Below are 57,671 nucleotides of genomic sequence, written 5' to 3' on the forward strand. Positions count from 1 at the left end.
CCTTCAGGAATTTCTGGGAGTTTGCATAGTTATTAGTTACAATTACTTCAGAATGACCCGTACCATATTTATATATATGCTCTATGGCCTCGTTTATATTCGGGACCACTTTTACAGCAAGAATCAAGTCGAGGTATTCGGTCCACCAGTCTTCTTCAGATGCCGGAACTACTCCTTCTACAATTTTTCTTGTTATATCGCAGCCTCTTATTTCAACTCCCAGATTCTTCAGCACTTTACACAAATGCGGGAGAAAACTCTCCGCTATATTCCCATTTACAAGAAGTGTTTCCATTGCATTGCAGACTCCCGGTCTCTGGGTTTTTGCATTTACAATTATTTCTTCCGCCATTTTAAAATCCGCAGATTCATCCACATATACATGACAGTTTCCGAGTCCTGTTTCTATTACCGGAACAGTGGAGTTTTTAACTACGTTTTTTATCAGTCCCGCTCCTCCACGCGGTATGAGGACATCTATATATTCATTCAGCTTCATCATTATATTTACACACTGTCTCTCCGCAATATCTATGAACTGTATTGCACCTTCTGCAACACCCGCCTCATAGCATGCCCTGGATATTACGTCATATATTGCGGCATTGGAATTTATTGCCTCGCTGCCGCCTTTCAATATGACTGCATTTCCAGACTTGATGCAGAGGGCTGCCGCATCCACAGTCACATTCGGTCTTGCCTCATAAATTATTCCTATGACTCCGAGGGGCACCTTCATCTTTCCTATATTCAGTCCATTGGGCCTTTTCCACATTCTTATTACTTCTCCTACCGGATCTGGAAGTGCTGCAGTATCCTTCAAAGTCCCTGCCATGTCTTCAATTCTCCTGTCATCCAGCATCAACCTGTCTATCAATGCCCTGGAGATACCCTTTTTTCTGGCATTTTCCACATCTTTTTCATTTTCATGCATTATGTAGTCCTTATTCTTCAGAACAGCTTCACTCATATTTACAAGTGCCCTGTTTTTCACTTCAGTTTTCTCATAGGAAAGCTTCTTTGAAGCTTCCTTTGCAAATCCGGCTTTTTCCATGATATATCCTTTTATATCCATAACAAAACCACCTTTTCATTCAATTATAACCCATCATCTCTGGCAATAAACAAAGTTCCCACATTATCAAAGGATATTATACTCCTGATTATATTTTTAGTTTCCCCCTTTGCAATTACCATGGGCACTCCATTTGAGGTAGCAATTCTTGCAGCATTTATCTTCGTGGCCATTCCACCTGTCCCGAACCTGCTTCCCGCACCACCTGCACACTTCTCTATTTTATCCGTTATATCGCATACCTCACTTATCAAGACAGCTTCAGAATTCTCCCTTGGATTTCCGCTGTACAATCCATCAACATCAGATAACAGTATAAGCAGGTCTGCACCTATAAGCGACGCAACCATTGCAGACAGCGTGTCATTGTCACCAAATTTGATTTCATCTACAATTACCGCATCATTCTCATTCACAATGGGTATGACTCCCTTCTGCAGCAAAGTGGAAAAAGTATTTTTTGCATTCATGATTCTGTGTTCCTGGGTCATGTCCTCTTTTGTAATTAGTATCTGTGCCACCGTCTTTCCATACTCTGAAAAAAACTTTTCATAGGTATTCATCAAAAGTCCCTGCCCCACAGCAGCTGCCGCCTGACTTTCCGGGATACTGTCCGGTTTCCTGTCCAATCCAAGTTTGCCCATTCCAGCACCTATTGCCGCTGAAGTAACAAATACTATTTCCATTCCCATATTATGAATATCTGCAATCTGCCTTACAAGATGTTCTATCATGTATAAATTCAAAAGTCCGCTTTTATATGTCAGAGTTGAACTTCCGACTTTAATTACTATTCTCTTTATGTCTTTCAAGTATTGTTCTCTATTTTTCATAATAATATTTCCACCTAGTTTAAATTTTTTATCGGTTCTATGCCGCAGATTTTCTATAATCATACATCTGCATAATTCTGCTGTAATTGTAATCCTGACTGTCACATGCAGGATACTGGCTCCTGTCCCACCTGTGATCCCTTGAAAGTCTTGAATCAGTCACATTGAAATAGGAATGTGCAAGTACATTCGACCCATTATATGACACAGGATCATCCCACGTGGCATCCAGCTGATAATATTCCCCCTGTATTTTCACTATATTCCATGCATGTCCAATCCATCCTGTACCATTGTTGGCTTCGCCTACTACCATTTTGTTTTCTATGCCGGCCTCATGGAGAAGTCTGTACATGGCATCGGCATAACCCTGGCAGACACCCACTCCATTTATTAAAATGCCATAGGCAGTATAGGAATCCTCCGGAATACTGTTTACATCCACATCAGCCCTTTCATCATATCTTGCATTATTTACAACATAATCATGAAGCGCCAGTTCCTTCTCATAATCTTTCATTGCAGGGTTGGTAACGCTATTCACTACTCTTTTGACTTCATCGTTCACCTCTTTGTTCTTTTCCGTCAGTTCATCCTTGGTACCTTCATACTTGAAATTTATTGTCATTTCAACTGAACTTCCATCTTCTGATTGAATTGTACCGGATGCTCTTTCATACCAGGCCCTCAAATCCGGCGAATCATTCATTATACTGTCTATGACATCCAGATTATAGGTACCTTCATCATAATCTTCTATATAAAGCACCAGCTGTGAATCATAATCCATGATTGCTTTTTTCACAACATTGTAATATTCAGTATAATCATTAATATCTATTGCATTTCCGACTGATTTGCGTATTATCTTAAAATTGCATTTAACAGGCTGATCCAGCTTATAACCATTTGTATCCTTTAAATTGTCATCTATATTAAGGACATAGGCTTTTCCCTCCTTATATGGTTCTTTTGGAGAAATCTTCAATTTGTCACCGTCATCCATGGAAATATCAACAGGAATACTGCTATTATCATCGGATTCATACACTTTAATTGAATCTTTTGCAGTATTTATATCCACATTTCTATTAAAAGTTACGGTCCATATTTTGTCTGAATTTACAGCATAAGTACTTCCATCATTCCACACTTTATAATTTCCCTCAGCATAAACAGTTTGTCCAATAAAAAGAAAGAAAAACGCCGCACAAATTGCACCTAATCTGCAAATTGTCTTAAACACTGTGATCGCCTCCATTTATAAGCAAATTGTATAAATTCCATATATAGCAAGCCGCAGCTATTTGTTTAACAGCTCATACAGAACCTGAGTTCCGCAGTCACCCTTGTTTTGTTCCAGAAGCTTGTCATATAGTGATTTCGAAAGTTTAAGTGCAGGAGTTTCAAGATTCATGTTCTCCGCTTCATTCAAAGCTATATTCATGTCCTTTACAAAATGTTTTACATAGAATCCCGGTTTGAAATCCCCTTTTATCATCCTCGGGGCAAGATTGCTGAGCGACCAGCTGCCGGCTCCCCCCACTTCTATGCTTTTCAGCACTGTCTCAGGATCAAGCCCTGATTTTTTCGCATATGCCATGGCTTCACATACTCCCATCATATTTGCAGCTATGGCTATCTGGTTGCACATTTTTGTATGTTGTCCGGAACCTGCTTTTCCCTGCCATACTATATTTTTTCCCATGAGCTCAAATAATGGCCTTGCTTTTTCAAATACCTCTTCATCACCACCTACCATTATGGAAAGTGCTGCATCCCTTGCACCTACGTCCCCGCCTGATACTGGTGCATCCAGTGCATATATGCCTCTGTTTTTTGCAGCCTCGTAAATTTTCTGAGCAAGAGAGGGTTTCGATGTTGTCATGTCTATTACAATGCTTTCTCTTTTCGCATTTTCAAGTATTCCATTCTGTCCAAAATAGATTTCCTCAACATCTTTCGGGTATCCTACTATTGAAATCACAACATCCGACTCCTTTGCAAGGTCTGATACCCTATTCTTCCACTGTGCACCTTTTTTGACCAGATTATCCGCCTTGGATTTTGTCCTGTTATAAACAAGAAGTCTGTAACCACCTTTTATAAGGTTGGAAGCTATACTGCTGCCCATTACCCCTGTTCCTACAAATCCTACAACCAAATTTCTATCCGACATTCCATATCCCACCTTTTGATCATTTCTAATACTTTAATTATATAGAAAAAGCTTATAATTTGGAAGGACTATCAAATTATAAAATAGTCATATATGAAGATAGCCATTGAAAATCTTATTCTGGAATAATAATTTTTGAAGTCTACACCACACAGTTCATTTATCCTGTTGAGCCTGTTTTTCAGAGTATGCCTGTGTATAAAAAGTTTGTTTGAGGTGTTTGTTATGTTGCACTCATTGGCAAGATAAAGTTTCAAGGTTTCAAGATATGAGCTCTTGTGAATCATGTCATAATCTATAACCGGCTTTAGTGTTTCGTAGGCGAACCTGATGGAATAATTGCTGTAATGAAGTATTTCAAACAATCTGAAAAGTTCTATGTCCGACGATGAACAGATCCCCTTTTGCGCTCCAATCTTCTTCAGTGTTTCCTCGCTTGTCAGTGCCTCGTTAAAAGCTGAAAAAATATTGTCCGTACTTTCCAGGATGCTTGTTCCTATAAGAAAACTCATCTGAAATTCTTCTGAAAGGGATGTCAATATTTTCGAGATATCAAATACTATATCCTGAAGGGACATATTGTCATTCAGAGATACTATAAACAAAACTTTCTTTCCTGAACGTTCTATACGCATTTCACTTCCTATACCTGCAAAATAGGACTTTATTTTCTCTATACCCCTGAACATTATATTGTCGGTTACTATGCTGCTGTCCGCATGAGATACTGAAAGCAGGAATAAGTATACTTCTGACTTCAGCCTGGATTCCATCATCCTGTATATGTAATTATCCGAATTGTCATTCACAATTCTGCACAATTTGTTTCTCAAATTCATAAAGTCAGAATCATCGTGCAGATTGAGCTGCAAGCTTATATTTTCCATTAGTACATGGGTAATATGTGAAAATGTAAGATTCGGGGGAAGTTCAATTATCGGAAAATCATATTTGTCGGCGGAACTTTTTATATACTGTGGAATTTCATCTACATAATATCCCGTTTGTATTGCCATACCACATACCCCTTTGTTTTTAAGCTTTGGAATAATATCTCCATACAAGGCCTCATTGTCAATTCTATATCCCGTAGTAATAAGAAGCTCTCCCTTCTGAAGAGAATCCAGCGCATCCAGTATTTCCATCAAATTGACCCATGAAATTTCATTGTTGACTCCCCTTTCTCCAGCTACAATTTTTGCTCCTTCAAGTAAATTTAGTTCTATGATATTTTTTACGAGCAAAGACATGTGAATCCTCCTTCAGGAATTTTATAATTATCTAAAGATGATTATATATTATCAAATAGTAAAAATCAAAATCAAGAGTATATACAGATCCAAACTGTACATTTTTCATATTACTCCGTAGAAATATATCAATTTTATAGATGTGGCTTTGTAATTTTTGATAATTTAAACGTATACATTTGCATAATGTATAAATACTATTGAAAAAAATGTACAATAAGTATATTGTATGTATTATGATATACTTATAAAATTAATCTAAAGCAAATTAAAGGGGGATCTACTTTATGAAAAAAATTTTATCAATTATTATTGCCATGTCGGTAATAACAGTTTTATTCGCAGGATGTGGAAAACAATCTGGAAGTTCTGACTCTTCCAGCAGCGGGAGTACACTTGAAAAGGTTAAAAAGGACAAAAAAGTAGTACTTGCTGTAGACGATACTTATCCACCAATGGAATTCAGAGACGAGAACAACAAACTTGTAGGCTTCGATATAGATATGGGAAATGCCATAGCCAAACAGATGGGTATCAAGATTGAGTTTGTTTCAACTGCATGGGATGGAATATTCATGGGATTGAAGAGCAAAAAATATGATGGTGTTCTCTCTTCCGTAAGCATGACCAATGAGAGAAAGCAATCCATGGCCTTCTTTGGTCCATATATTCACGGCGGTCAGGTCATATCGGTGAAAAACGGCAATACATCTGTCAAATCATCAAAGGATCTGAAAGGTAAAGTAGTAGGAGTACAGATTTCAACAACAGGTGAAGAATCTGCGAAAAAAATTCCTGGCATTAAACAGATAAAAACATATGACAAGATAACCGATGCCTATAATGACCTTATGATAGGAAGAATTGAAGCCGTCATAGTTGACAATGTGGTAGCAAATTACTATCAAAAACAGAAAAAGGGTTTTGAAGTTTTAAGCGAAAAACTTACTGATGAACCATTTGGAGCAGCCTTCAGACTTGAAGACAAGGATCTGGCAGCTGAATTCGACAAAGTCTATAAAACCTTGAAAGCAGACGGGACCGCTGCAAAAATCTCTGAAAAATGGTTTGGTACGGATGTTACAAAATAGTAATTTCCAACATGGAAAAAATACGGTCTGCCCCGCTGAAAGTACTGGGACAGACCAATAAATTTATGGTAAAATATTTTTTACAAGCATTATAAAACCGGGAGGAAAATATGAATATAGATGTAATTATAAGCAGTATGCCAGTCATACTGCGTGGATGTGTCATGACAATAGAATTAACAGTAATTTCTCTGTTGATTGCAACTTTACTTGGAATTTTAATTTCACTTTTAAAAATATCTTCTAACAAAGTGCTTTCATACATAGCTTCATTTTATACCTGGATCATAAGGGGAACTCCTCTGCTCGTTCAACTGTTTTTTATATACTACGGTCTTCCTGCGATAGGTATAACACTCACCGAATTCAGCGCAGCAGTAATTGCACTCAGCTTGAACAGCGCAGCTTATATGGCTGAAATCATAAGGGGGGGCATACTTGGAATAGACAAAGGGCAGACCGAAGCCGCAAAAGCCCTTGGCTTTTCATATGTACAGACAATGAGAATAATAATTCTTCCCCAGACAATAAGAATTATTCTTCCGGCACTTGGAAATGAATTTATAGCCATGATAAAGGATACATCCCTTGTTTCAACTATAGCCATGGTTGAACTGATGAGAACCGCACAGCAGATTTCATCGGCAAAGTTTGCCCCTATAGAAATGTATCTTACGGCTGCATGCATGTATCTTATAATGACTACAGTGTTTACTGCCCTGTTTACAGCTTTCGAGAGAAAAATGTCCAAATATGCATAAAGGAGTGAATAAAAATGTACATGATAGAAGCGAAAAATCTGACCAAGACCTTTGGAGAACTTGTTGTATTTGACAATATGAGTGTAAATGTGGAAAAAGGTGAAGTCCTTGTAATAATAGGGCCCTCAGGCTCCGGCAAAAGCACCTTCTTAAGGTGTCTCAACAGTCTTGAAATACCTGATTCAGGTGAAGTAAGTATTGAAGGACAGGTTATAAACTACAAGAATAAAAAGAGTACAAGAGCCATAATTGAGAAAATGGGCATGGTATTCCAGAATTTCAATCTGTTTTCCCATATGACGGTTCTTGAAAATGTCATGGTAGCCCCGATAAAGGTGAAAAGGGAAAACAAAAATGAGGTCGAAAAAAGGGCAAAGAGAATAATTGAAAAGGTCGGCCTCATAGATAAACTTGACATGTATCCTTCAAAGCTTTCAGGAGGCCAGAGACAGAGAGTTGCAATAGCAAGAGCCCTTGCCATGAATCCCGACATAATGCTGTTTGATGAACCTACATCGGCACTGGATCCTGAACTCGTGGGAGAAGTGCTTAATGTAATGAAGGAACTTGCAGAAGAAGGCATGACAATGGTTGTAGTCACACATGAAATGGGATTTGCAAAAGAGGTTGCAGACAGGGTAATATTCATGGACAGCGGAAAAATAGTCGAGGAGGCTGCACCTGAAGAAATATTCAACAATCCTAAAAATATAAGGACCAAATCATTCCTGAGCAAAATTATTGCATGAATCCATATGTGTAAAAATATTCTGTCAGCACCCATTATCAACGTCTGGCAGAATATTTTCATCTGGCTTTCCTCACGCGAAATTCTTTTTGACGATTTCAGTGGCGAAAAAAGTGGCTACATCATCTGCAAATTTTCCTGGTCCGAACCCTGCATCATATCCAAGTTCCTTTGCGAGTTCATGGGTTATCCTTGCACCACCGCAGGCAAGTATCACTTTATCTCTCAAGCCTTCCGCCTCAAGAAGCTCCACAAGATTCAAAAGATTTTTTATATGGACGTTTTTCTGGGTTACTGTCTGTGAAACAAGGAGCACATCTGCATTGAGTTCTTCAGCTTTTTTTATAAATTCCTCATTTCCAACCTGGCTCCCAAGGTTATAGGCCTCTATCATATCATATCTCTCAAGCCCATAGTGCCCTGCATACCCTTTCATATTCATGATGGCATCTATTCCCACAGTATGTGCATCCGTGCCCGTACTTGCACCGACCACCACCAGTTTTCTCTTTATATTTTTCCTTATATATTTGTTGATTTGGTCCATGGACATGGTCTTTACACCTATGGTTTTCACAATTATATTTGTATAGTCTATGCCGTATTTGAGGCTTCCATATACTACGTAAAATGTAAAGTCGTTGTCAAGCTTCTTGTGACATACTACATCAGGTTCTTCAATCCCCATTTTTTCTGCAATAAGCCTTGCAGCTTCCGTGGATTTCTCGGAATTCTCCACCGGAAGTGTGAAGCTCACCTGTACCTTTCCATCGTTCATGGTATCCCCGTAGGGCTTTACATTTTTCAAATCAAGCGTCTTGTCAAATTCCTTTTTTCCCATGGAATACAATCCACCGCTCATGACGATCACCTCCCTATATTTCCAACATCAGTTCAATAAATGGATTAAAATAGCTCTCATCCTTGACAATAACACCTTCCAGGCCCTTGCCACCTTCTCTTGACCTTTTTATTCCCGCAAAAGCACCTTTTTCAATAGTATTGAAAAGTCCGTCACGCTCGATGTCCCGCAGAAGGTGAAATGCATTTTTCAGGACAAAATCAGCACGTTTCTGGATTATTCCACCCTCTTTAAATTCTATTTCATCACCTAGAGACTTCATTGAATTGAATATATAGGAAGCATTTTCTATGGAAAGAGCCCTGTCCGACATAAATGGTGTGTGGATGGCTTCCGTAAGCATTCCAAGAAGGTGAATTTTCTGTCCAGTCATTATAGTAACCATGTTGAAAAGTGCGTCCTGTACGTGACCCCTGAAAATATTTCCCGTCATGTACTTTGTAGGCGGCATGTACTTAAGCGGCGCCCTGCTGAATATTTCCCTTGCCATCTGTGCCTGGGCGAGTTCATATACAAATGCATTTTCCATATCCGGGTCCATCTCAAATGCATGTCCAAGTCCCATCTGTTCTTCCCTAAGCCCTGCCATAAGCGCAAACTGCTCGTTTATAAACTGTGACGCCAGTACGGTATGTGCTTCTTCATAGGCATCTGCAGTAGTCAAATAGTTGTCCTCACCAGTATTTATTATTATGCCTGCAAAACCATTTATAACTCTGGAAAAATACTGGTCTACAAGCGTCCTCTTCATGTTTATATCCCTGAACAGTATTCCATAGAGTGCATCATTCAGCATCACATCAAGCCGTTCCACCGCTCCAAGTGCCGCAATTTCCGGCATGCAGAGACCGGAACAGTAGTTGCAGAGTCTTATATACCTCTTGAGCTTGCTGCCAACTTCATCAAGCGCCTTTCTCATCAGCCTGAAGTTTTCCTGGGTTGCATAGGTGCCTCCAAAGCCCTCCGTCGTGGCCCCATATGGTACATAGTCAAGAAGGCTCTGTCCCGTAGTCCTTATGACTGCTATAATGTCAGCCCCCTGCTTCGCAGCTGCAACCGCCTGGGTTATGTCCTCATATATATTTCCCGTTGCGACAATTACATACAAGTATGGCCCTTGCTTGTCACCATAAGTTTCTACAAATCTGTTTCTCTTCTTCCTGTTTTTCTCTATTATGTCCACACTTTTCCGCGCTATCTCCACTGATTTCTGCATTATTTCAAACTGATCTCCGTCCCTGAATTCCTTGAGGTCAATTTTCCCTTCTGAAACCTTGAGTGCTATTTCATCCGCTGCAAGTCCTGTAGCCATCATGGCATTTACAATATAGAAGCATATGCCCCTTGATAGATTCTCCCCTTCGTTTACATTGTCAACTACAACATTCGGAAGAGGAACTCCATTTCCATCTATTCCGTCAATTCCCATAAGCCTGCATATTGTCCTCTCTACAGAAACCGTAGTATGCCTGTCAATAAAATTCTGCACATCAATAGATATGTTTCTGGCACAGTTTCTGGCCTTATCCACTATTTCAAAATTCAGATTAAGCTTATCTTTCATTTTTTTCCTCCTCGCCATACAGCTTTTCAGCTATATTTATAATCTCATCATCTATACCCATAAGCCTGCATATGTTGATGGCATCTCGCGGTACGGGAGTGTCTCCATCCACTTTCTCCAGCGTATAATCCATGGATTCACTTATGGATTTCAAATAGGCCTCTCCATCTGTTCCGGACTCCTTCAGTCTTCTGAAATCAACATTTTTAAGACCTTTTATTTGATAATGAAACCCTGCAAATCTGCATACCCCGTCATAGTGCGTTGAGATTATGCTTATTGAATTGAACCTGTTCATATAGCATACAAGTGCCTTTGCTATATTGCTTCCCTCTACAGGATTTGTACCCCTTGCAAACTCATCGACAACTATGAGTCCACTTTCACTTTTAATCCTGTCCAGCACTTTTTTAAGTGCAAGTACCTCCCCTCCAAAGCTGCTCAGCCCGTTTCGCACCGATTCCATGTCTTCCCGGAGAAAAACCACAAAATCAAGCGGCCAAAATTGAAAGCAGTCGGAAAATGTATAAAAGCCCATGACAGCCATTATGTAGTTAAGGAGAATTGTCCTGAGCACTACGGTTTTCCCTCCCATATTGGCACCGGTTATTACAGTCGTACCATTTTGTACATCAATGGATATGGGACAAAACATACCTCCTCTTTTTGTGACTTCATCCTTTATCATTGGATTCACAGCATTTCTCATATATATCCTTTCAATACCGGAAATCCCTGGAGGGCACATGTCATAATCCAGCGCAAGTTTCGCCTTGGCAAGGGCAATATCCAGCCTTCCCAACGACAGAGCTGCAAGCATCAGTCTGTCCGCATTTTCTGAAATACTGAAGGAGAGCTTTTCTCTTATCTGAAACTCCAGATTCTTTTCACGTTCCGCAAGCTCCTGTCTTCTTTCAAAAAGTTCTCTTTGTTTCCGGGCATCCTTTTCCCGAAATATCATTTTGTCAAATTTCTTCTTTGAACACCTTGTATTCTTTAGCTCCAGAGAATATTCATCATAGATGTGAAAACCCGAAGTCCTGGATTTTACAGGATTAAGCAGGTTATAAATCCCTGAGAAATCATGAAAAGCCGCACCATGTATGTCAAGTCCGCAGTTTTCATACAACTCCTTGATTTCAGAATGCAGCTGTACAAAATATTTTATTTCATACAGCTCGACTTCATCAAGGATATTTCCATCACCACACCTTGTAAAAGTATTTCTTATGTCCTTGAATCTGCCAAGTATGCTTCTAAAATTATTCATGACAATGCCGTCTCCTGCAGCCGGCAAACATTCTTCAACATTTTTATATTCAAGCAGGAGTTCATCTTTTTCCTTCAAGGGCTTTAGATCATATAAAATATCAGCTGTATACACACAGCATATAGAAAGTCTGTCAAGCACATAATAAAAACCTGTTTTCTCCAATGTATTCCTGTCTATATAATTCATTCAATCACATCCAGACCATATTCCATTACATTGAAAACCGGTATGTCCGTATTTGCCTTCAGTTTTTTTCGGAGTACTTCATAATTCATGGCATATCCCGAGGTTGACACCGGATTCACGCTTATCCCTATTATATTCATGCTGTTTCTCACCTTGATCCTCCCTCCCCTGGCTTTAAATGAATCAAAACACCTTTTACTCAAGAAAAGCTTTGTACTGTCTTCCACTACAAAAGTAGTACTTCCAGGATTCAATGCTGAACCTGCAATGTCCATTATGAGTCCATCCGTCAATACGCCTTTTATAAATATAAATTCCGGTTTTTTCCCGAGGTTTGATATTATTTCTTTGGATGACCCTATTGCCGTCTTCAATTTACTTTTCTCAATCCTGCTGCCATATACAAAAGCGATTCTGCAGTCGATCATACTCCTGTCATAAATTTCACCTATATCGTCCCCAGCCTTTTCTATGGAGAACAGTTCCAGAAGGTTGCAGGTTTCTCCAACAAGCTTTTCCATATTTTCCGAGAAAGCTGCACCAACACACAATATGGAGGCTTCTGTAACTTCCGGCGAGGCAAATGTCTTTCTTGACAATGCCCCGTCTATGATTGCCAGTTCACATCCGTATTCCAGAAATCTGTCCATTAAATACCTCATCTGTTCTTTAGTAGACGGCCCCGCAATTTCAATAAATCCGGGATATATGCTTTTTCCAACTACTATATTTCCCAGAGGAGTGGACATGTTAAACTCATCCAGTATATCCAAAGTTGCATCACTTTTAAGCAGGCATGACTTCGATGTAGCAACAAAAATATTTTCACCTATATAGATTCTCGGTTTCTCCGTAGAGGTTACAATATCCTTTCCTTCACCGTCCCTGCCTATTGAAGTTATTCCAACTTTCTTCTTTTCAAGCTGACGGAGCAAAAACTTCAGGGTAGTTGTTTTTCCCGTATTCTTTTCAATTCCTATAAGTGATATGCTCCTGTATCTGTTCAGACCATCCAGGAGATTTTCAAAATCATCCGATCTTTTCATGTCTATATGCTTTTAGACTCAGGGTCATTTCTGCCGGTGAATTTTTTCATTCTCATCTTTCTCTCGGAGTCCCCGCATTCTATTGTCATCTTTTCTCCATTGAGCAAGCCCGAAATTCCTATCCTGTGGACTTTCTTATTCCCCCTGCACACCTCGCAATGACAGTCCGGTCTGTAATTTTCAGGCTCCTGGTAGGTTGTTATAACTCCCTCGAAATTTCTCATTATGACCTTGTCATTGCTCTGGCTTATCACATAATTTGGCATTATAGGTATCTTGCCTCCGCCTCCGGGTGCGTCAACTACAAAGGTAGGCACACAGTATCCGGATGTATGTCCCCGGAGTCCCTCTATTATCTCCACCCCTTTTGAAACAGACGTCCTGAAATGGCTGAGTCCCATGGAAAGATCACATTGATAAATGTAATACGGTCTTACCCTTATCTTCACAAGTTCATTTACAAGCTTCTTCATTACATGGACGCAGTCATTCACCCCTCTAAGCAGAACGGACTGGTTTCCGAGCGGAATACCGGCATCCGCCAGCATTTCACATGCCCTTTTTGACTCTTCCGTAATTTCATTCGGGTGGTTGAAATGTGTATTGAGCCATATAGGATGGTACTTTTTGAGCATATTTACAAGATCTTCAGTTATCCTCTGGGGCATGACCACGGGAACTCTCGAACCTATTCTTATTATTTCCACATGGGGAATTTCCCTCAATTTTTTTATTATATATTCCAGTTTATCATCGCTTATGAGCAGGGCATCTCCACCTGACAGGAGCACATCTCTTACAGCCGGATTCGAGGCCACATATTCTATGCACTTTTCTATTTGAGCCATTGGAAGAAGATGATCACTGTGTCCTGCAAATCTTCTCCTTGTACAGTGTCTGCAGTACATGGCACATTGATCCGTTATGAGCATCAGAACCCTGTCAGGATACCTATGGGTAAGCCCGGGTACAGGTGAATCTCCATCTTCATGAAGAGGATCCATGAGATCCTCACTTGAAATATGAGTTTCCTCTACAGTAGGAACTGCCTGCCTCCTTATGGGATCAAACCTGTCATTCATATCTATCAGCGACAAATAATAAGGTGTTATAGCCATTCTGAACCTTTCAAGACACTTTTTTACTCCATATTCCTCCTCAGGTGTAAGTTCCATATATTTTTTCAGCTCATCCACTGTCTCGATTCTGTTTTGAACCTGCCACTTCCAGTCATTCCACTTATAATCTTCAACATCCTTGAAAAGCTCCCGCCCTCTAATTGTTACCATATTAAAATCTCCTTTATTTCAAATTAGGAATACCTTTCTTCAAAAATTTTTCTCAAAACCTCAGATTCCTTCAATTCATTGAGAGCCATTTCTGCATGTCCTCTTGTATATCCGTTGCCAATATACAGCTTCACATCTTTTGCGGCTCCTTCGGCACCAAGTGCAGCTTTTGTAAAGCTTGTAGCCATGGAAAAGAAATATGCCATGCCTCCATCCTTCACCGGAAGTATTGTAGACATCTCCGTATTTTGAACATTCACACAATTAATTGCAATATCAAATTCCCTTCCATCATTTGCATTGACTGCCTTTTCCAGAACCTCCATTGGATTTGCTGCATCTGCAACAACAACTTCATCACAAAATCCCGTTTTTATAAGATATTCCCTATCCTTCTGAAATGCTACTAATCCAACTACTTTTCCTTTAGATCCAGCTCTCTTTTTTGCCTCATAACAGCACAATACCCCGGACTTTCCAAATCCGCCCAGTACAAGTACACTGTCTCCTTCCTCCACCATTTTCGATGTCTGGGCTGGGGCTCCGGCAACATCAAGTACTGCAAGCGCCAGATTCTCACTCATATCCTCCGGAAGTTTTACATACAACCCACTTTCAAAAAGCACTGCCTTTCCGTCTATTTCAACTCTGTCTATATTGCTGTATATATTTTTTATCTCATATATTTTAAGAGGGGTCAGTGAAAGTGAAACCAAAGTTGCAATCCTGTCTCCAACCTCAAGATCCGTCTCCGGCAGAATATCCTTTCCTATCCTTTCCACTGTTCCTATAAGCATTCCTCCTGATCCCGTAACAGGATTCTGCATTTTCCCCCTTTCTTCAACTATTTTCATAATGCTTTCCTTTATCTTTTCAACGTCATCCTCCTGGGATTTCTCTATCTGCGTAAAGCTTGCAGAATCTATATTCAAGGCCTGAACATCTATAAGTATTTCATCATCGGATATTTCAGTATCATTCGATATTTTAAGGGCCGCCTGAGGCAATACTCCCTCAGGATCTATAACCCTGTGAATTCCATATTTACGACCTATCATTTTATTTACCCTCCTGAATTTTCCCGCAGTTTTTATAAAATATGGAGAATTCTCCTGGCTTCCTGGGGCGCGGCAATTTCTCTTCCTATTTCTCCTGCCAGTCTGACTACCTTCTCCACCATCTCTCCATTTGATTTTGCGGGCACACCCTTCTCAATATATACATTGTCTTCAAATCCAACTCTTACATTTCCACCTGCTGCAATTGCCATGGCTGCCAGAGGAAACTGATATCTGCCCACACCTGTTACAGTATAGGTTGATCCATAGGGTATACTTCCCGCCATAAAAGCCAGGTCCCTCAAGGTTGCACCTATACCGCCCCTTACACCCATCACAAGATTGAAATGAAGGGGGCATTTGAAATATCCCATGCCCTGAAGCCTCAGTGCAGTATCTATCATTCCCCTGTCAAAAACTTCTATTTCCGGTTTTACATCCATTTCATTCATCTTTTCTGCGAAATACTTTATAGTATCTTCCCTGTTTACAAATATGTCATTATCTCCAAAATTCATGGTACCGCAATCAAGGCTTGCCATTTCGGGTTTGAGATAGACAGGGCCCAGTCTTTCATCATTATCCATGCCGACAGCGCCGCCTGTAGAAGGCTGTATTATGACATCACTGCATCTGCCCCTTATGGCATCAATACATTCTTTAAAGATGTCACGGTCCTGTGTCGGCGTACCGTCCTCCTTCCTGACATGAAGATGTATTATACTCGCCCCTGCCCTGTATGCACTTTCCGCTTCACCTGCAATTTCCTCCACCGAATACGGAACGCCGGGATTTTGCTCCTTTGTTACTTCTGCACCGCATATGGCCGCAGTAATAATCAACTTATCCATACTTTATTCTCCTAATAATTTATCTTTTTATCCTTTGCTTGTCTTTTGTAACAACACATGTACCTGTAGCCCTGCACACTATGATGGCTTCATTTAGAAAGTCCGCCGCAGAGTCATTTATATCAGTTCTTGGACATACTACTTTCCTTGCCTCAAATTCCATTTTGCGCGAAGTATTTCCAGCTTCTATTATCTTCCCGTATACTTCTATATAATCGCCGGCATATACCGGTGAAATAAACTCCACATTTTCATATGCCTTGAACAGCCCTTCATCTCCATCGTATTTTATTAAAAGCTCCGTTGCCACATCTCCAAAAAGTCCAAGCAACCTGGCCCCATCTACAAGATTTCCTCCATAATGTGCATCACTGCAGTTCATTCTGAGTCTTATAATTGATTCATACAATTAAAATCCCTCCCAATTTATATAAAAATGTTAAAAATACAGAGCGTATATTGTTAAATCATTAATATATTTCAATATATTTATTATAATTTATTCTGGTGCTTCAAACAATTAACGTTATGTATGTAATTGACGGCGGCAAATATACATTATGTACATAATTACAACGAATTCAACATATAATCTATTAATGATTCTAGAGAGCAAGGTGGATAGGCTTATGAATGACGACCAGTTTTTTACATTCAGTGAATACATGAAGAAGGATGAAAATCTTCTTACAGCATCAATGGAAGACTATGTTGAAATGATCTACAGATTATCAGCGGCTGCAGGATTTACACGAGTACATGAGCTGTCGGAATCATTAAATGTACAACCTCCTTCAGTTACAAAGATGATACAAAAGTTATCCAGACTGAAAATATTGAAATATGAAAAATATGGTGTCATAATGCTTGAGAAAAAAGGAATAGAAGTAGCAAAGAATCTTATAAACAGACACAATACAATATCAGATTTTCTGTCGCTTCTTGGTGTTGAACGTGAAATGATTCTGGAGGAAACGGAAAAAATGGAACACACCATAAACAAACAGACCGTAAGATGTTTCAGCAACTATGTTAAATTTATGAAAAATAATCCTGATATATGCCTGAAATTTACAAATTATATAAAATCGCTTCATTGAGTATTCTATGATATAATTATAATTAACCGATAAACAATTATAACTTCACAAAAATTGGAGGGTTATTATGGATAATAAACTGGAAGCATTAAAGAAAAATATCAGGAATCTCGGAAGTGCTGCTGTTGCATTTTCAGGAGGGGTTGACAGCACTTTTCTCCTGAAAGTTGCCCATGATGTCCTGGGTGACAATGTAATTGCAGTTACCGCCACATCCTCAACATATCCAAAACGGGAACTCAATGAAGCCAAAAGATATGCAAAGAGTATAGGTGCACGCCATATAATCATAGAATCGGAGGAACTTGACATAAAGGGATATGCACAGAATCCTGTAAACAGGTGCTATTATTGTAAAAAGGAATTATTTTCAAAACTAAAAAATGTTGCACGAGAAAATGAAATCGATTATGTACTTGACGGATCCAATCTTGATGATACAGGAGATTACAGGCCTGGAATGGAAGCCGCAAAAGAACTTGGAGTAGTCAGTCCCCTTAAAGAAGCAGAACTTACCAAGGATGATATAAGAAAGTTTTCAAAAGAGCTTGGACTTCCAACCTGGAACAAGCCATCCTTCGCATGTCTGTCCTCCAGATTTCCATATGGAAACGAAATCAACAGCAGAAAACTAAAAATGGTGGAGGATGCGGAGCAGTTCCTTCTGGATCTTGGTTTCAGACAGGTAAGAGTAAGACATCATGGTCAGATAGCAAGAATTGAAGTATCGCCGGAGGAGAGAAGCAGATTCTTCGATTTGGATCTTATGGATAAAGTTGGAAACAGATTGAAGGAAATTGGCTTTACCTACGTAACTCTTGACATATTAGGCTACAAGACAGGCAGCATGAATGCAGTACTTGATTCAATACAAAATTCATAGTTTACAATTTTAATAATACCCGGCAGATATAAGTTATCTTCCGGGTATTATTTTACTACATACAATCCTTAAATTTACCTATCGATCTGTCCTATAAATATTTTTTAGCCAGCTTGTCAAAGCTGTCAAGGGATTTCTCTATCTTGTCATATGATATACAGTAAGCAAGTCTGAAATATCCCGGACATTTGAAAGAGGAACCCGGCACTATGAGCAGATTGAATTTCTTGGCCTCGGCTGCAAACTCCACATCATCCGGAATAAGTGCCTTCGGGAAAAGATAAAATGCTCCTTCCGGCTTGATACAGGAAAATCCTATGCCGACAAGATGATTGTACAGGAGATCCCTGTTCTTCTTATATATGTTTACATCAACCTTTGAATCAATACATTTTCCTATTACCCTCTGAAACAATGACGGGGCATTTACAAATCCAAGAATTCTGTTGGCCACGTTAAGGGCGGACATGGTATCCTCAAAATCATCCATTTCACTGCTGCAGACTACATACCCTATTCTTTCACCAGGAAGGGAAAGGGATTTGCTGTAGGAATATCCCACAAAAGAATTTCTGTAGTATTTCAACATATATGGTACTTCTACACCATCATATGCAATTTCCCTGTAGGGCTCATCTGAAATCAGATATATGCTGCTGTTCAATTCCTCCTGTTTCCTGTTCAATACATCCGCCATATCACTTATCAGCTTCTCGGAATAAACAACTCCTGTTGGATTGTTTGGTGAATTTATTATTACAGCCTTAGTCCTCTCATTTATTTTATCTTCAAGTACATTCAAATCAGGTTCGAAAGTTTCCAGATTCGAAGGGACAATTACAAGTTTTCCATCAAAATTATCCACGTAGTTCTCATATTCTCCAAAAAAAGGCGAAAAGGCAATAACCTCGTCTCCCGGGTTGATGATTGTCTTCAGGATTATGTTCAGTCCCCCTGCGGCCCCGCAGGTCATCACAAGATTATCCCTGCTGATTTTCAGATTATACTTTTTATTTATATTTTCTGCGACAACCGATCTTACGTCCTCATAACCCGAATTGCTCATGTATCCGTGGACCAGATTTGGGGATTCATTTTCGAGGATTTCAACTGCTGACTTCTTTATATCCTCCGGAGGCTTTACATTTGGATTTCCAAGGCTGAAATCAAAGACATTTTCCTCTCCGTAGATGGACGCCAGCCTTTTCCCTTCCTCAAACATCGCCCTTACTACAGAGCTTCTGGATACATACTGCTTCATTTTTTCAGATATCATAATTTTTCACTCCCAACTATTGATTTATGTCCTTCTATCCAGTCTACAAACTGCACGGCCGTCCTTGGAGAACGCCCATTATACCACATTTCCCATTTTACAGCTTCCCTGTGAAGTGTCTCCCTGTCTATATTCAACTTTCTCTTTTTTGCAATTCCTTCTACGATTTCAAGGTATTTTTTCTTGTCCGGAGATATGAAAACTACATTTATTCCAAATCTGTCCGCAAGGGAAAGCTTTTCCTGTCTGCTGTCACCGGAATGTATTTCTTCCTCGTTGTTTCTGTCCTGAGATCCGAGTCTGTCACTGAAATACTCCTTTACAAGATGTCTCCTGTTTGAAGTCGCATATATGAGTATGTTCCTGGATCTTTGTTCCAGTCCACCTTCAAGTACGGACTTGAGTGCCGTATAACTCTCTTCATTGTCACCGAACACAAGATCATCTATAAAGATAATAAATTTCTGGGGCTTATCCCTTAAAATTCTTATTATGTCCGGGAAATCCGCAATATAGGATTTTGGAAGTTCTATCATACGCAGTCCCTGTTTATAATATTTATTCAGTATTGCCTTTACCGTAGAAGATTTTCCGGTACCCCTGTCACCATGGAGCAATACGTTGTTTGCAGGAAATCCATTTAGAAACTGAAGTGTATTTTCTATTACAACCGACCGCTCATCCTTATAACCTATGAGGTCGGAAAGCTGAATTGGATCAGGATCACTTATGCTTTTCAATTTTCCTTTTCCCGACTCGTGTTCCCATACAAAGGCCCTGTACCTTGCAAAGATGCCATATCCATAATCATGATGGAATTTTTCGAGTAAAACAGCACATTCCCTCCAGTCATCACTTGAATAGAATTTTTTCTCCATGTGTTTTATGTAATCCACTGAATTTTCATATGCTGAATTTTCAGTATTATCCCAATCCGGCAGTTCTTCTACCACATAACCGTATTCACTATCCCCAATACTTTCTGCAAGTGCACTTTTTATATCCGCACTGCTGAACCTTGAAACAAGCTGAAGATTTTTCAGGTCAGTTGAAACAACCTTTCCAATATTAAAGCCGTCTCTGGAAAATGGATTTTCATCGAATATAATCTTATCTACTATATATCCCTCCAGAGAAGCTGCCCCACTTTGCAATAATTCAAAAAAGAAGCTATTATACAGATCTATAATTTTCTCAAGGCTCACTTTGTCCCCGTCTGCATAATCCAGCAGCAAATACAACTTTTTTATGACAGGATCCCTGAGCAAATTTCTGTATATTAAAATAGATTCCAGTGCAAGCCTTGTACTTCTTATTTTGAAGTTTGATTGAAATTCTATGTACTGCATAAAAAACCCCCTAGGTATAAAAATATAATCCACATCTATTTTAACATAATAAAATAAGAAAGGCACTTTCCATATTCAAAAAGTGCCTCCGCAAGTACTACTTAAATACCTTTATTCTATCTTCAAGTGGAAGAAATTCCTTCTTGTCTGCCGGTGCACCGGGTTTTCCAAATGGCATCTGAGCGATTAACTTCCAATTTGAAGGAATGTCATAAGTTTTATTTACCTCATCGTCTATAATAGGATTATAATGTTGAACAGATGCCCCAAAACCCTCGACTTCAAGTGACGTCCATACTATAAACTGAAGTATTCCCGAAGCCTGCTGGGACCACACCGGGAAATTGTCCTTGTAGAGAGCAAAATCTTTCTGAAGTTTTTCTACAACATCCTGATCTTCAAAAAACAGGACAGTTCCATATCCGCTTTTAAAAGAATCTATCTTGGCTTCAGTCGGCGAAAATTTTTCATGGGGAACTATTTTACCGAGCTCCGACTTTGTTATATCCCACAGCTTATCGTGATATTTTCCCAAAAGCACTGCCACTCTTGAACTTTGTGAATTAAATGCCGAGGGCGCATTTTTTACCGCCCTGTCTATTATCTCCAGTATCCTTTCATCAGAAACTACACTTCCCCTGCCTATAGAATATATACTGCGCCTTTCTTCAACAGCCTTATAGAAATCCTTACCCATCTGCTGCACCTCCATTTAAAATATATTTATCTATATTTTATCATACAAATTTATAACTATAAACTCCTATAACATATGCCGACAGTCCCGGGTCCCGAATATACTCCGACTATGGGGCTTATCTGGCCTATCATATATACATTTCCAACATTTTTCAACTTTAAAATCATGTTCCTGACCTTTTCCGCATCTTCCTCTGCATTGCCATGGACAATATATACGTCACACCGGGATTTTTCAAGAAGACTTTTCCCTATCTCAACAATTTTGCTCAAGGAACGTTTTCTTCCCCTCACTTTGTCATAGGAATGACATATGCCCTCATTATCATCAAAATACACGATAGGTTTTATATCCAGCAGTTCCCCGATTATCCCGGACAGCCTGCCTATACGCCCGCCTTTTTTCGCATATTCAAGGGTTCCAAATACGAAGAAAAAATGCATGCTCTTTTTAATTTCCGGTATTTTATTTACAATCTCTTCAAAGCTTTCACCATTTTCAATAAGTTTGCCGCATTCCTTTAAAATCACACCTTCACCAACAGAAGTTGATTTTGAATCATATACATATGTTATTAATTTTTTGTGTCTTTCACTTACAATTTTAAGCGCATTATATGTACCTGAAAGTCCGCTTGAAATAACTACTGCTATAACGTGGGTATAGCCCCCGTCTTCAAGTTTTTTATAGGTGTTCTCCATATAGTCCATTGAAGGAAGAGATGAGTGTGGTATCTCCCTTTTCATATTGTCATAAACTTCCCCGGGTGTAATTTCAATTTTATCTATATATTCTCCATTATTATATATAATCCTAAAGGGAAGTACATTTATATTGTAATTTTCAATACTTTCTTCATCTATATCACATGCCGAGTCCGTCAGCAGTGCAATTTTATCCATAAATCAAACCTCCTCATTGTTATATTATACAGTACATCCATTATTAGTTTAAACTAAATTAACAAATTTACAGCCACTTTTTAAGTATTTTTTAAGCTTTTTCCATCAGAATATATTTATAGAAAACGGAAAGGAGATACAACATGGCAACTGTTTCTATGAAAAAAAATCCAACTAAAGCAATTTTAATCTTATTGATTATATTTTTCTTCGCATCATGTATTTTTGCACTGAAAAATTACAAACCTACGGGAACTTCCCATTTTCAAAATGGAGCTGTTCAATTTCAACCTGGAAGCAAAAAAACTCCCATACAAGGACAGGAAAGGCACAGTATATCTCAAAATGGCGGTGGAAATATGAGATTTGGTGCAGCAGACAGCAAATACTCCCCTTTTCTTACGGTATACCTTATGGTATTCATGGGTATGATATTTTTTCTTCTGTACTCTATAAAGCGCAAAAAAATTATTGTAGAAAACGGCAATAGAAAAATAGTCATTTTTTCAATACTTATTATAGGACTGCTGTTGAGACTCATACTGTCCACAGTTGTGGAAGGATACAGCGGTGATATAAGTCTGTTCAGAAACTGGGCCTCCAATGCCGCCAATAATTTTCCCCAGTTTTATGAAAATTCCCGGTCAAGCGACTATCCTCCACTTTATATCTATATATTGTTTATAATCGGGAAAATCTGCAGTATAGGATCATTGAGCACCTACTATACATTGATATTGAAAGTTCCTTCTATAGCGGCAGATATACTTACTGCTTATTTAATATACAGACTGGCTAAAAAACATCTTCCTTTTGAAATGAGCTTACTGATGATTCTGCTCTATACTTTCAATCCCGCTGTATTTATCGACTCTGCACTTTGGGGACAGGTGGATTCATTTTTCACACTGCTTGTTGTACTTTCAATATACATGATATGCAGTGGAAAACCGGTATTTTCATCCATGCTCTTTACATGCTCCATACTTATGAAGCCTCAGGGAATTATATTTTTACCCGTGCTTTTCTTCGAGCTTGTAAGGAGAAAAAAGCCAGTACTTTTCATAAAGTCGGTGATCTCCGCCCTGGCAACAGCTGCGGTTATCGTACTTCCATTTTCTTATAACAAAGGTTTCCTATGGATTCTGAACTTGTATTCCAAAGCTATATCCGAGTATCCATATGCATCTGTCAACGGATTCAACTTTTTCAATCTGATTGGTGGAAATTACAAGCAGAGTTCAAATACATTTTTCCTGTTGAGCTATGGAACCTGGGGAATGATTGCCATTATAGCCGTCACCCTGTTTTCCTGGTTTGTATATGTAAAGAGCAGGAATAAAATTTTCGCCCTTGCTGCAGCTCTCATTCAGATTGCAGGTGTCTTTACATTTTCAACAGGCATGCATGAAAGATATCTGTTCCCAGCCCTGGCACTTTCAATTTTATGCTGTGCATGTTTGAAGGATAGACGTTTTTTTATACTGTGCATGGGGTACACCATTACAATCTACGCGAATGTCTATTCCGTTCTTTTCGGCGGATCCGGCGGCATGAACATGACTTCGGGTACCCACAGTATATTGTCGGACGGAATTTCCCTGATAAATATAATACTTTTCATATATTTGATAAAGATATCAGTTGACATGGTCAAAAGCAACAAACTAACAAATAATAGAAATTACATGTAGAAAGGATGAGTCATTATGAATATAAAAAAAGCTATAATTCCTGCTGCCGGCCTTGGCACAAGATTTCTTCCCGCAACAAAAGCCCAGCCTAAAGAAATGCTGCCGATAGTTGATAAACCCATAATTCAGTATATAGTGGAAGAAGCCGTTGCCTCCGGGATTGAAGAAATACTCATAATCACCGGAAGAAACAAAAAATCAATAGAGGATCATTTTGACAAGTCGGTAGAATTGGAAAATGAATTGAGACTCAGCAACAAGAATTCCCTTTTAAAACTGGTTCAGGATATATCAAGCATGGTGGATATCTACTACATAAGGCAGAAAGAACCTAGAGGCCTCGGTGATGCAGTAAGTATGGCAAAAAACTTTATAGATGATGAACCTTTTGCCATCATGCTCGGGGATGATATAGTTGATTCCAGAATTCCCTGTCTAAAACAGCTCATGGACTGCTATGAAAAATACAAGACTTCAATTTTGGGAGTACAGCCAGTCAAAAAAGATGTATTGTTCAAATACGGTATCATAGACGGCATAAAGGTTGAAAATGCAATTTACAGGATCAAGGACATGATAGAAAAGCCTGAAATTGAACAGGCTCCTTCGAACATTGCGATACTCGGAAGATATATAGTAACTCCACGTATATTTCAAATGCTTGACAGGACTTTGCCCGACAAAAACGGTGAAATTCAATTGACGGACGCACTGAGGAAATTATCCGGAACAGAACCTATGTACGCCTGTTGTTTTGACGGCAGCAGATTTGACGCCGGAGACAAATTAGGGTTTCTGAAAGCCAATATACATTATGCCTTGAAGCAGGAAAATCTAAAGAAGGATCTGCTTGATTACATGTCATATACAGCTATAAATACAAAAGTTTGAAATAATTGAAAAGGGCCTGTATAAAAATATAATACAGGCTCCCTGAATATTGATCTACTCGTGTTCCCAATTCAAATCGGGTCTTTCCTTCTTCAGTATTTTCATGAATTTGTCATACAGTCCCATGCTCTTAAGCTTTTTTAAAAATGCTCTTGGATAAGGTATACTTTCTTCGTAGCTCCTCCTAGGATCTATAAGCATGAGTGTACCATCATATTCAATGAACAAATGTGGAAATCTAAGCTCCAGCTTTTTGAATCCAAGCATTTTCATGTGATCCACAAGATCCGCCACATCTATTACAAAGGATTTCCTTATTCCATAAGCCAATAGATAGTCATATACATTTGTTCCACCTACATATTCTCTTATCATATAATTTTTCCCCAGTTTATAAGCTCTTGGAAAATGAGGACTTCCTTCTACTGATTTCAATATATCAAATTCAGCTCTGCAGCTGTCTGAACTTCTGAATATTTTTATAACTCTGCCATCAGGCATCAAATAAACTTCTCCGCTGTGACCTTTCCCCAAAAAAGTAAATTGTTTCAAGTCAATTGGAAGCAATTTGCTGTCCGTATTTTTTTCACTCAATTTAGCACCTCCTTTGTTTTTATGTAGTATAAAAACAAAGGATTTCATGACAGATCAAAAAACCTGTCTTATATTATAGTACTGGCTTAACTCAATTTTGTTACCCTTTAATTCTATCAACAACATATTTCTGGAATTCAAGTGCCTTTGTCCTGTCCATGGGTTTGATTCCCTTTAATCTGTATTTTATGCCAAGTTTGTCATATTTGCCTTCCCCCATTGTATGATAGGGCAGAATTTCGAATTTATCCAGTTTATCCGGATTGACATATTCTTTTATCATATGGGCCATTCTATCCATGCACTCACAGCTGTCAGTCATACCGGGAACCATAACGTGCCTTATCCAGAGTCTTGAACTGGATTTATTCACCGCTTCAACAAATCTGTAAAATTCTTCAATATTTCCACCGGTCAGCTTTTTATAACCAGCTCCATCAATATGCTTTATATCCAGTATCACAAGATCCGTATACTTTAAAATTTCTCCATAATCTCCCTTTCCAAAGCCTGATGTATCCACTGCAGTATTTATACCTCTTTCTCTGCACAGCTTCAGAAATTCAAGAAGAAATTCCGGCTGCATGAGAGGCTCTCCTCCGGAACAGGTGACCCCGCCGCCGGACTTGTCAAAGTATATTCTGAACTTCTCCACCTTTTTTAAAAGCTGTTCGGCATCCATGTCCTCTCCGCCATTGAATTCCCATGTATCCGGATTGTGGCAGAAAGCACATCTCAGTCTGCAGCCCTGGAAAAAGACAACCATTCTTATTCCCGGGCCATCTACAAGTCCCATAGTTTCAATGGAATGAATTTTCCCCATACACTATACCCGTGCATGGAAGGTTCTGTGTATTACTTCCATCTGCTGTTCTCTCGTAAGCTTTACAAAATGAACTGCATATCCTGAAACCCTTATGGTAAGTGTAGGATATTTTTCCGGATTATCCACTGCATCCAGAAGTGTCTCCCTGTTCATTACATTTACATTCAGATGATGTGCTCCCTTGTAAAAATATCCGTCCAGAATGGAAACAAGATTATTTATCCTGTTGTTTTCATCCTTTCCAAGGGCATCTGGAATTATTGAAAATGTATTTGACACACCATCCTGACATACGGATCTGTACGGTATCTTGGCTACAGAATTCAGGGATGCAAGTGCACCTTCCCTGTCCCTGCCATGCATAGGATTTGCACCTGGAGCAAGTGGTTCTCCTGCTTTTCTTCCATCAGGCGTGGTGCCGGTTTTCTTGCCATACATTACATTGGAGGTTATTGTAAGAGCAGACAACGTATGTTCTGCATCTCTGTAGGTCTTTGTTTTTCGGAGTTCACCTATAAACCTGTTTACTATTTCAACTGCCATGTCATCCACCCTGTCATCGTCATTCCCGTATTTGGGAAAATCGCCTTCTACCTCGAAGTCCACGGCTATTCCATGCTCGTCCCTTACAGGTCTTACCTTTGCATATTTTATTGCACTGAGTGAATCTGCAGCCACGGAAAGTCCTGCTATTCCGCAGGCAAGAAATCTGTGCACCTCCGTATCGTGAAGTGCCATGAGCCCTGCCTCGTAGGCATATTTGTCATGCATGTAGTGAATCAGATTCAAAGTATTTACGTACAATTTGGCTACATATGCCATTACCTTGAAGTAATTTTTCTTCACCTTTTCGTAGTCAAGTATTTCATCCTCCATCTTTTCTATATGCGGAACCACCTTCTGGAATTTCTTTTCATCAACACCGCCGTTTATAGCATAGAGAAGTGATTTTGCAAGATTGCACCTTGCACCGAAGAACTGCATCTGTTTTCCTACAGCCATGGCCGACACACAGCATGCTATGGCATAATCGTCTCCGTATACGGGCCTCATTATATCATCATTTTCATACTGCAGGGCATCTGTCTCTATTGACATCCTGCTACAGTACTTCTTAAATGAATTCGGGAGGTCCTGGGACCACAATACCGTCATGTTCGGCTCGGGAGCAGGTCCAAGATTTGTAAGGGTGTTCAGGAACCTGTAGGAATTTTTTGTGACCAGAGTTCTTCCGTCTATTCCCATACCGCCTATTGATTCTGTAACCCAGTTTGGATCTCCTGCAAAGATCTCATTGTATTCAGGAGTCCTGAGATGCCTTTCAAGTCTGAGCTTGATTATAAACTGGTCTATAAGCTCCTGTGTGCCCTGTTCATCTATAATACCCTTTTTCAAATCTCTTTCAATATATATGTCCAGGAATGTGGAAACTCTTCCAAGAGACATTGCCGCACCGTTATTTTCCTTTATACCTGCAAGATATCCAAAATAGGTGAATTGAACAGCTTCTGCTGCGTTTGCCGCAGGATTTGAAATATCAATTCCATAACGCGATGCCATACTTTTCATCTTCTTGAGTGCCTTTATCTGCTCTGCAACTTCTTCCCTCTGTCTTATAATGCTCTCGGTCATATCTCCCTTCAGGTCCTTCAGATCATCTTTCTTCTGTTCTATCAGGTAATCGATGCCATACAATGCTATCCTTCTAAAATCTCCTATTATTCTTCCTCTTCCATAGGCATCTGGAAGCCCTGTCAGAAGTCCCACATGTCTCGCTGTCCTCATCTCTTCATTGTATGCATCAAATACCGCTTCATTATGTGTCTTTCTGTACTTTGTAAATATATGCTGCATTTTATCATCGACTTTGTATCCATAGGCATCAAGAGCCTGCTGTGCCATTCTTATACCTCCGAAAGGGTTGACCATTCTCTTGAGGGGTGCATCAGTCTGGAGTCCGAAGATAACCTCGTTTGGCCTGTCTATATATCCCGGTTCAAAGCTGTCAATGCCGGATACGGTTTTTGTATCCACATCAAGCACTCCGCCTTTTTTAATTTCCTCAAGAATGAGCTTTTCCGACTTTTCCCAGACTCTTTTTGTCCTCCCGGTAGGAGCTGTTAAAAAACCTTCATCTCCAGTATAAGGTGTGTAGTTTTTCTGTATAAAATTTCTGACGTCGATACCTTCTGTCCATTTTCCAGTCTTAAAATTTTCCCACTGATTTCGCATAAAAATTCTCTCCTTTAAAAATATTTTTACTATTCTAACAATTATTATGTCAGCATTTCAGTAAAATAATATATTATCCATTCAACTAAAAATGACCGCCTGGACACTTTAATTGCCCAGGCGGTCGGCTTTCAAAAATCGTACTCCCTGTGGTTATATCCACTTCCGCCGGTTATACGACCTGTTTAAAATCAATTTTCCTTGTACATTTAAAATATCATATTATCACAGATGTGTCAATATGATTTTTTTCTCTTAAACACGAGTACAGCTCCTGAAAGAACAAGCAATATTCCCAATACAGCCAATACCGACGTGTCTATGATACTTCCCGTTTTAGGAAGTTTTGAATCCATGCCATTTTCCAGAGATGAATTTTTCTGCCCGTTTTGTATGCCATTGTTTCCACCCTGTTTACCTGGCTGTGAAGACCCCTTTGCCGGATTTTTACTTTCTCCTGAGTTGTTACCCGGCTGATTTGGCTGATCCGGTTTATTACCTTCATCCGGATTCTCTCCTGGCTGTTCCGGTTCTTCTGGTGTAGGCTGTACAGGTGGTACAACAGGTGTACTTCCTTCTTCTTTAGCATCCTGTACAGTTCCAAGGTCATAAACCTTGCTCTGGTTTATCTCTACAGATAATATTTTATCTGAGATGGAATAACCAGAAGGTGCTTTGGTCTCCTTGACAGTATATTTACCTGGATTTACCTTGGTAAATTCTGCCAGCCCATTTTCATCTGTCACAGCAGTCTTCACTGAATTTCCCTTGGAATTGATCAGCGTGAACTCCGCACCTTTAAGCGGATTTCCGCTTTTATCCGTCTTATTTACATTCACCGTGCCCTGGATGCTTGCACTTCCGCCTCCGCCTGCACCTCCTGAAGAAATAGGAGTCATTGGTATGTCATGCCTTACTATAGCATCATTTACAGAAATGGTCTCTGTTGTTTTGGTTTCATATCCAGGTTTTGTTGCAACAATGTAGTAATCGGTATTCGGATAAACCATGAAAGCATAGTTTCCATCTTCGTCACTGGACTGCGGGTTTGCATTGTCTGCAGGAGGGAATCCCTCCAGTCCCGGAAGCTGTACAAGTGTATCGGGAGTTTTGCCTGATTCCCTGTTTCTCTCGGTATCTGCATAGTACAATTTTATATCCGCATCAGGTATTTTATCACTACTAACACTGTCAGTGACTAAACCATATGGATCTATCAGGGTAGGTTCCGGATCAATCCTCATCTGTCCGTCAGAATCCATTTTCACATGAATTGTTCCGATAATAATCTCTTCACCATTATCGAAGTTGTATACGATATTGAAGTTGTATTCCCTGTCCTTTTCAAGGCCACCTACTTGGAAGGTACCGTCACTTCCGATATCAACCTGCTGTCCAATTTCTGGAACATCAATGGTTATATTGCCATAGTCCTTGAAATATCCCGCAGTTTCTCCATCAGGATTTTTCAAAAGTACAATACCTGCTGCAGTTTTTTCAGAGTCATAGGAATTTCCTGCAATTTCACCAGGATTTGATTTCTGTATGAACGTTTTATCTTCTGTCTTTCCATTTATCTGTACAGGTACTGTTATCTCGACATCATACTCTACATCTCCCTTTGGAACGGCAATTTCATATTTGCCGTCAGATGATGTAGTTACTTCACTTTTGAAGTCTATTGTTCCATCACCATCAAAGTCCTTCTTAACTACAACCGTAGCTCCAGCTATAGGATTTCCTGTTTCATTGTCCACAACTGCTCCCTTTATGCTGCCCGGTTCAAATGTAATATCTATTTGATCCTTGGAATTCAGTCCGTGTTCCGGGTCATTGACAACTGCGGTAACAGGTATCTTCTTTTCTTCAATTCCTTCAATTTTATCGGACTTGAATACTACGCATGCTTCACCATTTTCATCGGTGACTGCAGAACTGCCCTCAGGGAAACTTCCGTTCGGTGCTGAAAAATCAACAGTAACACCAGGTACAGGCTTATTGTCCGCATCAACTACTTTCGCTGTAAGAGTCGATGTTGATTTACCGTCACCTGTAATGGACTTCGGATCTGCTGTTAACTCAATGTTAAAGCTGTTGTCAGATATCTTCTCGTCAGTAATACTGTCCTTGACATTTTTTGCATTCTCAGATATATCAAATTCATGTACATCTGTGTTGAGCTTATAGCCTTCAGGCGCCCCTGTCTCCTTGAAATAATAATGTCCATATGGAAGGCCGTCAAATACTACTTTTCCATCCGCCCCGGTTATTTTGCTGTCTACAACATCGGTGAGCGCACTGTCCCTGTATATTGTAATAGTTGCCCCTGGTACAGTTCCCTGTGTAGAAAAATCGGATTTTGATATCTCTATACTACCGGTAATTCTTGTATCCGTCAGGCTGTCCCTCAGGATAACTCCGTTTTCTTTTATATTGAATGGATGTTTGTCTTGATTCAGCAGGTATCCTTCCGGTGCATTTGTCTCCACAAAATAGTATTCTCCATAAGTAAGATTCTCAAATACTACTTTTCCATCTTCTCCGGTTGTTCCTTCTACTCCACTCCCTACTGGCTGTCCATCACTTGTGTACACTGTAATTGTTGCTCCAGGTACTGGTGCCGAAGTCGAAATGTCTGTCTTTGATATCTCTATGCCGCCTGTGATCCTTGTATTTTCTATGCTTCCAAGATCATAGGTTTTTCCATCTTCAGATACATTTACAGAAATTGCTTCCTCAGAGGAAAGATTGTATCCTGCTGGAGCTTTTATTTCTTTTACAGAATACTGTCCATACACTACATTTGTAAATACTGCTGTTCCGTCATCTCCACTTACTGCTTCACCTGTTTTATATCCGGTGCTGTCATAGAGCACAAATACTGCTCCTGATAATGAATTTCCATTTGCATCTGTTTTCTTGATAGTTACTGTTCCTTTTTTCTTCACATTAGTATATGGATCTAAGGTTATAGTCTCTCCATTGTCATTATCTCCTATAGTTGCACTTAATGTTTTAGTAGAGAGTACATAACTTTCATCTGATGCTGCTGTCTCTTTTATGACATATGAACCATACTCTACATCAGTAAACTGTACAAATCCATTTACATCACTTGCTGCAGTCTTGATAGGAGTTTCAAATGCTGTATCATCAGCTTTGTAAAGTTTAAACTCTACTCCAGACAGAGGATTGCCGCCTTCATCAGTTTTAGTGAATACTATACTTCCCCTTATCTTCGTATCTGTTAAAGTATCCTTCACAATAACTCCATTTTCACTGATACTGAATGGATGTTGATCTGGATTCAGCAGGTATCCTTCCGGTGCATTTGTCTCCACAAAATAGTATTCTCCATAAGTAAGATTCTCAAATACTACTTTTCCATCTTCTCCGGTTGTTCCTTCTACTCCACTCCCTACTGGCTGTCCATCACTTGTGTACACTGTAATGGTCGCTCCAGGTACCGGTGCTGAAGTTGAAGCATCTGTCTTTGTTATTTCCATTCCACCCTTTATTTTCTGGTTTTCAAAAGTTATTTTCTGAGGCGATTCTTGAGTAGTTTCAGTTTCTACGCTAAAAGGATGATAAGTACTATCTAATACATAGTTATCTGGTGCACTGATTTCTTTATAGAAGTAGTTTCCATAAACCAAGTTATCAAACTGTACTGTTCCATCTTCTCCAGTGATTTTTGGATTTCCTGTCTGCTGCTTATTGCTGTCAAAAATTGCCATAGTAACCCCCGGTATTGCTATTCTGGTTGATGCATCTATTTTCGTTATCTTAATTGATCCTTTAAGCTTTGAGTCAGGGAAAATAAATATATCAGTATTTACAGTTTGTCCATTTGCTATTATAACAGTTAAATCAGCCTTTAAAACTTGATTAGAAATACTGTAACCAGCTGGTGCTTTTGTTTCTTTAATGATATATTTTCCATATGGTATATCACTAAACTGTACAAGTCCATCACTTTCACTCGTTGCTGTAACTATTGGATTTGAAAAATCAGTATCAGTGTTTTTGTAAAGTTTGAATTCTGCTCCTTGAATAGCTCCGTCAGTACCTGTTTTATAGAACTGTATATTGCCTTTCAGTATTTCATCTACATAATTATAAGTGATATTCTTCTGATCATCGTCACCATCATTAACCTTAAAAGTATGAATATCACTGCTTAAATTGTATCCTATAGGGGCAGTTATCTCCTTGATGCTGTAGTTTATATCGTATTTCAAGTTGTCAAAAATGGCTGAGCCATCATCTCCTGTAGGAGCAGAAGTCTCCTTCACATTTCCATACTGATCCAGAAGCTGAAATACTGCTCCCGAAAGTGGTGTAGTATCATCATCTCCAACTTTTACAACGGTAATACTCCCTATTTCTCCTGTGGCACCGCCGCCGCCGGTTGAAAACCATACACCATTTTGAGTAGCACTTGAACTTTGATTTATATTGCTTCCACTAAATGTAACTGAATTTGTAAAGTTCCCTGTCTTGGTTGTATATGTCCTGAAATTCAGAATGAAAGCTTCATTACCTGCATTCTCAGGGAAAGTAAATGTGAACAATCTAGTATCAGGATTGTATGCCACGTTAGAAGAATCAAGTAGAATTTCAGATCCTTGTGTAAGAGTTCCATCAGAATTCACAGTGGCACTATACAATTTTACAGTATCTGTATCCAGTGAAAGCCCATTCTGCAACGTATCGGTTATAGTTGCACCAGATAGTGGAATACTCCAGTTAGCATTGGTCTTTACTGTCCAGTCAATGTAGTTATTTCCATTATTATAACTGGATGTCTTGCTAATTACTGAATTTTTAACAGTCTGTATTCCTTTGCTTTCTACATCACCATCTGAAGGTATTTCATTACCGGTAATAGCTGCAGTATTTTCCAATATTTTATCTCCACTTGTATTGAAAATATTCAGGTTTGTAAGCTTTGTCCTAAAAGTTATAGTATAGGTATCAGTAATAGTACCAGCAAAACTATATTTAAACAATCTTGTTGTCTGTGGATTATTTACTGCACTATCGTCAATGGGATTGTCATTAAGATTTGCAGAATCTGCAACATACTCCTGTCCTTCCGGAATAACGTCGGTAACTACTGTATTGGTTATTGGTATTTCATTCTTGTTTATTACGATCTTCCAGGTAGTTTCTCTTGTTGCATAATTATAGTCTTCACCTGTCTTTGTAATTACATTACTGGTTACCTGCTGAGTTCCAGTATCATCTTGATTTATAGCACCAGCTTTCAAATTAACAGTATTGCTGTAAGTACCACTGTAATTTGCCTTGTAATGTGTTGGATCAGTCACCTGCGTCTGAAGTGTTATAGTATGTGTGTCAGAAAACGCATCGGCAAAAGTATATACAAAAGTTCCTGTCTTGTTCGTATCTCCACCTGGTGCTGCTGTATATCCACTATCACCTATGGAAATTCCATCAAGTTTGGCAGAACCAGATAAATAAGTTTGACCTACAGGAATATCATCTGTAACCACTGCACCAGCAGCAACATTTGTCTTATTACCATTTACAGTAATTGTCCAAGTAATTATACCATTGGAAGCATCATAACCAGAACCTTGTTTATGAACGATAGTTGATGAAACTCCAACACCATGACCTGATGTTCCAAGTGTAAAGCCATTTCCTGTAAAAGTAGCATTATTTGTATATGTCTGACTACCATTGGAATTATAGACACTTGTATCTACATTTGTTGAATAAGTGATTGTCACTTTTCCTGTAATATTACCTAAATTGAAGGTAATATTACCTGAATAGTCAGGTGTCAAAGGTATATCATTTTCATTTTTAACTGAAATACTACCCGGAGTTACAGTAAGTCCTTCAGGAACAACATCAGTAACTACTGCATTGTTGATTGTCTTACTATCTTCATTTACTGTAATTGTCCAATTTATTCTCTTACTGGCTGAATCATAGCTTCCAGTTTTGCTGATATATGTGACTGTTACTGAAACAGTACCAGCGTTTACGTTTTTGGTATGCGGAGCTCCCTTATAATCATCATAGCTAAAATCAGCTGTATTGTTAAAATTATAGGTACCTTGTAACTGGGAAGCCAGAAAATCTTTTACACTAGTTTTATAGGTTATAGTTTGCTCATCAGTGATATTTCCAAGATTGAAAATCAGTGCTTTAGTATCATCGTAATAATAGGTATCACCAACACCTGAATTATTGATTGTAATAGAACCGGGAATAAATACCTGGCCTTCCTCACTTTTTATAGTATCCGTAATAGTAGCATTATCTGCCTGTATTTTTTCACTGTTGGCTGTTATCGTCCATGTAATTTCATCTGTACTTTTATTGTAATGCTCACTTTTGGTAAAAGATGCATCCGTTGGCTGTACAAAGTTTACACTGACTGGAACTGCTGCTATACCCGGAATTGTAAAGTTAATATTCTCAGGGTTTAAGTTGCCTATTGCACTTTCTTTAAAGTGACAATCCACATAGAAATATCCGTTTACATTGGAATGTGTACTTGGATAATCTGTGAACGTGAGTGTTACAAGCCCACTTGTATCCACATGCATATCCGCCACTTTTGCTCCATCATTATCAGTTATCGGCTGATTAATAGGTGCTACAATATGAATCTGCTCCGGCAGCTGCATGGTGTAATAATCACCTGGATTAACAGCTACTGTATTTGGAATACTCCAGGTATAATTAGCATGAATTTCTGAAGTTTTGTCTACATCATTACCCAGATCGTTGCCATTGGCATCTTTTATACTAACACCTGTAATAAACGGAAATGATTCTGTAATATCCTTAGGCTCAGCCTGAGGTGCAATCACAGCATCAGCTGCCTTATCACCTGGTTTTGCCTGCACTTCCTCATCCGGCTTTTCAGCAGAATTTTGCTGTTCTGCTTCTTCCTGTTTGAAATTAACATTTACTGAAGTCTTTCCAATACTGACGGATACAGGATTGCTGTTTCCTATCTTGTCCTTGTTAAACTGCCCACTTATGGACAATTTACCTGATGTACCGCTCTTCACTTCAGCAGTAAAAGTGACAGTTACCTTGTTTGAAGCCGGATCTGCACTTATTGAACCTATTACAGCATCCTTGGAATCTTTGACTTCACCACTGACATCTTTAAGCTTGATCTGGTCTGTGAGCTGAATACTGTAGGAAGTACCTTTAGCTACATCTTCCGAAATCGAAAAATCATAATTGATGTTGACATCAGAACTCTTGTCCACATCTGTTTCAGCACTGATATCTTTACCTGTCCCGTCTGTAAGAATACCTCCTATTATAAATGGAAATTCTATTACAGTAGGAGTGGCTGCCGGATCAGAATCGGCCGGTTCTTTCGGTGCCGGAGTTTCAGTTTGTCCAACAGTTGTACCTGAGTCCTGAGTTGTACTGTTCTGTTCAGGCTCTTTGGTAGTATTGCCTTCTGATTGGGATGTATTGGAATCCTGGTCGGCGTTCTGCTGGCTGCCTGTTTCTTCCTGCTGTGCTCCATTTTCAGAACCTCCATTTGTTCCTTCAGTTTCCTGCTCAGTACCCTGCTGTGCAGTATTGTCCGAATCACCTGGAACTGCCGGTGTACTTTCTTCCTGTGTCACTGACCCATCTTGATCAGTAGCAGTTTCGTTGGAAATTTCAGTACCACCTCCATTCTCACCCTGTGACGTTGAAGTATTTTCTGTTACAAGTGGAAATGTGGAAGTATCTGCCTTTACACTTTTTAAAGGCGCAGAAGAAATAAAAATCTGCAGCACAAACAGAAGTGATACCGCAATTGATAAAAATTTTTTCTTTCTCACTTTTCCACCTCCTTTCACAATATAATTTTATAAAGTTAATTATTTATTAATAATAATTTAACTTTGACCTATATTATATGATATTTTACTCACAAACTGATCACAAATTATTTACAGATTATTTACAAAAAAACAGGGAAGTTGAACTCTCCTGTTCTATAATTTCATAAGCAAAGCTTTGTAAAGCCTTTCTGTTGCTTCCTTCGGCTCTATATGCAGTTCATCTTTAAACATGGCATTCAGTTCATCATAACATTTCATCAATGCAACCTTGTCACCACGATAAAAATAAACTTTCATCATCAGCTCATAAGCTTCTTCATCAAAAGGATTTTTTGAAATTGCCTTCTTCAGATATTCCTCCGATTTGTTGTAGCTTTTTTCCTTCATATAGTATCGTGCTATATTTTTAACTTCAAGCAGATAATATCTCAAAAGCTTTTCATTCAATTCATTGTTCCAGACATAATCTTCATTTCCAAATAAAATACCCTTATACAAATTTACAGCATCAACATAATCACCTATATTTTTGCTGTCAGCTTCAATATGGATTTCAATAAAGTCTTCAAAATCCCAGGCATCGCATCTGAATTCTGTAAAATCCACACTGTAATTTCCACTTTTATAGTAGATCACATTATATATGCCGACATTTTTCAAGACATTCTTCAGTCTGTATATTGTACTGTACAGATTGTGTTCTGCATTTTTGGGCGGAGAATCCGGCCAGAGCATATCACAGAGATTCCATCTGTCGGTCTCTTCTCCTCTGTTGCATATGAAATATGCAAATAGCTCCTGGACTTTTGAAGTTGACCACCTGACAATTTCATTTCCAGAACTTCCATATACTTTAAAACCTCCAAGGCAGAGTATTTCATTTTTTCTGATTTTAGCTGAAATGTTTTTTCTCCTGCCGTAATTTTTCAAAAGTCTTTTTACCGTCGTATTGATATCCTCTTCCGTAATTGGCTTCAGGATATAGTTCACAGCATCGACTTCAAAGGCCTGCAGGGCATATCTTTCATAGGCAGTAACAAATACTATCTGTATATCTTCATCAAAATTTTTCACCTGTTTTGCAAGTTCCACACCATTTATATACGGCATCTCTATATCCACAAAGACAACATCCGGCGAAAGCTTGAATATACCGTCAAGTGCTTCTCTTGAGTCAGTATATCCACCTATTACCTCCAGATATTTATTCCTGTTGATAAACATTTCCATCAATTTCAGAATAGGCTTTTCATCTTCTACAACTACAGCTTTCATAAACCATTCCCCCTACAATATAGAGACATCGTTACAGTTGTCCCTTTCCCTTCAACACTGCGTATGTCCATATTACCCTTTCCAAGCTGTCTGATTCGCCTGTCCACATTCAAAATACCTACCCCGCAGCCGCTTCTGTCACCATTTTTCAATGTCTCAATTTTATCCCGGGACATACCTATGCCATTATCCTTTACCTCAATATACATGCACCCATTTTTCTTTACGGCGGAAACACATACCCTTCCGCCCTCACTTTTTCCAAGCAGGCCGTGCCTTATTGAATTTTCCACAATGGGCTGTATGCACAGTGATGGAATCTGCTCGTTCATAACCCCCTGTTCGATGTCATATTCAATATTTATTCTGTTTTCAAATCGTGTCTTCAATATTTCAACGTAGGCATCAACCATCTCCAGTTCACGCCTGAGTGATACCATCATGAGTTTGTTGTCTATGTCAAAGGTAAATCTCAGATATTTGCTTAAACTTGTAAGAAGTCCCGCCGCTTTCTCCCCATCGGTATAGCAGAAGGAAACTATTGTACTTATGGTATTATATAAAAAATGGGGTTTTATCTGTGAATGAAGGAAAGCCAACTCATTTTTCACTGCATCTTCCATGTACTTTTTAAGCAATATCAAATTCGTCACTCTGGCAGACATCTCTTTTGCCTCAAAGGGTTTGGCTATAAAGTCATTTGCCCCTGCTTCAAATATCTGGAAGACTTCATAATTTATATCCTTCAGCATGGATATAAGTATGGGAAGTTCAATGAGGGAATACTTTTCTCTTATTTTTCTGCACACCTCTATGCCTGAAATTCCTGGAAGCATTAAATCAAGAAGAACAAGGTCTATTTTATTTTTCTCCAGTTTTTCCAGTGCATCTTTACCGGACAGAGCCGTAATTACATTGTAACCTTCTCCACATAATACATTGAGTGCTATTTTAATATTCAATATTTCATCGTCAATTAGCAGAATGCTTCCTTTATAATTCTCCTTTTGTATCGTTTCAGAGTACTTTATAGGATAAAACCTGCCGATATAACCTGCATCCTTCAATTTTGTCCGTCTATACTCTGCAGTATTTTCTTCACAGCCCTGCAGTGAAAATACGAAACGGCTTCCCTGCCCGATCTCGGACCACTCTAAAAATATTTTTCCGTGCATCAGCTCAACAAGCTGACGTGTTATATACAGTCCAAGGCCAATTCTTTCAAAATTCAGGGACTCATAGGGTTCAAAAATCTCTTCCCTTTTACACCAGGGTACTCCAAACCCTGTATCTTCCACGGATATGGAAATCATCCCTCCATCCTTCCTGCCGTCTATGCTTATCAAACCTCCATACATATTGTGAACTGCATTGGTTATGAGATTGAACAGAACCTGCCTTATTCTGCCTTCATCAGCTTTCACAAACATGGATTCTCCTATATTGCTGACTATGTCTATACCTGTTCCCTGTATTATATGTTTATGGGTTTCCACTACTATATCCACACATACCTTGATATCCACAACCGACATCTTCACATTAAGTTGTCCATTTTTCAGCAGTGCTACATCAAGTATATCATTTACAATGCCGGACAATTTCAGCGCCATGTTCTTCATTGTCATAACCTTTTTCATGTTCTCATCCTCTGGATGATTCATATTGTCCTTAATTAATATATCGGCAATGTCAATCATTCCATATAGCGGAGCCTTCAATTCATAGGACGTCTTTGTAACAAATTCATCCTTTATCCTGTCTTTTTTTATGAGTTCTCCCGACATCCTCTCCATATATTTATAATTTGTAAGGAATTTGTCACTGTGGATCATATATGAAAACATTACAAAACCACAGAATGATACGGCGCCTATGAACTCATCGGATACAATATCCAGAGAATAAAGGAAACTGTTTATAAGAAAAATACTTATACATATCATGGCTCCCAGAAAATTACCCGCTTCATTATCTCCAATAACCCTCATTCCTTTTCCAAACATGAACAGAAGTCTTAAAACAACTGCTACAATGAACATACTTATAAATATATACTTCAGCAGGCTTAAATCCATGTAAACAGAATAATCTGCATTCCATACTACGGCCGTATAGAACAGTGCCAGGGAAACACCCATTTTCAATGCGGCATCCGGAAGTATTTCAATATCCTTTTCCACTGTTATTCCAATCAGAGATGTTACAGTTATAATTGCTGATATCTGCTGAATTTTGCAGTATATTTCGAAGGGTATAAAGGGAAACAGCTGAATCAGTATTCTTTCCCCACCTAAAAGCATATCAACTGCAAGGGACAAGAAGGCAGCAGCATAGTACAGATATATTTTTTTCCTCTGCAGTTTTACATAAACTCTTAAAATATACATGGAAATCATGAACATCACTATACTGCCCGACAATTCAATGGAGGTTTTACCAACATTCATAAAGTTTATATCCTTCTGATGACCAAAGTATATTTCATACATGGTTCCCCTGAAAGGATATCCGAAACCGGCAGATTGAAGTATTATTTCAATTGTATACCCTTTGACGTTGAAGTATGTACAATATGGAACCATGCCGGCATTATATCCATTGTCCTTCTCCGCAGGATTTCCACTTGAACCCATTATTTCACCATTTATGTACAATCTATTGCTCATTCTGATATTTCCCACATTCATCCCGAATACGTTATTTGAAGGTTTTACTTTTGCAATGAGCCTGAAAGTCCTTGCACCTTCCGGTTTCACAAGCATATAACTATCTTTGTCCATTATTGTGGATGTAATTTTTACATATCCTGTAGGTTTGGGTTTTTGAGCGCTTTTTTCCTCAAAATCTTCCGGTGTAAGAAGCTGTCCATCATAAAACTCCCACTGTCCGTCAAGCTTTACTGCACCATCTTTTGAAAAATCCCACTTTGAAAGATCCATCTTTCCATACTGTGCCGGCAGCGGTTTTTTAGGGGACATTACATCTGAAAAAAGTATAAAAGCTGAAATCACAAACATTCCCAGAACTATTATAATTCTAGTCACAATTTTCATATAATTAAATTGCTCCTTGAAGATAAAATTTAAAAATTTGTTTTATGATCATTTTCTCACAAATATTTACCTAATGCAAAAAATATTTGACTAATCTCTGGATTATTACTAAAATAAATCTGCACAATTACAATTATAATTAGGAAAGAGGAGCTTCAATTGAAAAAATCGAAAATCATTGGTGGAGTTCTTATATTTGCAGGCATTCTGATACTTTTATATGCTTTTGGTGCCAGATACCTGACAGCATACAGGCAGAACAATATGGTAAAAAATTATGAACAGAGAATTAAAAAGCACAAGAAAAATGCTGAAAATTCATCTGATCCTGCTGTAAATTACGGTACAATAGGACTCCTGGTTATTTCCAAAATAAATTTGAAGGTTGCAATAGGAGAGGGTACAGATATGGACACGCTCAGATATGCTGTAGGTCATTTCAAAGGTACGGCCCTGCCGGGACAGAAGGGTAATTTTGCCATGGCAGGTCATAGAAGTTATACTTATGGACAGTACTTCAACAGACTTGACGAGCTTAAAATTGGAGATGAAATAATAGTAGAAACTATTAAAGGAAAATATAAATACAAAATATACAATAAAAAGGTTGTCCTCCCAGAACAGGTGGAGGTATTAAATCCAACTAATGATGCAACTATGACACTGGTTACCTGTACACCTATCAGAGTTGCCACCCACAGGCTTATAGTAAGTGCACGATTGGAAAATTAGTACCATACTATTTAAATATTTCTTTTAGATTTACATTCAAATTATTAAATATACTGGATTTAGCTATATCATCTTTATAATATACAATGGGTTCATCATAAAAATTTTCTTCATTTAAATTAAATATTTGTACATTACTATTTTTAGGTGAAATAATCCAGTATTCCTTAACGCCAAAGCTCTGGTATAATTCCAGTTTTTTGCTTATATCAATCCATGCCGTGGAGGGAGAAAGTATTTCTACAATTAAAGTCGGAACTCCTGAATAATTTTTTTCATTTATTCCTGATTCATCGCATATTACCGAAAGATCCGGTATAACTTTATTTTTTGATGTTTTTTTGTCACTTTTTAATATTATATCGTAGGGTGCAGTGAACGGTTCGCATTTTTTATCACTAAAATAAACATCAAAAATCGTAGATATTTTTCGTGAAATTCTTTGATGGGAAGTATTTGGACTTGCTTGAAGGTATATTCCTCCATCGATAAATTCTATTGATTTATCACTTTTGCTTTCTATATCTAGAAATTCTTCAAAAGACACTCTATCCTTTTTGGGCAACATATTTATACACCTACTTATAATTTTATTAATTTCATTATATCATAAAAATATAAACTCAACTCTTACTTAATACATACTTCAAATCAAAGTATACGCAATATTGCGAATTTTATTTATCAGGTATTATAAATCTCTTCCATCCAGATTTAATGTATATCCTCATAAGCATCTCCTATTCTATTACCACTTCGACTATATCATCATTTGCACTCTTCACATCCACTATCTTTCCAGAGAGTCCATTGTCTATAGCTTCTGATATAAGATTCAAATCAATATTTTCCATTCCCTTTACACTATCGCTTATAGGAATCTTACCAACTGTCTTAAGTATTGTCTTTATAAATTTAACTGGAAGATTTACATTTACATTATCACCATCATGAGAATTAACTCTTATCTTAAGCATCTTATCCATAATATCATCATCTGAAACTATCTGAATATCTGTATTTTCGTCATTAAGTGCTTGAATAAGCTCCTGAGCTTTATCAGATGTAATTTTACCTTCTTCTACCATTTTTAAAATTTTTGTTATCTCTCCTCTGTCCAGCATATCCACTATTTTCACTTTATCAACTTTTGAACCTTGAGACACATTATAGCCAAGAGCCGATATTACCTCATCAAGTTTTGATCTTACAGTTGGATAGGATATACCCAATTCCTTTTCCACATCCTTTATGTTTCCCCTGTTTTTTAGAAACACCTCTATAAATCTAAGCTGTTCCTTTGTAAGATATTCAAATTTTGACATCTCAAAATCATTTTCAATTACAGTACTGCATTTAGAACATTTTAATTTTGAAATCAAAAGTTTTGATCCACATACGGGACATTTATTTATTACTTTATATACCAAACTATTATCCTCCTCCCTGTAAGTATAATATATCATTTCTAATTAAATAAATCAATATAAGCATTAATTATTTTTGATATTATCCATTTCTATATTAATTATTGTTATTTATATATTAATTATTTTAAATTATGCAATTAAAAAATCATAGCAATTTTAGAAAGGCACTGAAAAAGCTATAGCTTTTTCAGTGCCCTCCAATTTTAACTATGATTTTTTAATACAATCCCAGTATCCTGGCAATTGACGTAGTAATAAAACAAATTATAATTGCAATTCCCGTTGGAATTGCCGCAGAGAGCAGGGTCCATCTGGTGCTTCCCGTCTCCTTACGTATGGTTAAAAGTGCTGTGGCACATGGCCAGTGCAGCAGACAGAACAGCATTGAATTCAGTGCAGTAAGATCTGTCCATCCATTGGATACAAGTATGTGTCTCAATGAATCTATACTCTGGTAATCGGTCATTGAACCTGTAGAAAGATAGGCCATAATAAGTATCGGAACAACTATTTCGTTGGCAGGTATTCCCAGTATAAATGCCATGAGTATATATCCGTCAAGGCCTATCAGATGTGCAAAGGGCTGAAGAAATGCAGCTGCATGACCCAATATGCTCAAATTTCCAATGTAGGTATTGGCAAGTACCCAGGTAATTATTCCTGCAGGAGCTGCAACAACCACCGCCCTTGCCAGAACAAATATTGTCCTGTCAATGATCGAAGTATATATGACCCTTCCTATCTGCGGTTTTCTGTAAGGTGGAAGTTCCAGGGTAAAACTTGATGGATACCCTTTTAGAATTGTTTTGGACAATACATAGGAAACCAGCAATGTTATAACAACTCCGAGAACCACTATGCCTGTGATGGACAGTGCAGGCAGAAAATTGAAGATGCCCTTTCCAGATGCGGCAACAAGAAATACGGACGAGATTGCAATAAGCGTCGGAAATCTCCCATTGCAGGGCATAAAATTATTTGTAAGTATCGCTATAAGCCTTTCCCTTGGCGATTCAATAATCCTGCAGCCTATTACCCCCGCCGAATTGCAGCCGAGTCCCATGCACATACTCAAGCACTGTTTCCCATGGGCGCATGCCTTCTTGAACAGATGATCCAGATTCAGTGCAACTCTCGGTAAATATCCAAGGTCCTCAAGCAGTGTGAAAAGCGGGAAAAATATTGCCATTGGAGGAAGCATGACCGAGACCACCCATGCCATTGTCCTGTACAATCCCAGTACAAGAATTCCATACAGCCATTTTGGTGCACCAATATTTGTAAACCACACCGTGAGCTTATCCTGAAATTTGAAAAACAGCTCTGCAAGCATGTCGGAGGGTACATTGGCACCTTCAATAGTTATCCATAAAACCAGGGCGAGCATCCCCACCATTATTGGAATTCCGAAAATTCTGGATGTAATATAGTCGTCTATCTTCATATCCCGTTCTGATTTACGGGTATCAACATCCATGCATTTATTTTTTGTCTCCTCAGCCTTTTCGTATATACTGCAGGTGACATCATCTCTTATACGGTTTCTATCATAGTTCATCCTTATTTTGTTTATCTGTTTTAAAAGTATACCGGAATCTTCTTCTCCAATCATTTCAAGTAGGGCATCTGTAATTTTTTCATCCCCGTCAATCAGTCTGAGTGCAATCCAGCGTGAATTCAATTTCCCAACTTTTTCTTTCAGCAGAATCTGCAATCGCGAGATCATAACTTCTATATAATCCTGATAGATCACTTTCCTGGGAGAAGGTTTTATCTCACCTGAACTTACCCTGTATGCAGTTTTTCTCAATTCATCCATCCCAATTCCACTTCTGGCTGCTGTCAGCACAACCGGAATGCCAAGTTCATTTTCCACTCTTTCCCTGTATATGTGTATGTTTTTCCTCTCTGCTTCATCTATAAGATTAATGCACAGTATAACCTTGTCTGTAACTTCCATGACCTGATATACCAGATTCAGGTTTCTCTCAAGGCATGTAGCATCAGCAACCACAATTACCGCATCAGTATTTCCAAAACAGATGAAGTCCCTTGCTATCTCCTCCTCTACAGAAGAGGAAAAGAGTGAATAGGTACCGGGAAGATCCACAAGTATGAACTCACTGTCTTCTACCCTGAACTCTCCCCTTGCATTGGTAACCGTCTTGCCGGGCCAGTTTCCAGTATGCTGTTTCAATCCCGTCAGTGCGTTGAAGACAGTGCTCTTGCCTGTATTTGGATTTCCTGCAAGTGCAAAAACATACTGGTCATCTTTTTTTGACACTTTATATGAATCCACCATGGAATCAAATCCTGTGGATTGATAGGTAAGTCCCATTATTTACCCCCCACAGACATTGATAATCCTTCTGTAAAGTTATCCTGGGAAACATGTACCAGTGAGGCCTCATCTTCTCTAAGTGCAATCATTGCTCCCCTGATGTTATATACAGTAGGGTCTCCCCATGGTCCTCTGCGCACAGCCTCTACTTCCGCTCCTTTTGTAAGTCCTATTGCAAGCATTCTCTCCCTCATCAGCCCGCTTGCAGTAATATTTTCAACCCTCGCGGATTTTCCTATTTCGACATTATTCAATACTTTCATAAGTATCCCCTCTTTCAACCTGTATTTGTTTGCCGGGTTTAACAGAGTTAACCTCAACTAACTTTTTATAGTACTACATTATGCAAATACAGGTCAAAATGTGAAACTACTTATATTTCAAATGTTTCAAAGGCATTCAGGAATTCATCTATATCCGATTCACTGTGCTTTACATTCAAAAATACGGATTCAAACTGTGACGGTGCTATGTAGATTCCATTTTCAAGCATGTGTTTGAAATACTTTGCAAAGAGCCCGGTATTACATCTTTTGGCATCTTCATAATTTCTCACTTCCTCATCCTCAGTAAAAAACACTGTAAACATGGACCCGCATCTGTTTACTACAACAGGAAGATTTTTTCTTTTGGCCGCATCTTCTATTCCGCTCTGAAGTTTCTGCCCCAATTTTTCAAGATATTCATAGTATCCGGGATTTTCATGGAGCTTTTTCAGTGTTGCAAGTCCCGCCGCCATTACTATTGGATTTCCCGACATGGTCCCTGCCTGATATACAGGACCCATCGGTGAAAGTTTCTCCATTATCTTCCTCTTTCCACCGTAGGCACCACATGGAAGCCCCCCGCCCATTATTTTGGCAAAAGTCGTTATATCAGGCTTTATTCCATATATGCTCTGTGCTCCTTTATAGGCGACCCTGAATCCGCTCATAACCTCATCAAATATAAGAAGGCTTCCATTTTCATCACACAGTTTTCTCAAGCCTTCAAGGAAATCCCTGTTTCCTGGTATTACTCCCATGTTTCCTGCCACAGGCTCTACAATGACGGCTGCAATATCACCATATTTTTCAAATATCTTCTCTACACTTTTGATATTGTTGTATTCCGCTATTATCGTATTTTTTACACTGTCCTCCGTCACCCCCGCACTTCCCGGAGTTCCTGCCGTCATAAGTCCCGAGCCTGCATCAACAAGAAAATCGTCATAATGTCCATGATAACATCCTGCAAATTTTATTATCCTGTCTCTTCCTGTGTATCCCCTTGCAAGTTTCACGGCACTCATTGTAGCTTCAGTACCTGAATTGACCATTCTTATCATTTCAACATTGTCCACAGTAGTACATATGTACTTTGCAAGCTCCAGTTCAATTTTAGTTGGAGCTCCGAAGGAAATAGCCTCTTCACCTGTTCTCTTTACGGCATCAACTACATAATCATCACAATGCCCCAGAATCATGGGACCCCAGGCACATACAAAATCTATATATTCATTGCCGTCTTCATCATATATATGAGCCTCCTTTCCCCTTTTTATTACAGGAGGATCCAAAGGGACGTCCCTAAAGGCCCTTACAGGACTGTTTACTCCACCCGGCATATAAATTTCCGATTCCTTGAATATATCATTACTTTTCATTAGTACATTCCTCCTATATCATATGTAATTTTTATTGCAGAATATCCTGTTTATAATATCAATGCATTCATTTTCCCTGCCCTTCAGCTTTTCTTCCTTTAAAACCTCTATTGCCCTGTCGACATATAATCTGGCAGTACTTTCCACCATTGCACGTACAAGTTTTTCATTGTCTTTCGTGTGTTTCTTGTTTACATAGGTATTTACCCTTCTTCTGCATATGGCATCCGCCTGCCTTTTTATTTTCTGTATTTCCGGTGAAAGCTCTGCCGTGGACTGCCACCTCACAAATTCATCTATATAGCTGCAGATTATATATCTGTGCTCAAGCATCTTTTTCCTTCTTGTGTTTTTATTTTTCTCGTCTATCCTGCTTATGCTGTCTATATCATACAATTCTATATTCGGCAGTTCCATGACGTTCCTGTTTACATCCCTTGGTACCGCCAGATCAAATACAACTATATTTTCAGAGGGCAGCTCCTCTTTTCCTATTATGGCATGAGGTGCGGAAGTACAGCTGATTATACAGTCCACATCCTCATAATAATTTTTTCTTTCCCTGAAGGTTATAAATTGAACACCCTTGTATTCTCCTGCTCCTGAAGGAATTTTGTTTATATTGCGGACCACAACATATATCTTTTCTACAGAAGCAGATAAAATATATTTCAGTACAAGCTGTCCAATCTGTCCAAACCCAAGTATCATGTATCTTTTCAAATTTCTGTCTCTGGCTTCTTTTACAGTTATAGACGGAACTGAAACTGGTATTTCATACATCCTGCAGGTGTTTTTAAATTTCTTTCCACATGTTATCGTGCTCTGAAACAGTCTGTGAAGTCTGCCTTTTACAGTTCCGGCTTCAATTGCTGCCTGATAGGCGGACTTTATCTGCCCGAGTATCTGGTCCTCTCCAAGAATCCTGGAATGAAAACCGGAGCCGACTTCCATAAGATGCTTTACTGCATCCCTGTCTTCTACATAAAAAACATTTTCCATCAGGTTATCATCCCATCCCAGTACTTCAAACACACCATGAACAAGCTCACTTCTTTCGAGCTTTGAATCCACATATACCTCCGTTCTATTGCAGGTACTCAATATGACGGCATCACCTATATCTCTTTTTATATGCTTCAGATTGTTTTCCAGTCTTGAAGGTACAATGGAAAATTTCTGCCTCGTTTCAATATCACAATCACTTTTTATTCCTATAAGTTGTATCAATTCTATCAGCTCCAATAAATTATGGTATCAGTGTTTTTTCTTCAATTTTTCTATATTTGACAGTCTTTCCCCGACGTGTTTTTCAAAGCCTTCATCAGAGGGAATATAGTATCTGGCATCTTTCAAATTATCCGGAAGGCACTGCATATCGGCAGTTTTTTCCTTGAAGTCATGTGCATACTTGTAACCTTTTCCATAGCCAAGATCACCCATCAATTTTGTAGGAGCATTTCTAAGATGAAGCGGTACACCTTCGGAAATAGTATCCATTGCATCCTTCTTAGCCTTTTTATAAGCCATATACAGGGAATTCGATTTTGGTGCACAGGCCATATAAACTACCGCCTGTGTCAGATTCACACTGCACTCGGGCATTCCTATGAATCTGACAGAATTATATGCCGCAACTGCAATCCCCATTGCATCCGGATCTGCGATTCCAATATCTTCAGAAGAAAAACGAACTATTCTTCTTGCCACATACAGGGGATCTTCTCCTGATTCCAGCATTCTTGCAAGCCAGTATACGGCAGCATCAGGGTCACTGTTTCTCATTGATTTGTGAAGTGCGGAAATCAGATTGTAATGCTGCTCCCCGCCCTTGTCATAGAGAAGCATCTTCTTTCCTATGCACTGTCTTACTGTATCCCTAGTTATGCTTGCAGAACTGCTTCCATTCACGGAGCTCATAACTGAAAGTTCAAGTATGTTGAGTGCAGTTCTTGCATCACCGTTGGAATACACCGCTATCATATTCAATATATCATCCGATACATCTATATCCATGTATCCAAATCCCCTTTTATGGCTGACGGCCTTCTTCAGGAGTTCTACAATATCTGACGTATCAAGAGGATGAAGTACAAAAACCCTGCACCTTGAAAGCAGTGCCGAATTAACTTCAAAAGAAGGATTTTCCGTAGTTGCCCCTATCAATATTATATTGCCTTTCTCAACATGCGGGAGGAAGGCATCCTGTTGTGCTTTGTTGAATCTGTGGATCTCATCCACGAAAACAATTGTCCGTATACCCATTCTTCTGTCCCTTTCGGCTTTTCCCATTACCTCCTTTATCTCCTTTATCCCGGATGTAGTCGCACTGAAGGTAATGAAATTTGCCTTTGTGACAGATGCTATTATCATGGCAAGCGTTGTCTTCCCCACCCCCGGAGGTCCCCAGAGTATCATGGAGCTTATATTGTCGGAATATATGAGGTTGCGCAGTATCTTCCCCTTTCCGAGTATGTGCTTCTGACCTATGTAATCCTCCAGGCTGGATGGCCTGAGCCTCTCTGCAAGTGGTTGATTCACCTTTTTATCAAACATAGAATTCTGTATATAATCCATGGCAAACTCCTAAGCAATAAATTTTCTTTAACTATTATAATATCATAACTATAATACTATAAAAGTACAATATTTATCAATTATCACACATAATAGATATTCCTCCTGCGTAGTATTTAATAAGCGAAATAAATAGGAGGTAACATATGGATTTTAAGGATATAATTCAAAAAGATAGAGAGGTCCGAAAGCGTGAAAGATTTGAAGGAACCTTTTTGGAATACCTTCAAATTATAAAACAGAATCCGGAAATAGTTAAACTGTCTCACAAAAGAATGTATGACATTATAATGGACAGGGGCTATGAAGTACTCAAGCCGGAGGACAACCCGAGGATCAAGAAATTATATGGGAATGAACCTATCAGAAAATATAACTTTTTCAAAGAGGATTTCTTTGGAATAGACAAAGTAATAATGAAAATTGTAAACTACTTTCACTCTGCAGCCATGAAGGGTGAAGAATCAAGACAGGTACTCTACCTTGTAGGGCCTGTGGGTGCCGGCAAGTCCTCCCTTGTGGATTCCATAAAGAAAGCACTGGAAACTTCCGAACCTATTTATGCACTCAAAGGCTGCCCCATGAGAGAAGAACCTCTCCACCTGATACCAAAACATCTGAGAAAGGACTTTGAAAAAGTTCTCGGCATTGAAATTGAAGGCGACCTGTGCCCTGTATGCAAATACAGGCTGAAGCATGAATTCAACGGGGAGTATGAAAAATTTCCCGTAATTGCCACGGATTTTTCAATACGCTCAAGAAAGGGAATAGGAGTAGTACCCCCAGTTGATCCCAACAACCAGGATACATCTGTCCTTACAGGCTCCATAGACATATCAAAAATGGATATGTACCCTGAAGACGATCCAAGGATATTTTCCTTGAACGGCGCTTTCAATGTTGGAAACAGGGGACTTGTGGAATTCATAGAGGTATTCAAGAATGATGTTGAATATCTCCATACGATAATTACAGCTACACAGGAAAAATCTGTACCTTCTCCCGGGAAAGGTTCAATGATATATTTTGACGGGATAATACTTGCGCACTCCAACGAATCAGAGTGGAACAAATTCAAGTCAGATCACACGAATGAAGCGATACTGGACAGAATTGTAAAAGTGGAAGTCCCTTACTGCATGGAATTAAATGAAGAAGTCAAGATATACAAAAAGATACTTGGAAAGAGCAGGTTCAGTGCACACATAGCACCTCACACTATTGAAGTTGCTGCAATGTTTGCAATTCTTTCACGACTGGCACCTTCAAACAAGGTTGACCCCATGACAAAACTCAGAATCTACAACGGTGAAGATATAGTGGAAAAAGGCACCACCAAGAAAATAGACTTCTCCGAACTAAAAGAGGAGGCGGGAATGAGAGAAGGAATGACAGGAATATCTACAAGATTCATAGTAAAGGCCCTGGACAATGCCCTGTCAAATTCCGAGTACAACTGCATAAATCCGTTGAGTGTAATTGAAAGTATCACAAAGTCAGTCAAGGAGCTTGATATAGCCGATGACGACAAAAAAAGATACATGACATTTTTAAAGGATACAATAAGGAAAGAGTATAACAAGTTACTAGAAAAGGAGGTAACAAGGGCCTTCATACACAGCTTCAAGGAACAGGCGGAAAGTCTCTTTGACAACTACCTTGACCATGCTGAAGCCTATGTAAACAAGAACAAGATCAAGGATCACTCCACAGGTGAGGAGCTGGAACCTGATGAAACTTTTATGAGATCCATAGAGGAGCATATAGGAATTTCGGAAAGCTCCGCCAAGGGCTTCAGGACGGATGTTACATCCTACATGTTCTATGTCATAAGAAATGGCGGAAAAATCGATTATACCTCCTATGAACCACTTAAAGAAGCTATAGAAAAAAAGCTTACTACCTCCGTAAAAGAACTTTCAAGAATTATAACAAGATCAAAGGTCAGGAACAAAGAACAGGATGAAAAATATAATTCCATGGTGGAAGAAATGAAGGAAAACGGCTATTGTGACCACTGCTGTGATGTTGTACTGAAGTATGCAGCCAACAATTTATGGAAGGATTGATCCCATGGCTATTTTCAGAGAATTTGATTCAAATGAAGATCATGACAGGTCACTGGAAGACAGGCGGCGTCACAGACAGCTGGTTGAGAAATCCATAAAGGACAATCTTGCGGATATAATATCCGAAGAAAGTATCATAGGTCAGAGTAAAAACAGGAAAATAAAGATTCCAATAAAAGGCATAAAGGAATACAGGTTCATATACGGAGAAAATGGTTCCGGTGTTGGAAGCGGTGACGGTTCCCAGAAAAAAGGCGATAAAATAGGCAGGGCATCCGGAAGTTCAGGGGGAAAAGGCAGCAAGGGCGCAGGAAATGGAGAAGGAGAAGATATGTATGAGACTGAAATAACCATAGAGGAACTTATAAATTATCTTCTTGAGGATCTTGAACTTCCTTTAATGGACAAGAAAAGATTTTCAGAAATCATGTCTAAAAACTCCCTGAAGAAAAGCGGCTATCAGAAAAACGGAATAAACCCAAGACTTGCCAGGAAAAGGAGTGTAGTTGAAAAATTGAAGAGAAAACAGTCCTTGAAGAGGGATCTTGCTGAAGCAGATGAAAATGAGGATATTGAGGATTCACGCTTCCCCTTCAGGCAGGATGATTTAAGATATTTCAGGGTGAAAAAAAAGCCCAGACGTGAATTGAACGCCGCAGTCATATGTGTCATGGATACATCGGGTTCCATGGACAACACAAAAAAATTTCTGGCGAGGTCATTTTTCTTCATATTGTATGAATTCGTGAGAATGAAATACAACAACGTGGAAGTCAAATTTATAGCCCACTCCACTACTGCAAAGCTGGTTACCGAAGGAGAATTTTTCCACAAGGTTGAATCCGGTGGTACCTATATTTCCAGTGGATTGAAAAAAGCCCTTGAGGTAATTGAAGAAAATTACAATCCCTCATACTGGAACTTATACACCTTTTGTGTAAGTGATGGAGACAACTGGAACGAAGATAACGATCTTGCCCTGAAATATGCTGAAAAATTAAGTGAAATCTGCAATCTTTTCAGTTATGCAGAGATTATTCCAAGTCCTTACAGCAGCAATATAAAGGAGTTGTTCCGAAGGGGAATTGACAGGAACAACTTCGCCGCTGTCACTATAAACAAAAAACAGGATTTGTGGGAATCCCTGAAAAAAATATTGAAAAAAGAATTCGAAACGGGGTGATTTCCTTGGAGTATTCAACTTCAGATTTAGAAAAATGGTGTAAAATCATAGAGGAAACTGCAAAAAAATCCAGACTTGATTTTTATCCTCAGGAATTTGAAATCGTAAGTTACAGGGACATGATAGGTTATGAAGCATATGTAGGCATGCCCTCCAGATACCCCCACTGGAGCTTCGGTAAAGCTTATGACCGTTCGGAATCACTTTACAAGTACAATCTTACCGGCCTTCCCTATGAAATGGTCATAAACTCCAATCCATGCCTCGCTTATTTGATGAAGGACAATACACTGCTTCTGCAGATTCTTACCATGGCCCACGTATACGGCCATAATGACTTTTTTAAAAACAACCGGCTGTTCAAGGAAGGAACCCGGGCCTCCTACACTTTGGAGATGTTTAAAAATGATGCAGATATGATAAGGGAGTATGTAAATGATCCAAGTATAGGATATGAAGAAGTGGAAAAAATTTTGGATGCCGCCCACTCCATAAGATTTCAGACAAGCAGGGCCATCGGTATAAAAAAATCAAAGGAGGATGATTCAAAGGACGATCTTGTAAAATTTATAATGAATCATGGAGATCTGGAGGAGTGGCAGAGAAATATTCTCAATGTAGTACACAAGGAAACTGCCTATTTCATACCCCAGGTGGAAACTAAAATAATGAATGAGGGCTGGGCAAGCTACTGGCACTATAAAATACTTCATCTTCTTGACCTCCCGGATTCCCTTTATATTGAATTTATCAAAAGACACAATGATGTAATTACTCCCCTCACGGGAAACATCAATCCCTATCATCTTGGATTCAAGATGTTTGAAGACCTTGAAAAAAGATTTGGAACGGATAAAATATTTGAGGTGAGGATGCTTGAAAGAGATGAATCTTTTATTAGACGATATCTTACCAAAGACCTGTGTTATGAACTGAATTTATTCCAATATTCCAAAGAAGGCGGCAATTATGTAGTTGAAAATATTTCAGATGATACGGGGTGGCTTCAAATCAGGGATACACTTTGCAGCGGCTGTGGAATGGGTTCAATTCCCAATATAGTGGTGGATGATATCTCAAAAAAAGATGGGAGCTTGATATTGAAACAGATTTATGACGGAAGGGACCTGAATCTTTCATATATGGAAGCCACCTTGAAACAGGTATTCAACCTGTGGGGCAAACCTGTACAGCTCAATACGAGTATAAAGGGCAGGAGCACACATGTATACTGTAATGAAGATAAAAAAATATCCTATACTTCCTCATTGGAAGATTGATTTCTATAAAAAATCTGACGGCAGCAGTATTGCACTGGAAATTTCCAGCAAATGCTGCCCATTTTTTTCAATAGCTTCCGGTTACAGGCCAGGAAGGTTTTTTGCCACTCAATACCTCATGTATTCCAATTGCAGGATGAAGTGACATTCTCTTCAATGCTTCGGCTGTATGTGCTGCTGTATGAGGTGTTACAATTACATTGTCCAGTTTAAAAAGAGAATTGTCCTTTGAAGGTACCTCTCCTTCAAAAACATCAACTGCAGCTCCCGCTATTCTCCTTTTTGCAAGAACATCTGCAAGTGCCTCACTGTCCACTACTTCGCCCCGTGCCGTATTTATGAGAAATGCACTTGATTTCATGAGAGACAGTTCCCTCCTGCCTATAAGTTTTTTCGTCTCAGCTGTAAGAGGAACGTGAAGGCTCACAAAATCAGAATTCTCAAGCAGATAGTCGAAATCATCCGTAAGTTCAATATTTTCTATGGTTCCTGAAGAAGTATGACGTTTAAGTCCTATAACCTTCATTTGGAACCCATTTATTGCTTTAGAAGCAACAAGTTGTCCTATGGCCCCCATTCCAACAATTCCAAGCACCTTTCCCTGAATATCAACTCCGAAATCATTTCTTATATCAAAATTTCCTTTTCTAAGCTCCCTGTCATATACGAAAATTTTTTTTGCAAGTGCCATGACAAGTCCCATAGTATATTCAGCTACGGTATTTTTGTTTGATTCCGGTGAATTGGTAAGCTGTATTCCAAGTTCCAGTGCTTCACGGACATCTATATTGTCCATCCCAACACCAAACTTCGATATTACTTTTAATTTTGTTCCGGCTCTCATAATTCTCTTCGTAATACATGCCATGCGGACTAAAATGGCATCACAGTCTTCAACTTCTTTTGCCAGAATGTCCTCCGATACTCCAGATGCCATCTTTATTTTATATCCATTTTTTTCAAGATATTCTTTTCCTTCCCCGTCTATGTCCTCAGTAATCAAAACCTTGTATGCCACAGTATCCCCTCCATTTTCATAATATCAATCCCTGCAAAACTTTTTATTTCTAATCAAATAGTACAAGGCTGTAAATGATATGTAAATATAAAATACTATCTGAATTACAAATACATAAATGACATTTCTGCCGCCTGCAAAACCTATAATATAGGTTAAAAATGCAGCGCCAAAATTATTAAAAATAACTGTAATAGAAGAAACAGCAGGTATATTCCCCCTATCTACATGCTGTACCATATACCCCTGAAGTGCAGGGTATATAATAGATATGGATATCCCTATAATTGAAATGCCTATCAAAGCCTGAATCCTGCTTGTGCCAGACAACACAACAAATATTCCCGCAACCGATACTAATGGTGCTGCAAACAAAAATCTCAATTGCCCAACCATCTCCAGCAATTTATCTCCAAGTGCCCTTCCAAGAGTAAATAGCAGCCAGAAACTTGAAAGAATAACCGGAACTTCACTTCTGTCAAGCCCATAGTACTTCTCAAGAAAACTTCCTGTCCAATTTGTCGTGGATATCTCTGCACCTACGTAAAAAAATACGGAAATAGAAAGCAGAAGGATCATAGGGTCTTTCAGAATATGAATCGAACCTTTATTCTTTTCAATTTTTTTCACGGATGAAGTAATATTCATATTCCCTACCAGAATGAGAAGAAAAAGCATAAGCACTATATGAATAATATAAGTATAATTGAAGTTTATACTGCTTTTCAATACAAATCTGGCTATTGGTAAAATCAAAATTCCCCCAAGTCCAAAACAGGCATTGGCAAAACTGAATTTCTGATATTTTTTAGGCAGAAGTGAAATGGCCGTTCCCAAGAATAAGCCTCCCATCCCTACTGCCAGTCCCGATATGAAATACCCAATCAAAATGGTACAGAAGGAATTTGAAAATAAAATTACAATACTTGATAAAATTGCAAGTATAAATCCCGTGACCAGTCCCATTTTAATTCCCAGTATATGCATGATTCTGGAACCAACTATGCTCATGACAAAAGAGGAACAATATACTATCGATGGAAGTATTGCAATAGTATCGTCCGATACGCCATAGACATTTTTTATCGTAGTTATAAAAGGAGCCAATGTATTGGAAAATAGCGACAGAAAAAAGAAACCGAAAAATATAATTATCATATTTTTAAAATTTGTATTCACTGTTTTCCCTCTACAATTCGTGATATGAGCATGGCAGACACTGTATTCCCGGTGGAATTCAATACGGTGGCCGGTGCATCTATTATAACACTTATAACTGCAATTATAGGAAGAAGTTCTGATGGAAATCCATATACGCTTAATATAAGCATCTCGCCAATCATTCCCCCGCTCGGTATGGCCGCCATGACAGCGCCAACCAGAAATGATACCAGAACTATGGAAACAAGTGATGAAACATCAGTCATATTCCTTCCAAACAGTCCGAACAGAAAAGTAATCTTCATTACTCCTCCTATTACAGATCCATCTTTATGGATATTTGCCCCAAGTGGAATTACAGTTTCCAATATATCCTTCGGCACTCCCATTTTCCTGGTAAATTCAAGATTTACTGGAATACTTGCCGCACTTGAACATGTAGCAAGAGCTGTTACTGTAGGTGTCACAGCATTTTTCCAGAATACTGCAGTACCCTTTCTGCCGCCGGACAGGAAGGCATAGAAAGTAAAAAATACAAAATAATACAAAACAGCTATAATTATATAAAGCACGAATACTCTCAAGTACCCATGCAGTATCTGAGGTCCGAGTTCCCCTATTACTGCGGCAAAATAACATCCAAGACCTATGGGAGCATAGTACATGATTATTTTCACCATTTTCATCATTACCTGTGATGCTGATTCCATAAATCTAGTTATCGGTGCAGCCTTTTCTCCGAGAAGTGCTGCCGATATACCGAAAAATACGGAAAACACAATGAGCTGAAGCATATTGTTCTTGGAAAAAAGCAGTGCAAAATCCGGAACGGTCACGGTATTTACAAGCTGCTGGAGAACACCAAGATATTCAACTTTTTGTGCAGCAGTATCAGCCGGTATGATTTTTTTCAATGTCATATAATCTATTCCTTTTGCAGGATCTACTATAACAGCACCTACAACCCCTATTACGGAAGCTATAAATGAAGTAAATAAAAATACTGCAATTGTACCAAGCATTATTTTCCCAAGTCTTTTCATACCTTTCATGCCGGCTATTGCAGAGACAATGCTGAAAAATACAAGAGGCGTTATTATCATGAACATCAAATTCAGAAACAAGTCTCCAAATGGCTTGAGTACAACTGCCCTGCTTCCAAAAAAAATGCCAATAATTGCACCGGCAATTATTGATCCAAGCAATATAATGGAAAATCTATAATTCTTAAAAAAACTTTTCATTGTAAAACCTCCAGATACATTATTTATAATTAGTTCATATACATTATATAACAACTTTCAGGAAGTTTTATCATTAAAAATACTTCAAATCCAACTAAATCATAATTTTAAACTGTTGATAGTTTTCAATCAAAACCTGAAGCCCTGCCATCCCCATTGCAAAAAACGTTAAAATTATTATAAGAAATATTGCCCCCCTGTCATATTTTATTTTTTCCTCTTTATTGACAACGTAAGCTGCAATAACCTCAATACCAAGTAAAATCAGAATAACCGGCCATAATGACAATATTACATTATACCCTA

General features: G+C 38.7%; 45 protein-coding genes and 1 riboswitch (2 of these 46 running past the window's edge). Of the genes, 11 read left to right on the forward strand and 34 right to left on the reverse strand.

The features are described from left to right. The 5 genes from LKE46_RS08870 to LKE46_RS08890 form a co-directional block, all read right to left on the reverse strand. Positions 1 to 1,075, reverse strand: the 5' portion of a protein-coding gene (locus tag LKE46_RS08870; protein WP_291720748.1) for a glutamate-5-semialdehyde dehydrogenase. 182 nt of this gene lie to the left of the window's left edge; only the first 1,075 of its 1,257 coding nucleotides appear in the window; the start codon lies at positions 1,073 to 1,075; the stop codon falls past the left edge of the window. Positions 1,076 to 1,098: 23 nt separating this feature from the next. Beyond that, a complete protein-coding gene (proB, locus tag LKE46_RS08875; protein WP_291720751.1) occupies positions 1,099 to 1,908 on the reverse strand; it encodes a glutamate 5-kinase in 810 nt (269 codons plus the stop codon). A 37-nt stretch (positions 1,909 to 1,945) separates the two neighbouring features. Then, positions 1,946 to 3,154: a transglutaminase domain-containing protein gene (locus LKE46_RS08880; protein ID WP_291720755.1), complete on the reverse strand. Its 1,209-nt coding sequence runs from the start codon at positions 3,152 to 3,154 to the stop codon at positions 1,946 to 1,948. 57 nt (positions 3,155 to 3,211) lie between these two features. Beyond that, positions 3,212 to 4,087 (reverse strand): NAD(P)-dependent oxidoreductase, encoded by an 876-nt coding sequence (locus tag LKE46_RS08885; protein WP_291720758.1) that lies wholly within the window; start codon positions 4,085 to 4,087, stop codon positions 3,212 to 3,214. 71 nt (positions 4,088 to 4,158) lie between these two features. Then, on the reverse strand, positions 4,159 to 5,337 hold the full coding sequence (locus LKE46_RS08890; RefSeq protein WP_291720762.1) for a PucR family transcriptional regulator: 1,179 nt from the start codon (positions 5,335 to 5,337) through the stop codon (positions 4,159 to 4,161). A 287-nt stretch (positions 5,338 to 5,624) separates the two neighbouring features. On the opposite strand from LKE46_RS08890, the gene LKE46_RS08895 reads away from it, so the two are divergent. The 3 genes from LKE46_RS08895 to LKE46_RS08905 all read left to right on the forward strand — a co-directional run bounded on the left by LKE46_RS08895 (position 5,625) and on the right by LKE46_RS08905 (position 7,938). Then, entirely contained in the window at positions 5,625 to 6,428 is an 804-nt protein-coding gene (locus LKE46_RS08895; protein WP_291720765.1) for an ABC transporter substrate-binding protein, read from the forward strand. A 110-nt stretch (positions 6,429 to 6,538) separates the two neighbouring features. Next, positions 6,539 to 7,189, forward strand: coding sequence for an amino acid ABC transporter permease (locus LKE46_RS08900; protein ID WP_291720768.1), 651 nt, complete (start codon positions 6,539 to 6,541; stop codon positions 7,187 to 7,189). Between the two features lie 14 nt (positions 7,190 to 7,203). Beyond that, complete coding sequence (locus tag LKE46_RS08905; protein ID WP_291720772.1) at positions 7,204 to 7,938, forward strand: amino acid ABC transporter ATP-binding protein; 735 nt, start codon at positions 7,204 to 7,206, stop codon at positions 7,936 to 7,938. Positions 7,939 to 8,010: 72 nt separating this feature from the next. On the opposite strand, the gene LKE46_RS08910 is transcribed toward LKE46_RS08905, so the two are convergent. The 8 genes from LKE46_RS08910 to LKE46_RS08945 are packed head-to-tail and all read right to left on the reverse strand — an operon-like array spanning position 8,011 to position 16,448. Further along, a complete protein-coding gene (locus LKE46_RS08910; protein WP_291720775.1) occupies positions 8,011 to 8,799 on the reverse strand; it encodes an OAM dimerization domain-containing protein in 789 nt (262 codons plus the stop codon). A gap of 13 nt (positions 8,800 to 8,812) precedes the next feature. After that, the gene (locus tag LKE46_RS08915; RefSeq protein WP_291720778.1) at positions 8,813 to 10,363 is read right to left on the reverse strand and encodes a lysine 5,6-aminomutase subunit alpha; all 1,551 of its coding nucleotides are present in this window, start codon (positions 10,361 to 10,363) and stop codon (positions 8,813 to 8,815) included. Further along, complete coding sequence (locus tag LKE46_RS08920; RefSeq protein ID WP_291720784.1) at positions 10,353 to 11,822, reverse strand: MutS-related protein; 1,470 nt, start codon at positions 11,820 to 11,822, stop codon at positions 10,353 to 10,355. Before LKE46_RS08920 ends, LKE46_RS08915 begins: the two co-directional genes overlap by 11 nt. Further along, positions 11,819 to 12,868 carry a hypothetical protein gene (locus LKE46_RS08925; protein ID WP_291720787.1) on the reverse strand — a complete coding sequence of 350 codons (1,050 nt, stop codon included), beginning with the start codon at positions 12,866 to 12,868 and terminating at the stop codon, positions 11,819 to 11,821. Before LKE46_RS08925 ends, LKE46_RS08920 begins: the two co-directional genes overlap by 4 nt. 2 nt (positions 12,869 to 12,870) lie before the next feature. Further along, a complete protein-coding gene (gene ablA, locus LKE46_RS08930; protein ID WP_291720790.1) occupies positions 12,871 to 14,157 on the reverse strand; it encodes a lysine 2,3-aminomutase in 1,287 nt (428 codons plus the stop codon). Between the two features lie 23 nt (positions 14,158 to 14,180). Further along, positions 14,181 to 15,215, reverse strand: a complete 1,035-nt coding sequence (locus LKE46_RS08935) for an L-erythro-3,5-diaminohexanoate dehydrogenase (protein ID WP_291720793.1) — start codon at positions 15,213 to 15,215, stop codon at positions 14,181 to 14,183. A gap of 32 nt (positions 15,216 to 15,247) precedes the next feature. Continuing rightward, positions 15,248 to 16,066: a 3-keto-5-aminohexanoate cleavage protein gene (locus tag LKE46_RS08940; protein WP_291720796.1), complete on the reverse strand. Its 819-nt coding sequence runs from the start codon at positions 16,064 to 16,066 to the stop codon at positions 15,248 to 15,250. A 19-nt stretch (positions 16,067 to 16,085) separates the two neighbouring features. Further along, a complete protein-coding gene (locus tag LKE46_RS08945) occupies positions 16,086 to 16,448 on the reverse strand; it encodes a hotdog domain-containing protein (RefSeq protein WP_291725631.1) in 363 nt (120 codons plus the stop codon). A 247-nt stretch (positions 16,449 to 16,695) separates the two neighbouring features. Here LKE46_RS08945 and LKE46_RS08950 point away from each other — a divergent pair, with 247 nt between their 5' ends. Both LKE46_RS08950 and larE read left to right on the forward strand, forming a co-directional pair. Continuing rightward, the gene (locus LKE46_RS08950; protein ID WP_291725633.1) at positions 16,696 to 17,166 is read left to right on the forward strand and encodes a metal-dependent transcriptional regulator; all 471 of its coding nucleotides are present in this window, start codon (positions 16,696 to 16,698) and stop codon (positions 17,164 to 17,166) included. Positions 17,167 to 17,233: 67 nt separating this feature from the next. Further along, positions 17,234 to 18,049 carry an ATP-dependent sacrificial sulfur transferase LarE gene (gene larE, locus LKE46_RS08955; protein ID WP_291720799.1) on the forward strand — a complete coding sequence of 272 codons (816 nt, stop codon included), beginning with the start codon at positions 17,234 to 17,236 and terminating at the stop codon, positions 18,047 to 18,049. A 91-nt stretch (positions 18,050 to 18,140) separates the two neighbouring features. Here the strand turns inward: larE and LKE46_RS08960 are convergent, their stop codons facing one another. From LKE46_RS08960 to LKE46_RS08975, 4 genes are all read right to left on the reverse strand, one after another. Next, positions 18,141 to 19,325: a pyridoxal phosphate-dependent aminotransferase gene (locus LKE46_RS08960; protein ID WP_291720802.1), complete on the reverse strand. Its 1,185-nt coding sequence runs from the start codon at positions 19,323 to 19,325 to the stop codon at positions 18,141 to 18,143. Further along, positions 19,322 to 20,674, reverse strand: coding sequence for an ATP-binding protein (locus tag LKE46_RS08965; RefSeq protein WP_291720805.1), 1,353 nt, complete (start codon positions 20,672 to 20,674; stop codon positions 19,322 to 19,324). Before LKE46_RS08965 ends, LKE46_RS08960 begins: the two co-directional genes overlap by 4 nt. 97 nt (positions 20,675 to 20,771) lie before the next feature. Beyond that, entirely contained in the window at positions 20,772 to 21,371 is a 600-nt protein-coding gene (locus tag LKE46_RS08970; protein ID WP_291720809.1) for a nitroreductase family protein, read from the reverse strand. A 56-nt stretch (positions 21,372 to 21,427) separates the two neighbouring features. After that, on the reverse strand, positions 21,428 to 22,276 hold the full coding sequence (locus LKE46_RS08975) for a DegV family protein (protein ID WP_291720811.1): 849 nt from the start codon (positions 22,274 to 22,276) through the stop codon (positions 21,428 to 21,430). A gap of 143 nt (positions 22,277 to 22,419) precedes the next feature. Here LKE46_RS08975 and LKE46_RS08980 point away from each other — a divergent pair, with 143 nt between their 5' ends. Both LKE46_RS08980 and galU read left to right on the forward strand, forming a co-directional pair. Continuing rightward, a complete protein-coding gene (locus LKE46_RS08980; RefSeq protein WP_291720815.1) occupies positions 22,420 to 23,970 on the forward strand; it encodes a hypothetical protein in 1,551 nt (516 codons plus the stop codon). Positions 23,971 to 23,985: 15 nt separating this feature from the next. Further along, the gene (gene galU / locus LKE46_RS08985; RefSeq protein ID WP_291720817.1) at positions 23,986 to 24,861 is read left to right on the forward strand and encodes a UTP--glucose-1-phosphate uridylyltransferase GalU; all 876 of its coding nucleotides are present in this window, start codon (positions 23,986 to 23,988) and stop codon (positions 24,859 to 24,861) included. Between the two features lie 54 nt (positions 24,862 to 24,915). Here the strand turns inward: galU and LKE46_RS08990 are convergent, their stop codons facing one another. The 6 genes from LKE46_RS08990 to LKE46_RS09015 all read right to left on the reverse strand — a co-directional run bounded on the left by LKE46_RS08990 (position 24,916) and on the right by LKE46_RS09015 (position 40,685). Next, positions 24,916 to 25,455 (reverse strand): protein kinase, encoded by a 540-nt coding sequence (locus tag LKE46_RS08990; protein WP_291720821.1) that lies wholly within the window; start codon positions 25,453 to 25,455, stop codon positions 24,916 to 24,918. A gap of 100 nt (positions 25,456 to 25,555) precedes the next feature. Then, complete coding sequence (pflA, locus tag LKE46_RS08995) at positions 25,556 to 26,278, reverse strand: pyruvate formate-lyase-activating protein (protein ID WP_291720824.1); 723 nt, start codon at positions 26,276 to 26,278, stop codon at positions 25,556 to 25,558. A gap of 3 nt (positions 26,279 to 26,281) precedes the next feature. After that, positions 26,282 to 28,513 (reverse strand): formate C-acetyltransferase, encoded by a 2,232-nt coding sequence (gene pflB, locus LKE46_RS09000; protein ID WP_291720827.1) that lies wholly within the window; start codon positions 28,511 to 28,513, stop codon positions 26,282 to 26,284. A 107-nt stretch (positions 28,514 to 28,620) separates the two neighbouring features. Continuing rightward, positions 28,621 to 28,699: riboswitch (ZMP/ZTP riboswitch) on the reverse strand. A gap of 50 nt (positions 28,700 to 28,749) precedes the next feature. Further along, positions 28,750 to 36,351, reverse strand: coding sequence for a SpaA isopeptide-forming pilin-related protein (locus LKE46_RS09005; protein ID WP_291720830.1), 7,602 nt, complete (start codon positions 36,349 to 36,351; stop codon positions 28,750 to 28,752). Between the two features lie 156 nt (positions 36,352 to 36,507). Further along, a complete protein-coding gene (locus tag LKE46_RS09010) occupies positions 36,508 to 37,629 on the reverse strand; it encodes a response regulator (RefSeq protein ID WP_291720833.1) in 1,122 nt (373 codons plus the stop codon). Continuing rightward, positions 37,626 to 40,685 carry a hybrid sensor histidine kinase/response regulator gene (locus LKE46_RS09015; protein ID WP_291720836.1) on the reverse strand — a complete coding sequence of 1,020 codons (3,060 nt, stop codon included), beginning with the start codon at positions 40,683 to 40,685 and terminating at the stop codon, positions 37,626 to 37,628. The genes LKE46_RS09010 and LKE46_RS09015 overlap by 4 nt, the downstream gene beginning before the upstream one ends. A gap of 159 nt (positions 40,686 to 40,844) precedes the next feature. Here LKE46_RS09015 and LKE46_RS09020 point away from each other — a divergent pair, with 159 nt between their 5' ends. Beyond that, entirely contained in the window at positions 40,845 to 41,417 is a 573-nt protein-coding gene (locus tag LKE46_RS09020; protein WP_291720839.1) for a class D sortase, read from the forward strand. 7 nt (positions 41,418 to 41,424) lie between these two features. Here the strand turns inward: LKE46_RS09020 and LKE46_RS09025 are convergent, their stop codons facing one another. The 7 genes from LKE46_RS09025 to LKE46_RS09055 all read right to left on the reverse strand — a co-directional run bounded on the left by LKE46_RS09025 (position 41,425) and on the right by LKE46_RS09055 (position 49,410). After that, a complete protein-coding gene (locus LKE46_RS09025; RefSeq protein WP_291720842.1) occupies positions 41,425 to 41,964 on the reverse strand; it encodes a Uma2 family endonuclease in 540 nt (179 codons plus the stop codon). Between the two features lie 193 nt (positions 41,965 to 42,157). Further along, positions 42,158 to 42,847 (reverse strand): DUF2089 domain-containing protein, encoded by a 690-nt coding sequence (locus tag LKE46_RS17790; RefSeq protein ID WP_434735190.1) that lies wholly within the window; start codon positions 42,845 to 42,847, stop codon positions 42,158 to 42,160. A 217-nt stretch (positions 42,848 to 43,064) separates the two neighbouring features. Continuing rightward, positions 43,065 to 45,185 (reverse strand): ferrous iron transport protein B, encoded by a 2,121-nt coding sequence (feoB, locus tag LKE46_RS09035; RefSeq protein WP_291720848.1) that lies wholly within the window; start codon positions 45,183 to 45,185, stop codon positions 43,065 to 43,067. After that, entirely contained in the window at positions 45,185 to 45,508 is a 324-nt protein-coding gene (locus LKE46_RS09040) for a FeoA family protein (RefSeq protein WP_366847198.1), read from the reverse strand. The genes feoB and LKE46_RS09040 overlap by 1 nt, the downstream gene beginning before the upstream one ends. A gap of 53 nt (positions 45,509 to 45,561) precedes the next feature. After that, positions 45,562 to 46,833: a glutamate-1-semialdehyde 2,1-aminomutase gene (gene hemL / locus LKE46_RS09045; protein ID WP_291720851.1), complete on the reverse strand. Its 1,272-nt coding sequence runs from the start codon at positions 46,831 to 46,833 to the stop codon at positions 45,562 to 45,564. A gap of 18 nt (positions 46,834 to 46,851) precedes the next feature. Beyond that, positions 46,852 to 48,063 carry a glutamyl-tRNA reductase gene (hemA, locus tag LKE46_RS09050; RefSeq protein ID WP_291720854.1) on the reverse strand — a complete coding sequence of 404 codons (1,212 nt, stop codon included), beginning with the start codon at positions 48,061 to 48,063 and terminating at the stop codon, positions 46,852 to 46,854. A gap of 27 nt (positions 48,064 to 48,090) precedes the next feature. Beyond that, entirely contained in the window at positions 48,091 to 49,410 is a 1,320-nt protein-coding gene (locus LKE46_RS09055) for a replication-associated recombination protein A (protein ID WP_291720858.1), read from the reverse strand. A gap of 146 nt (positions 49,411 to 49,556) precedes the next feature. Between LKE46_RS09055 and LKE46_RS09060 the strand changes: the two genes are divergently transcribed. The 3 genes from LKE46_RS09060 to LKE46_RS09070 are packed head-to-tail and all read left to right on the forward strand — an operon-like array spanning position 49,557 to position 53,942. Further along, positions 49,557 to 51,479, forward strand: a complete 1,923-nt coding sequence (locus LKE46_RS09060) for a PrkA family serine protein kinase (RefSeq protein ID WP_291720861.1) — start codon at positions 49,557 to 49,559, stop codon at positions 51,477 to 51,479. Between the two features lie 4 nt (positions 51,480 to 51,483). Further along, positions 51,484 to 52,662: a sporulation protein YhbH gene (yhbH, locus tag LKE46_RS09065; protein ID WP_291720865.1), complete on the forward strand. Its 1,179-nt coding sequence runs from the start codon at positions 51,484 to 51,486 to the stop codon at positions 52,660 to 52,662. Between the two features lie 5 nt (positions 52,663 to 52,667). Continuing rightward, positions 52,668 to 53,942, forward strand: coding sequence for a SpoVR family protein (locus LKE46_RS09070; RefSeq protein WP_291720868.1), 1,275 nt, complete (start codon positions 52,668 to 52,670; stop codon positions 53,940 to 53,942). A gap of 67 nt (positions 53,943 to 54,009) precedes the next feature. Here LKE46_RS09070 and LKE46_RS09075 read toward each other — a convergent pair whose 3' ends face one another. From LKE46_RS09075 to LKE46_RS09090, 4 genes are all read right to left on the reverse strand, one after another. Further along, positions 54,010 to 54,960: a hydroxyacid dehydrogenase gene (locus tag LKE46_RS09075; RefSeq protein WP_291720871.1), complete on the reverse strand. Its 951-nt coding sequence runs from the start codon at positions 54,958 to 54,960 to the stop codon at positions 54,010 to 54,012. Positions 54,961 to 54,984: 24 nt separating this feature from the next. Beyond that, on the reverse strand, positions 54,985 to 56,139 hold the full coding sequence (locus tag LKE46_RS09080; RefSeq protein WP_291720874.1) for an MFS transporter: 1,155 nt from the start codon (positions 56,137 to 56,139) through the stop codon (positions 54,985 to 54,987). Then, positions 56,136 to 57,365 carry a dicarboxylate/amino acid:cation symporter gene (locus tag LKE46_RS09085; RefSeq protein ID WP_291720877.1) on the reverse strand — a complete coding sequence of 410 codons (1,230 nt, stop codon included), beginning with the start codon at positions 57,363 to 57,365 and terminating at the stop codon, positions 56,136 to 56,138. Before LKE46_RS09085 ends, LKE46_RS09080 begins: the two co-directional genes overlap by 4 nt. Before the next feature lie 94 nt (positions 57,366 to 57,459). Then, positions 57,460 to 57,671, reverse strand: the 3' portion of a protein-coding gene (locus tag LKE46_RS09090) for a LiaF transmembrane domain-containing protein (protein ID WP_291720880.1). 94 nt of this gene lie beyond the right edge of the window; the window shows 212 of its 306 coding nt (coding positions 95-306); its start codon lies off the right edge, out of view — the gene reads right to left on this strand; it ends in the stop codon at positions 57,460 to 57,462.

The sequence above is a fragment of the Clostridium sp. genome (assembly GCF_022482905.1).
Lineage (GTDB): Bacteria > Bacillota > Clostridia > Clostridiales > Clostridiaceae > Clostridium_B.

Bases quoted from the DNA above. Each gene is read 5' to 3' on its own strand.
- LKE46_RS08975 (WP_291720811.1), bottom strand. From the start codon at position 22,276: ATGGATAAAATTGCACTGCTGACGGACTCGGCATGTGATATAGATGAA.
- LKE46_RS09060 (WP_291720861.1), top strand. From the start codon at position 49,557: ATGGATTTTAAGGATATAATTCAAAAAGATAGAGAGGTCCGAAAGCGT.
- LKE46_RS08925 (WP_291720787.1), bottom strand. From the start codon at position 12,868: ATGAAAAGATCGGATGATTTTGAAAATCTCCTGGATGGTCTGAACAGA.
- LKE46_RS09015 (WP_291720836.1), bottom strand. From the start codon at position 40,685: ATGAAAATTGTGACTAGAATTATAATAGTTCTGGGAATGTTTGTGATT.
- LKE46_RS08900 (WP_291720768.1), top strand. From the start codon at position 6,539: ATGAATATAGATGTAATTATAAGCAGTATGCCAGTCATACTGCGTGGA.
- yhbH (WP_291720865.1), top strand. From the start codon at position 51,484: ATGGCTATTTTCAGAGAATTTGATTCAAATGAAGATCATGACAGGTCA.
- LKE46_RS08980 (WP_291720815.1), top strand. From the start codon at position 22,420: ATGGCAACTGTTTCTATGAAAAAAAATCCAACTAAAGCAATTTTAATC.
- galU (WP_291720817.1), top strand. From the start codon at position 23,986: ATGAATATAAAAAAAGCTATAATTCCTGCTGCCGGCCTTGGCACAAGA.
- LKE46_RS08970 (WP_291720809.1), bottom strand. From the start codon at position 21,371: ATGGGTAAGGATTTCTATAAGGCTGTTGAAGAAAGGCGCAGTATATAT.
- LKE46_RS08920 (WP_291720784.1), bottom strand. From the start codon at position 11,822: ATGAATTATATAGACAGGAATACATTGGAGAAAACAGGTTTTTATTAT.
- LKE46_RS09010 (WP_291720833.1), bottom strand. From the start codon at position 37,629: ATGAAAGCTGTAGTTGTAGAAGATGAAAAGCCTATTCTGAAATTGATG.
- hemL (WP_291720851.1), bottom strand. From the start codon at position 46,833: ATGAAAAGTAATGATATATTCAAGGAATCGGAAATTTATATGCCGGGT.
- LKE46_RS08905 (WP_291720772.1), top strand. From the start codon at position 7,204: ATGTACATGATAGAAGCGAAAAATCTGACCAAGACCTTTGGAGAACTT.
- pflB (WP_291720827.1), bottom strand. From the start codon at position 28,513: ATGCGAAATCAGTGGGAAAATTTTAAGACTGGAAAATGGACAGAAGGT.
- LKE46_RS08895 (WP_291720765.1), top strand. From the start codon at position 5,625: ATGAAAAAAATTTTATCAATTATTATTGCCATGTCGGTAATAACAGTT.
- LKE46_RS08915 (WP_291720778.1), bottom strand. From the start codon at position 10,363: ATGAAAGATAAGCTTAATCTGAATTTTGAAATAGTGGATAAGGCCAGA.
- LKE46_RS08950 (WP_291725633.1), top strand. From the start codon at position 16,696: ATGAATGACGACCAGTTTTTTACATTCAGTGAATACATGAAGAAGGAT.
- LKE46_RS09085 (WP_291720877.1), bottom strand. From the start codon at position 57,365: ATGAAAAGTTTTTTTAAGAATTATAGATTTTCCATTATATTGCTTGGA.
- ablA (WP_291720790.1), bottom strand. From the start codon at position 14,157: ATGGTAACAATTAGAGGGCGGGAGCTTTTCAAGGATGTTGAAGATTAT.
- larE (WP_291720799.1), top strand. From the start codon at position 17,234: ATGGATAATAAACTGGAAGCATTAAAGAAAAATATCAGGAATCTCGGA.
- LKE46_RS08885 (WP_291720758.1), bottom strand. From the start codon at position 4,087: ATGTCGGATAGAAATTTGGTTGTAGGATTTGTAGGAACAGGGGTAATG.
- feoB (WP_291720848.1), bottom strand. From the start codon at position 45,185: ATGGGACTTACCTATCAATCCACAGGATTTGATTCCATGGTGGATTCA.
- LKE46_RS09055 (WP_291720858.1), bottom strand. From the start codon at position 49,410: ATGGATTATATACAGAATTCTATGTTTGATAAAAAGGTGAATCAACCA.
- proB (WP_291720751.1), bottom strand. From the start codon at position 1,908: ATGAAAAATAGAGAACAATACTTGAAAGACATAAAGAGAATAGTAATT.
- LKE46_RS08945 (WP_291725631.1), bottom strand. From the start codon at position 16,448: ATGAACTGCAGTGATGCACATTATGGAGGAAATCTTGTAGATGGGGCC.
- LKE46_RS08910 (WP_291720775.1), bottom strand. From the start codon at position 8,799: ATGAGCGGTGGATTGTATTCCATGGGAAAAAAGGAATTTGACAAGACG.
- LKE46_RS08890 (WP_291720762.1), bottom strand. From the start codon at position 5,337: ATGTCTTTGCTCGTAAAAAATATCATAGAACTAAATTTACTTGAAGGA.
- pflA (WP_291720824.1), bottom strand. From the start codon at position 26,278: ATGGGGAAAATTCATTCCATTGAAACTATGGGACTTGTAGATGGCCCG.
- LKE46_RS08935 (WP_291720793.1), bottom strand. From the start codon at position 15,215: ATGATAGGTCGTAAATATGGAATTCACAGGGTTATAGATCCTGAGGGA.
- LKE46_RS08960 (WP_291720802.1), bottom strand. From the start codon at position 19,325: ATGATATCTGAAAAAATGAAGCAGTATGTATCCAGAAGCTCTGTAGTA.
- LKE46_RS08940 (WP_291720796.1), bottom strand. From the start codon at position 16,066: ATGGATAAGTTGATTATTACTGCGGCCATATGCGGTGCAGAAGTAACA.
- LKE46_RS08965 (WP_291720805.1), bottom strand. From the start codon at position 20,674: ATGCAGTACATAGAATTTCAATCAAACTTCAAAATAAGAAGTACAAGG.